Genomic DNA, 56,300 nt, shown 5'->3' on the forward strand with positions numbered 1-56,300 from the left:
CGACCTCCACAGGCAACCACCCCCAATTTTCACCCCAGCAGGGGCGTCCGCAAGGACATCAAAGACTCACGAGCGCGAAGACCTCTGCACGCCTTTGCTTACAGAGCCGAGCCGTCCGTCTGGAAGTCGCTCAGCGCCGCGGCCAGTTCGGGCCTGCCGCGGACGACCAGCCGTGTACCGGTCTCGACGTGCTCTTCCTCCAGCACCTCGCCGTCGGCGTGGGCGCGGGAGACGAGTTCGCCTCGCGAGTACGGGATCAGCACCTCGACCACGACCTCCGGCCGCGGCAGCCGCTCCGCGATCACCTCGGCCAGTTCCGTGATCCCGGTGCCGGCCCGCGCCGACACCTGCACCGAACCGGCCATCTGGTGCCGCAACCGGGCCAGCGACACCTCGTCGGCGGCGTCGGTCTTGTTGATCACCAGCAGCTCCGGCGGGAGCGGCTCGGAACGACGCTTCGTGATCTCGGCGAGCACTTCGCGTACCGCGTTGACCTGCTCTTCCGGCGTCGGGTCGGAACCGTCGACGACGTGCACGAGCAGGTCGGCGCTCGCCGCCTCCTCCAGCGTCGACCGGAACGCGTCCACCAGCTGGTGCGGCAGGTGCCGGACGAAACCGACGGTGTCGGTCAGCGTGTAGGTGCGGCCGTCGGGCGTCTGCGCCCGCCGGGTCGTCGGATCCAGCGTGGCGAACAGCGCGTCCTCGACCAGCACCCCGGCCCCGGTCAGCGCGTTGAGCAGGCTCGACTTGCCGGCGTTGGTGTAGCCGACGATCGCGACGCTCGGCACCTCGTTGGCCACCCGGCGACCGCGTTTGGTCTCGCGGATGGTGTCCATCGCGGCGATTTCGCGGCGTAGCTTCGCCACGCGCTTGTTGATCCGCCGCCGGTCGGTTTCGAGCTTCGTCTCACCGGGACCGCGCAGACCCACACCACCGTTGGCACCGCCCGCGCGGCCACCGGCCTGCCGGGACAGCGCCGCACCCCACCCGCGAAGCCGCGGGATCAGGTACTGCAGCTGGGCCAGCTCGACCTGCGCCTTGCCCTCCTTGGAGCGGGCGTGCTGCGCGAAGATGTCGAGGATCAGAGCGGTGCGGTCGATGACCTTCACCTTGACCTTCTCCTCCAGCTGACGCAGCTGGCCGGGCGAGAGCTCACCGTCGCAGATCACCGTGTCGGCACCGGTGGCCGCCACGATGTCGCGCAGTTCCTTGACCTTGCCCGAGCCGATGTAAGTGGCGGGATCCGGGCGGATCCGCCGCTGCACCAAGCCTTCCAACACCTCGGAACCGGCCGTTTCGGCCAGCCGGGCGAGTTCGGCGAGCGAGGCCTCGGACTGGAGGGCGCTGCCCTCGGTCCACACACCGACCAGAACGACGCGCTCCAGGCGCAACTGCCGGTATTCGACCTCGGTGACATCCGCGAGTTCGGTGGACAGGCCCGCTACCCGGCGGAGCGAGGCGCGGTCCTCGAGCTCCAGTTCGCCGGTCGAAGGGTCCATGTCGTTCAGATCGTTGTGTGTCAGTTCCGTCATCGTGCCTCCATGGTCCCACGTTTCGGCGGCGGGACCGAATTCATTACCTGCTGGGATACTTCGACAGGTAGATGGCCGTGCGTTTCGCGTCCGGGTCGACCGGCCGGGAGATGAAGTCGTCGACAAGCTCCATCAGCCGTGTCTCGAACTCGGCGATCTGCTCGTCCGGTACCTGGACGACCATGCGCGTCTGCTGCACCTCGTCGAATCCCACGTCGGCGATCTCGGCCAGGTAGGCCTCGAAGATCGCCTGATCGATCCCCCTGTCGTGGGAATCAAGATGCCAGGACAACCCGGTCGAGCGATACGGAATTTCTTTCGCACCGCGCGTGCCGCGTCTCGGCGGGAGCGCTTCGAGGAACCCTGTGTCCACGAGCTTGCGCACGTGGTGCAGCGTCGTCGCCGGGTCGCGATCGAGTCGTTCGGCGAGTTCCTTGTTGGTCAGCGCCTCGGAGTAGGTCAACCGGATGATGCGCAGCCTTATTCCGGACGCCATCGCGGCGATCTCGGCCTCGGTGGCGGCGCGTCGTGGAGTGGGCACCGCGACAGCCTAGAGCCGAAAGTGATTGACAGTTTCCAATCACTCACGCCAAGGTGGCGTCGTGCGCAGAGACTCCCTCTTCTTCCACGCGGACTTCCGGCGGCTCTGGGCCGGTGACACGGCCAGCCAGCTGGGTGCTTTCGCGGGCCATACGGTGATCCCCCTGCTCGCGGCCACCGTGCTGGCCGCGACGCCGTTCCAGATGGGCTTGCTGACCGCGGCCGAGACCATCGCGTTCCTGATCATCGGGCTGCCCGCCGGGGTGTGGGTGGACCGGACGCGGCGGCGGGTGCTGATGCTGCGGGCCGACTTCGTCCGCGCGGCGCTGTTGTTCACCGTTCCCCTCGCCTGGTGGGCGGGGATCCTGTCGCTGACGCAGCTGATCGTGGTCGCCACACTCGTCGGGGTCGCGACCGTGTTCTTCGATGTCGCTTACCAGTCGTATCTGCCGTCTCTGGTCGGCCGCGAGCATCTGCTCGAAGGCAACGCGAAACTCCAGGCCAGCCAGTCGGTCGCGTTCCTGACCGGACCGGGCATCGGCGGCGGGCTGGTGCAGCTGGCGGGCGCCGCCAACGCCGTGCTGATGACCGGCGTGGGTTTCCTGACCTCCGCGCTGTGCCTGCTGCGGATCCGCACCGTGGAAGAAGTGCCCGAGCGACACGAAGAAGCGAAGCTGCTCCCTCAGATCGCCGAGGGTCTGCGGTTCGTGTTCACCGACGCCGCGCTGCGCTCCATCGTCGCCTGCACCGCGACCGCCAACCTGTTCAACGGCGCCTTCACCACCGTGGAGATCCTGTTCCTGCACCGGGAGCTGGGCCTGTCACCGGCGATCGTCGGCGTCGTGCTGGCGACCGGTGGCGTGGGTGGGATCATCGGGGCGATCCTGGCCGGGCGCATCACCCGCCGGCTCGGGCAGGCGCGGTCGATCTGGTTCGTCCCGCTGCTGACGTGGCCGTTCCAGCTGCTGCTGCCGCTCGCCGCGCCGGGCTGGCGGATCGTGCTGTTCCCCGCGGCGCTGGCGATCGCCGGGTTCGGGATCATCGTCTACAACGTCGCGCAGGTGTCCTACCGGCAGGCCGTCTGCCCGGACCGGCTGCTCGGCCGCATGAACGCCAGCGTGCGGTTCGTCGTGTGGGGGATGCTGCCGCTGGGCGGCCTGATCGGCGGCGTGCTGGGCGAGGCGATCGGGATCCGGGGAACGCTGTGGTTCGTCGCGGTCGGCGAGACGGCCGCGCTGCTGTGGGTGGTCTTTTCGCCGATCCGGAAGCTTCGCGACCTTCCCAAGGAGCCGATCGCGGTCGGCTAAGCGAGCCCGGCCCACCAGGCTTCGTCGAGTTCGCCGCGGGCGACGATCTCAGCCGGCCCGGTCAGCGTGGACGAACCGCGGCGCACCTCGACCACCACGCGACCGCCGGGGATGTCGACGGTCGCTTCACCGGTGTCGGTACCCGCGAGGTGCAGGGCGGCGGCGACCGCGGCGACCGTGCCGGTGCCGCAGGACCGCGTCTCGCCGACGCCGCGTTCGTGGACGCGCATCTTCAGCGCGTTGTCGCCCAGCAGGTTGATGAACTCGAGGTTCACGCCCTCCGGGAACACGTCGGAGTCGAAATCGGGCTGGTCGCGCAGGTCGAGTTCGTCGACGTCGTCCTCGGCCACCGACACCAGGTGCGGGTTGCCGACGTTCACCGCGACACCGGAGAACGGTCTCCCGGCGACCACGGTGACCGACGTGCCGGTGATCGTCGCCGGCCCCATCAGCACGGTCACCGATCCGTCCGCGTGCATCCGCACCGGCCTGTCGCCGGCGCGGGTGCCGATGACGAAGTCGCGCTCGGACACGAGCCCGGAATCGACCAGGTAGCGGACGAAGACCCGGACGCCGTTGCCGCACATCTCCGCGATGGACCCGTCGGCGTTGCGGTAGTCCATGAACCATTCGCCTTCGGACTCCACACCCAGAGCCGCCGAGCGCACGACACGCAGTACGCCGTCGGCACCGAGACCACGCTGACGGTCGCACAGCGCCGCCACCCGCGCTTCGGTCAACTCGAGGCGGCCGTCGGGGTCGGGAAGCAGCACGAAATCGTTCTGTGTGCCGTGTCCCTTAAGGAATTCGATGCCGCCCATGGCTTCAAGGTTACTGGGCCGCCGCCTCGAGGACGCGCTCGGCCAGCCGCTCAGAACCGCCGTCGAACCACTGGATGCGCTTGTCCCGCCGGAACCAGGAACGTTGCCTGCGCACGAACCTCCGGGTGGCTTGCGCGGTGGCCTCGGAAGCGGCTTGGAAGTCGCCGTCGCCGTCGAGCGCGGCGATCACTTGCCGATAGCCCAGTGCCCTCGAAGCGGTGAGCCCGTCGCGGAGTCCCCGGCCCAGCAAGGTCCGGACCTCGTCGACGAGTCCCGCTTCGAACATGATCTCCACGCGGCGGTCGACGCGGGCGTCGAGTTCCGCCGGTTCGCGGTCGATGCCGATCAGGACCGTGTCGTAGCGCGCGGGTCCCGGTTTCGGCAGGTTGGCCGAGAACGGTTCGCCGGTGATCTCGATGACCTCCAGCGCGCGCACGATCCGGCGGCTGTTGGTCGGCAGGATGGCCGTGGCGGCGACGGGGTCCAGTTCGGTGAGCCGGGCGTGCATCGCGGCGACACCGATTTCGTCGGCTTCGGCGGTCAGCCGGGCGCGCACGTCCGGATCGGTGCCGGGGAACTTGAGGTCGTCGAGCACGGCCTGGACGTAGAGACCCGACCCGCCGGTGAGGATCGGCACGCGGCCGGCGTCGAGGAGTTCTTCGACGCGCTGACGCGCCTCACGCTGGTACGCGGCGACGGACGCCGTCTCGGTGACATCGAGGACGTCCAGCAGGTGATGTGGTACACCCCGCCGCTCCTCGAGGGTCGCCTTGGCCGTCCCGATGTCCATCCCGCGGTACAGCTGCAGCGCGTCGGCGTTGACCACCTCACCCCCGAGGGCGAGGGCGAGTTCGACCGCCAGCGCTGTCTTCCCGGTCGCCGTGGGCCCGACGACCGCGACCGGCCGGATCACGCCTGCTCCCAGACCGCGACGTGGTAGCCGACGCCGAACGGTGCGGCCGAGTAGAGGACCTCGGCGGTCCGGCCTCCGTCCGCCGCCAGACCGGCGAGGACCTGCCAGGGCGCGCGGCCACCTGCCCCGAGTTCGGCCGCCAAGGCCGGGTCGAGTGCGGCCAGCGCGCCCGTGTCGGCCTTGGCCAGCGCGTCGCGGATCCCGGCGTCGAAACCTTCCGCGCGCTCGTCCTCGCCGCCGGGGGAACGCGGGCCGTGCCGGCTCGAACCGTCGCCGAGGACGAGCACCGCGGGGTGCTCCCCCAGCTCACGGGCGAACTGTTCGCACTGGCCGGACGGGGTGTCGGGGTCCACGAGGTGGACTCGGACGGACGACGCGCCCGCCTGCTCGCGCAGCCAGCCGGCCACGAGCGCGGGCAGCGGCAGCTCTGTTTCGGGCGCCGTCACCCGGCTGAGTGAGACTCCGAGATCGACGCCGAATCCCCGGAAGGAGCCGCTCGCGTGTTCCGGCACCGCGGGCGCGCCCGCGGCCGCGCCGATGACGACCCAGTCCGGCGAAGCGCTGGTCAAGCGCCTCGCGGCGGCGAGGCAGGCTTCGCGCAGCTCGGCGCACTCGGCCGCCGCTCCGGCGGCCAGTTCGGGGATGAGCAGCGGGGGTTGCGGGAGCACGGCGACACGGCGGATCACGGCCGCCGACGTTACCTTCCCCGCCTCCGGGGACCGGCAACCGACCGACACGGAGGGTCCTCCGGAAGTAGGATCACTGCCCTCTGGTGATTCATCCGGTTCCACGGTGGACGCTGAGCTGCTTGAATGCCGCAAGGGGTTGATGCCCCCGAAGCACGACGGCAACGCATTACCCGGCCCCGCCGCTAGGCGGGGCGCCCGCGCCAGCGGGCGTACAGGCGATAAGGAGCCTGCGATGGCCCAGGAGAACACATCCACCGGTACCCCGGCACCGCACCCGGTACCGCACGCGCTCGGTGGCGGGCACCCCGTACCCCCGGTGCCACCCGCCGAGCCCAGCCCGTCCGCTTGGGGCAGGGTCGACGAAGAAGGAACGGTGTACGTCACCACGCCCGACGGCGAACGCGCGGTCGGGGTCTGGCAGGCCGGGAGCCCGGACGAGGGTCTGCTCCACTACGCGCGCCGCTTCGACGACCTGCGCACCGAGGTCGAGCTGCTGGAGACGCGACTGGAGTCCGGCGCGGGCGACCCGAAGCACGCGCTGTCCACGGCCACGCAGCTGCGTGACGGCCTCGCCGAAGCCGCCGTCGTCGGCGACATCGCCGCGCTGAGCGGCCGCATCGAGCAGGTCATCGCCCACGCGGAGAAGGCGCTGGCTTCGGTCAAGCAGGAGCGCGAGGAGGCCCGCGCGGCCGCCGTCGTCCGCAAGCAGGCTCTCGCCGACGAAGCCGAGAAACTCGCCGCCGAGTCGACCCAGTGGAAGGCCGCCGGCGATCGGCTGCGCGCCATCCTGGACGAGTGGAAGACAGTCAAGGGTGTCGACCGCAAGACCGACGACGAGCTGTGGAAGCGGTTCTCCAAGGCCCGTGAGGCGTTCAACCGGCGCCGCGGCTCGCACTTCGCCGAGCTCGACAAGCAGCGCGCGGGCGCCAAGCACCGCAAGGAAGAGCTGATCGCCGAGGCCGAATCGCTCTCGGAGTCGTCGGACTGGGGCGAGACGGCGGGTCGCTATAAGGACCTGATGACCGAGTGGAAGGCCGCCGGCCGCGCCCCGAAGGACAGCGACGAGGCACTCTGGCAGCGCTTCCGCGCCGCACAGGACAAGTTCTTCGCCCGGCGCTCCGCGGTGTTCTCCGAGCGGGACGCCGAGTTCGCGACCAACGCGCAGCAGAAGGAAGAACTGCTCGTCGAAGCCGAGAAGATCGATCCCGCGGCGAACCTGGACGCGGCGAAGCAGCACCTGCGCCGCATCCAGGAGCAGTGGGACGAGATCGGCAAGGTCCCGCGTGAACGCATCCGCGAACTGGACGGGCGCCTGAAGGCCGTGCAGGACGCGATCAAGTCGGCCGAGGACAGCAAGTGGCGGCGGACCGACCCGGAGGCGCAGGCCAGGGCGGCGCAGTTCCGCGAGCGGGTCGAGCAGTTCGAGTCGCAGGCGGCGAAGGCCCGTGCGGCGGGCGACGAGCGGCGCGCGAAGAAGGCGGACGAGCAGGCCGCGCAGTGGCGTGAGTGGCTCGAGGCGGCGGAAGCGGCCATCGCGGACCGGTAGGCGCCCCAGGTAAAAGGCAAAGGTGGTCGTGAGTGGCAAGTGGGGTTATTGAGGGGTAAGGCAAACGTGGCGGACCGTGGTGGCGAGCCTCGTGAGTGGTAGGGACGGTTAGAACCGTCCCTACCACTCACGAGCCCCACCGCGGTCCGTCGCTCAGGTCGTACTGGCCGACCATGCGCCCCGCCACCGCCAACGTCGCGAAAGCCACAGTCGGGACATCCAACGTCGCGAAAGTGGCTTTCGCGACACGCCCCGACACCACGCCACGTTTGCCTTACCCCTCAAATTAGAAGATGAGCGGGTCTCGAGCGCCCCGCCCGAGACGCTCACCGTCTCGAACGTGGCGCTCGGGACAAGTAACTCCACTGTGGAGGGACAGGTCGCTCGTTCGCGCGTATTCGAGCGCCCTCCGCGCTCAGCCGTGCTCAACTTCGATCATGAACCAGACACTGATTCCCCCAGTACGCCGGGCGTTCGCCGCCCTGGCCATCAGTTGTGCTCTGGTGGCCGGGCTCGCCCCGGCCGCGTCGGCGACGGATTCCCCGGCACCGGTCCCGGCCGCTGCCGAAGCCGGCAAGAAGAAGGTCAAACTCGACGCCTCGCTCAACAAGAAAGAGGCCAAGGTCAACGAGAAGGTCACCCTCAAGGGGAGCCTGCAGGCCGAGGAAGGCGCCCGGTCCGACGGGACGGACAGCCTCGAAGCGATCATCGTGCAGCAGCTTCAGGGCAGTGTCTGGGTGAACATCGCCGACACGACCTGCCGGCCCAACTCGACGTTCTCCCTGCAGCTGAGCTTCTCCCTCAGCGCGGTGATCACACTGCGGGCCTACCACCCCGAAACGACTCTCTACGCGAGCGCCTACACGTCCAGCAATCTCACGTTGCGCGTCGGCTAGGCCACGGCCTAGCTCCGGGAGAAGGCGGCCCGCATCCAGTAGACGGCCAGCGCGACGGTGGCGATCCAGGCGACGATCAGTCCGAAGCCAGGACCGCCACCGGCCGCGCCGGTCGCGTGCGAGGACTGCTGGGACCAGATCGCGAGCATTCCGTCGACGGAGGCGAACCAGCCGCCCGCGGCGCAGACCCAGGCCAGCCACCAGCGCCGGGTCACCAGCGCGACGGCGCCGACGAACACCCCGACACCGGTGGAGGTCGCGGCGAACAGCTGCGGGATCCCGCCGCCCCTGCCGAGCAGCACCTCCCAGCCGGCGTGCTCGCCGACCCAGGGCAGCAGCTGGGCGATCAGCAGCACGAACACCAGCACGGCGATGGAGAACCCACGCCTGCCCAGTTCGATCGTCTTGGCCGCGCGCTCGCCGACTTCGTCGATCTCGGCGGCGAGCTGGTCGATCTTCGGTTCGGTCACAGCGCACACCCGCTCACCGGTTCCGGCGTGACGGCCGGGGCGCCGAAGCCCGGCAGGCCCAGCGTCACGCCGCTGGTCTTCGGCCGCAGCCCGGCCTCGGAGTTGTCGCCCGCCTTCGTACGGCGGTGCGACAGCAGGTCGCCGTCGGCGACGAGGTGGTGCGGAGCGCCGTAGGTCACCACGGTCTCGACGACGTCGCCGGGGCGCACCGAACGGTCCACCAGCGGCCCCGTCGGCGTGAAATGCACGAGCCTGCCGTCACGGGCGCGGCCGCTCATGCGCTGTGTCTCGGTGTCCTTGCGGCCCTCACCGGAGGCCACCAGCAGCTCGACCCGCCGCCCGACGATCTTCTTGTTCTCGTCCCAGGAGATGTCGTTCTGCAGTTTCACGAGCCGTTCGTAGCGCTCCTGCACGACCTCCTTCGGCAGCTGCCCGTCCATCTCGGCGGCGGGTGTGCCGGGCCGGATCGAGTACTGGAAGGTGAACGCGCTGGAGAACCGCGCCTGCGCGACGACGTCGAGGGTCGCCTGGAAGTCTTCCTCGGTCTCCCCGGGGAACCCGACGATGATGTCGGTGGTGATCGCGGCGTCGGGCATCGATTCGCGCACGCGGTCGAGGAGCTTGAGGTAGCGCGCCGAACGGTAGGACCGTTTCATCTCGCGCAGTACCCGGTCCGAACCGGACTGCAGCGGCATGTGCAGCTGGTGGCATACGTTCGGCGTCTCGGCCATCGCGTCGATGACGTCTTCGGTGAACGCCGCCGGATGCGGCGAGGTGAAGCGGACGCGCTCCAGGCCCTCCACCGAACCGCAGGCGCGCAGCAGCTTCCCGAACGCGAGCCGGTCGCCGAATTCGACGCCGTAGGAGTTCACGTTCTGCCCGAGCAGGGTCACTTCGAGCACGCCTTCGGCGACGAGCGCCTCGACCTCGGCCAGGATCTCGCCGGGACGGCGGTCGCGTTCCTTGCCGCGCAGCGCCGGGACGATGCAGAAGGTGCAGGTGTTGTTGCAGCCGACCGAAATCGACACCCAGCCCGCGTACGCCGAGTCGCGCTTCGCCGGGAGCGTCGAAGGGAAGGTCTCGAGCGATTCGAGGATCTCGACCTCGGCCTCGGCGTTGTGCCGCGCGCGTTCCAGCAGCGTCGGCAGCGAACCGATGTTGTGCGTGCCGAAGACGACGTCGACCCAGGGCGCGCGCTTGACGATCTCGCCGCGGTCCTTCTGCGCGAGGCAGCCGCCGACGGCGATCTGCATGTCCGGCTTCGCGGTCTTCTGCGGCCGCAGGTGGCCGAGGGTGCCGTACAGCTTGTTGTCCGCGTTCTCCCGCACCGCGCAGGTGTTGAACACGATCAGGTCGGGTGTGGCCTCGCCGTCACCCGGAACGTAGCCGGCGTCCTCGAGCTGCCCGGCAAGACGTTCGGAGTCATGCACGTTCATCTGGCAGCCGAAGGTGCGGATCTGGTAAGTGCGCGCGCTCATCTCGCCTTCGAGGGTACGCGGGCGGGGTTCCATGGCACGATCGACCCTCATGAGGAGACCAGGGATGCTGGCGGTGGTGATCGCCGTGGTCTGCGCCCTGGTCACCGGGTGCGGGCCGGATCTGTCCGGGACGCGCGTGCGGATCGCCGCCGGGCTCAACGGCGGCGTCTACGACAAACTGGCCGAGGCGCTGGCCGACGCGTGGGCCGCGCAGCTGGACACCGAGCGGCCCGAGATCCAGGAGACGCAGGGCTCGCCGGACAACATCGGCCGGGTGCGCGCGGGGAAGGCCGACGTCGCGTTCGTGGCCGCCGACGTCGCCACCGAGAACACCGCCGGGCTGGCCGCGCTGGCCCGCGTGCACGACGACTACCTGCACGTCATCGTGCGCACCGACTCGTCGATCAAGTCGTTCGCGCAGTTGCGCGGGCGCAAGGTCGCGATCGGGTCGCCGGATTCGGGCGTCGAGTTCGTCTCGAACCAGCTGCTGAAGGCGTCGGGGCTGACCGGTGCGATCGACCGGCGCAACCTGGGCCTTCCCGAGGCGCTGCCCGCGCTGGAGAACCGGCAGATCGACGCCGTCATCTGGTCGGGTGGCCTGCCGACGCCGTCGATCACCGACAAGGTGCACACGGTCGGCCTGCGGCTGCTCGACATCACCGACCTCGCGGACGCCCTGCGGGCCACCAGCCCGGTGTACCGGACGGCGACCATCCCGGTGACGGCCTACAACCTGCCGTCGCCGGTGACCACGCTCGTGCTGCCGAACTTCCTGGTGGTGCCCACGTCGATGCGCGACGACGTCGCCGAGGCGCTGGTGCGCGGGCTGTTCGACGCGCGGGATCAGCTGGTCAAGGCGGCCGGGGCGGCGTTGTCGATCGACATCCATCCCGCCATCGAGACCTCTCCCCTGCCGCTGCATCCGGGCGCGCTGCGCTACTTCCGGTCGCTCAAGGACTAGCGACCGGCAGGGTCACCGTCACTTCGAGGCCGCCGCCCTCGGGTGAGCCGAGCCGCAGCGAACCGTCCGAGCGGGCCAGGATCTCGGTGACGATCGCCAGGCCGAGGCCGGATCCGGGCACGTTCTGATGCGCTGTGCTGCGCCAGAACCGGTCCGCCGCGCGTTCAAGCTCGTCGTCGCGCAGGCCGGGACCGTGATCGCGGACGGCGATGTCCACCTTCCCGTCCGCGGTGGTGACGTCGACCCACACCTCGGTCCCCGGCTCGGTGAACTTGAGCGCGTTGTCCAGCAGCGCGTCGAGCACCACTTCGAGGCCGCGTGCCGGGGTGAGCACCCGCAGCCCGCCGCCCAGTCCGGACGTGACCAGGGAGATGTCGCGCGCCGCGCCGACCACGGTCCAGTCGGCGACCCGGGCGCCCACCATCTCGTCGAGGCCGACGGGCACCAGTTCGCCGCCCGACGCCTCGGCACGAGCCAGCGAGAGGAGTTCGTCGAGGATCTGGTTGAGCCGCCGCGCGTCGACGACGGCGGCTTCGAGGTCCGCCGCGGCGAGGTCGTCGTCGACGTGCCCGTCGAGGTTGCCGAGCCGGATCTTCAAGGCGGTCAACGGGTTCCGCAGCTGGTGGGAGGCGTCGGCGACGAACGCGCGCTGCGCAGACAGCGCCTCGTCGACGCTGGCGGCCATCCGGTCGAAGGACCGTTCGAGCCGGCGCAGTTCCGGCGGCCCGCCCGTCTCCCCGACCCGTTTGACCTCGCGGCCGCTGACCACGGCGGCGACCAGTTCGCCGGTGGCGTCGTCGAGCCGCCGGACCGGGCGCAGGATCCAGCGCACCACCGGCACCGCGACCAGCAGCGCGAGCCCGAACGCCAGCACCGCGCCCGCCGCGATGAGCAGCCACCACCACAGCAGTTCGGTGCGGGCCTTGCCGGTCGAGGAGGCGGTGATCACCGCGCCTCGCACCTCGCCGTCGATCAGGATCGGCTCGGCCAGCACCAGCGGTTCGGTGGTCCACGGCATCAGCAGCGGTCCGGGTTCCGAACGCCGTCCCGCGAGCGCCTGCTGCAGATGCGAGGCGATGACGGGGTCCTTGAGGTCGATCCCGGCCGTCTCACCCGGTCCTCTGGCGACGGCTTCACCGTCCTGGTCGACGATCGCCACGGGCACCTCATAGACCTCGGTATAGCGGCGGAGTTCGTCCTCGATCAGGTCCGGCCGGTTCTCCACCAGCGGGCGCTGGGCCAGCGACGCGAAGCGGGAGGTGTCGGTGAGGCGGTCGAGGAAGAGGTCGAGCTGCACACTGGCCGCCACGCTGAGCGCGAGCGGGATGCCGAGGCCGAACACGAGCGCCGCGACCAGCGTCAGCACGATCGCCTGGAGCCGGACGCGCACCGGCTCAGCCCTCTTCGGCCGGGCCGTAGGCGCCGCCGAGGCGGTACCCGACGCCGCGGACGGTCTCGATCAGCGCGGGCCTGCCCAATTTGGTCCGCAGGGTGGCGACGTGGACGTCGAGCGACCGGCTCTCCGCGGGGCCGCGGTGCCCCCACACCTCGTTCAGCACGTGGTCGCGGGCGCAGACCGCGCCGCGTGCGGTGACCACCAGCGCGAGCACCTGGAATTCCTTGCGGGACAACGAAACCGGCTGTCCGTCGACCTGCACCTCATGTCGCCCGATATCGACGGAGACATCACCCGCCCGAATGACACCCGGCGGTTCGGGCGCGGCGGGCCGTTCCCCGCGGCGCCGGCGCACGGCCTCCACGCGGGCGACCAGTTCGTCGACGTCGTAGGGCTTGACCAGATAGTCGTCGGCGCCGGACCGCAGCCCCTGGATCCGGTCGTCGACCTCGCCCCGCGCCGAAACGACGATCACCGCGACGTCGCTGACCGCGCGGATCCGGCGGCACAGGACGATCCCGTCGACGTCGGGCAGCCCCAGGTCGAGCAGCACGACGTCGACTTCGTGCACCAGATCGAGCACCCCGGCGCCGGAGGCCAGTCGTTTGATCGTCAGGCCGCGCCGGGTCAGCGCGGGCGTCAAGGCACCCGCGACCCGGTCGTCGTCCTCCACCAGCAGTACCCGCACCCGTGTTTCCCTTTCACGCCGTCCCGCACGCGACGACTTGAAGAACGACTCTATGGGGTGAGTCACCTCTCGCGCTGCCCGTACCGCCGGGCCGCCCGGCCCTGTGAGGGACCCACTGCATGCGGTAATGGTCACGATGCGTCACAGATCTGTTGTGACCCCGGTTACGGGACACCCCTGCCTTGTCTAGGCTGATCAGCGTCGGACGGAGGTGGATCGGGACCGTCCGGTGGCTTGAGAACGATACGGACTTGAAACCCTAAGTATTGGTCAAGCCGTCTTTACAAGCGGTCCGACGGGAGTAGGTTTCCGCCATCGCGTGGTGCCTGACCCCGCAGTCCCCTGCAAACGAACGCTCCTGGAGGCCAGATGACCGCGGAGGTGGCGGCGCCGATGATCAAGGCGGCCGCCGTGAACAAGTACTTCGGCGACCTGCACGTGCTCAAGGAGATCAACCTCGAGGTGCCGCGTGGGCAGGTCGTGGTCGTGCTCGGGCCGTCCGGGTCTGGCAAGTCGACGCTGTGCCGGGCGATCAACCGGCTGGAACCCATCAACTCCGGCGAGATCGCGGTGGACGGCGTTCCGCTGCCCGCCGAAGGAAAGGCGCTGGCCGCCCTGCGCGCCGACGTCGGCATGGTGTTCCAGTCGTTCAACCTGTTCGCGCACAAGACGATCGTCGAGAACGTCATGCTCGCGCCGATGAAGGTCCGCAAGGTCAACTCGGCCGAGGCCCGCAAGACCGCGATGGACCTGCTCGAACGCGTCGGCATCGCCAACCAGGCCGACAAGTACCCGGCGCAGCTCTCCGGCGGGCAGCAGCAGCGCGTGGCGATCGCCCGCGCGCTGGCCATGCGCCCCAAGGTGATGCTGTTCGACGAGCCGACCTCGGCGCTGGACCCGGAGATGGTCCAGGAGGTCCTCGACGTGATGACCACGCTCGCCAAGGATGGGATGACGATGCTCGTCGTCACCCACGAGATGGGCTTCGCGCGGCGTGCGGCGAACCGGGTGGTGTTCATGTCCGACGGCGAGATCGTCGAAGACTCCACCCCGGACGACTTCTTCACCAAGCCGAAGACGGACCGTGCCAAGGACTTCCTCGGCAAGATCCTGACCCACTGAGGACTTCCCCGCCGGCCGGTATGGCTGGACAAGATTCGGAAGGAAACTGAGAACAATGCGGTTGAACCGAGTTCTGCGTATGAGCGCGGCCGTCGTGGCGGCCGGTCTCGCCCTCACCGCCTGCGGTGGCGGCGGGTCCGACGCCGGCAGCGGCTCCGGCGCCAAGAACGTGGTGGCGAAGGCCAAGAACGACAAGAAGCTGACCATCGGCATCAAGTTCGACCAGCCCGGCCTCGGCCAGAAGCAGTCGGACGGCAGCTACGCCGGTTTCGACGTCGACGTGGCGAAGTACATCGCCAAGGAGCTCGGCGTCGAAGAGTCGGGGATCACCTGGAAGGAAGCGCAGTCCGCGCAGCGCGAGGACCTGATCAAGAAGGGTGAGGTCGACTTCATCGTCGCCACCTACTCGATCACCGACAAGCGCAAGAACGAGGTCTCCTTCGCGGGCCCGTACTTCATCGCCCACCAGGACCTGCTCGTTCAGGCCGACAACACCGACATCACCGGCCCCGAGTCGCTGACCGGCAACAAGAAGCTCTGCTCGGTCAAGGGTTCCACCCCGGCGCAGAACGTCAAGGAAAAGTACGCCAAGGAAGTTCAGCTGCAGGAAGTCGGCAAGTACACCGACTGCGTCACCTCGCTGCTCAACAAGACCGTCGACGCGATGACCACCGATGACGTGATCCTCGCCGGCTACGCCTCGCAGCAGCCCGGCAAGCTGAAGCTGGTCGGCAAGGGCTTCACCGACGAGAAGTACGGCGTCGGCCTGAAGAAGGACGACAACGAGAGCATCACCGCGATCAACAACGCGATCAAGAAGATGCAGCAGGACGGCGCGTGGAAGGCCGCTCTGGAGAAGAACGTCGGCCCGTCGGGCTACAAGATCCCGGAGCCCCCGGCCATCTCGTGAACAGGCTCCCCTGAGCCGCTGAACTGAAGGACTCGAACGGTGCGCCGTGTACCGCGGCGCACCGTTCCCATACCGAGGCTGGGTTGAGCACCTTGTTCGATTTCCTCGACAATCCCAATTACGACTTGCTCGGCGCCTTCTGGATGACGATCAAGCTGACCTTCTTCTCCGCGATCGGCTCCCTGATCTGGGGCACGATCCTGGTGGGAATGCGGGTCAGCCCGGTTCCGATCATGCGGGCGTTCGGCACCGCCTACGTCAACATCTTCCGGAACACCCCGCTGACGGTGATCATCGTCTTCACGTCGCTGGGACTGTCCTCCACCCTGGGGATCAACCTGGCCTCGAAGGATTCGACTACCTCACTGGAGGACAACTTCTTCCGGCTCGCGATCCTCGGCTTCATCGCCTACACCGCGACGTTCGTCTGTGAATCGCTGCGGTCGGGTATCAACACCGTGCCCGTCGGCCAGGCAGAGGCGGCCCGCGCGCTCGGTCTCGGCTTCTTCCAGGTGCTGACGCTGATCGTGCTGCCGCAGGCGTTCCGATCGGTGATCGCGCCGCTGACCAACGTGATGATCGCGTTGCTGAAGAACACCACGGTCGCCTCGATCATCGGTGTGGCCGAAGCGTCGCTGCTGATGTCGGAGATGGTGGAGAACGAGTCCGACTCGCTGCTCCTGGTCTTCCTCCTGTTCGCCGCTGGGTTCGTCATCCTGGTCCTCCCCCTCGGCCTGCTGCTGGGCTGGGTCGCCAAGAAGGTCGAGGTCAAGCGATGAGCAGCACGCAGACCGTCCTCTATGACATTCCCGGCCCCAAGGCGCGGGCGCGAAACTGGCTCTACAGCGTGCTTTTCGTGCTCGTCCTGGCGCTGGTGATCTACTTCGTCTACACCGGCTTCGACGAGAAGGGCCAGTGGGCGGGTGCCCTCTGGAAGCCCTTCATCGAGGGTTCGACGTGGACGCAGTTCCTGCTTCCGGGTCTGCTCAACACGTTGAAGGCGGCTGGGCTTTCGATCGTGATCGCGCTGCCGATCGGGGCGCTGCTGGGCATCGGCAGGCTGTCGGACCACAAGTGGATCCGGCTGCCGGTCGGCTGGATCGTCGAGTTCTTCCGCGCCATCCCGGTGCTGCTGCTGATGGTTTTCGCCGCGGCCTTCTACGCGTACTACACCGGCATCGACTCCGAGATCCGTCCGCTCTTCGCCGCGGTCACCGGTCTGGTGCTCTACAACGGTTCGGTCCTGGCCGAGGTGTTCCGGGCGGGCATCCTGTCGCTGCCGAAGGGACAGGCGGAGGCGTCATCCGCCCTGGGTCTGCGCAAGACACAGACCATGGTGAACGTCCTGCTGCCGCAGGCGGTGACGTTGATGCTGCCGGCATTGGTCAGCCAGCTGGTCGTCATCCTGAAGGACACCGCGCTGGCCGGTCAGCTGACCATCGGCTTCGACGAGCTGATCCGCGGCTCCGGTCCGCTCACCGGTCTCTACGGCAACACGATCCCGACGCTGATCGTCGTCGCGATCATCTTCATCGTGCTGAACCTGCTCCTGACCCAGTTCGCGAGCTGGCTGGAGAACAAGCTGGCCCGACGGAAGAAGGCACCCAAGGGCGCCAAGCCGGTCATGGCGGCAACGTCGAACGTCGTCCTCACGCGTGACGACGCCAGTGGCGGGGCGCTGTAACTCCGTAAGTACATGAAGGCCCCCTTCCTTGCGCCTAGGTACAGGAAGGGGGCCTTCATGTACTTCGAGATAGGCCTCTTGGTCCTGTCGGGACGGTGACCCTGTCGGCTAGCGTCGGCCGTATGGCGGACCAGGCCGCGACGCTGCTCGAAGCGCTGCCGGACCTGGCGGGCAGGGCGGTCCTGGTCGTCGGGTGCGGCGATGGCCGCTACCCACGCCTGTTGCGTGGGCAGGGCGCGCGCCGCGTGGTCGGCGTCGACGCGGATCAGGCACTGATCGCGGCAGCCCAACGCGAGGAGGAACGTGACCCCGTCGGGATCTCCTACGAGGTCCACCAACTCGCCCGGCTGCCGGTTATGGGGGCCTTCGACATCGTCCTGGCCTTCCTCGACTCTCCTGACCCGCTCAACCGCGTCGCCGCGAGCCTGGTGACGGGCGGGCTGCTCGTGGCCGTCGCCACGAACGGAATCGGCCTGGAGGAAGCGTTGCGGGACAACGGCTTCCAGGACATCGTTCTGCGCCGCCACGAGAGCGGCGACGTGCACAGCGCCCGCAACGTGGGCTGAGTCGCGCACCCTGGTGTCGAGCCAGGCTGGCCGGGGCTATGAATCCCGGCCGGTCGCCGGACCGTGCGCGTCTGGCGGTATGGGACACACGGACCCCACACCGCCGCACCGGTACGACGGAACAGGTTCCCCGCCGTGCCGGGGCGTAGCGCGTGTGGGAGTCGAACCCACGTCACCGGGGTGAAAACCCGGTATCCCTTCCGCTGGACCAACGCGCCTTGGCCTGGAACACAGTCCGGCACGCACCGCGCACCGGACTGCTTCGTTCCAGAAATCAGGGTCACCGAAAAGAAAAGCCGCCCGGTTCGGTTTCCCGAAGGGCGGCTCCGCGTGCGCGACGTCCTGCTAGGACGGCGGCGTGGAGCCGGGTTTCTCTTCCATGCCAAGGAAAGGACAGGCCATGCGGTACTGCGTCATGCGTCCTCCTCGGTCGGTGTGCGGTAAGTGTGCAACGGGCAGGCGAGTGAAGGCAAACGTTTTAAAGCTCGTGAGTGGCAAGGACGGTTAGAACCGTCCTTGCCACTCACGAGGAATGACTACTTGTCCCGCCGGAACAGCTTGTTCCCCAGCCACACGATGGGGTCGTACTTCCGGTCCGCGACGCGTTCCTTCATCGGGATCAGCGCGTTGTCGGTGATGTGGATGCCCTCCGGGCACACGTCCGAGCAGCACTTGGTGATGTTGCAGTACCCGAGGCCGTGCTCTTCCTGCGCCTCGTCACGCCGGTCGGCGACGTCGAGGGGGTGCATTTCGAGTTCGGCGATCCGCATCAGGTACCGGGGCCCGGCGAAGGCCTCTTTGTTCTCCTCGTGGTCACGCACCACGTGGCAGGTGTTCTGGCACAGGAAGCACTCGATGCACTTGCGAAACTCCTGTGAGCGTTCGACATCGACCTGCTGCATCCGGTACTCCCCCGGTTTGAGCTCCGGGGGCGGCGTGAAAGATGGGATCTCGCGGGCTTTGGTGTAGTTGAACGACACGTCGGTCACCAGGTCGCGGATCACCGGGAACGTCCGCATCGGCGTCACGGTGATGACCTCGTCCTCGGTGAAGGTCGACATCCGGGTCATGCACAGCAACCGCGGCTTGCCGTTGATCTCCGCCGAACACGAACCGCATTTGCCCGCCTTGCAGTTCCACCGCACGGCCAGATCCGAGGCCTGGGTGGCCTGCAACCGGTGGATGATGTCGAGGACGACCTCACCCTCGTTGACCTCGACGCTGTAGTCCTGCAGCTCACCCGAGTCGGCGTCGCCGCGCCAGACCCGGAAACTCGCCTTGTAGCTCATGCCGGACTCCCGGGGTGCGAAGTCAGTTCTTCGTCGGTGTAGTACTTCCCCAGCTCGGACAGTTCGAACAGCTCCAGCAGGTCCTGTCGCAGCGGGGTCTGTGCCTTGACCTCGACGCCGATGTCCGGCACCACCGGGTTGTCGCCCGGCGTGGCCGAGCAGACCAGGAGTTTGTTGCGCCACTGGGCGTCCATGCCCGGATGGTCGTCGCGCGTGTGCCCGCCCCGGCTTTCGGTCCTGGTGAGCGCGGCCCTGGCGACGCATTCGCTGACCATCAGCATGTTCCGCAGGTCCACGGCGAGATGCCAGCCGGGGTTGAACTGCCGGTGCCCTTCGACGGTGACCCGCTTGATCCGCTCGCGCAGTTCCCCGAGCTTCTCCAGCGCCCGCTCGATCTCCTCCGCCTTGCGGATGATGCCGACCAGGTCGTTCATCGACTGCTGCAGTTCGGTGTGCAGGCTGTACGGGTTCTCCTCGACGTCGTTCTCCGGCGGATCGAACGGCGCGAGCGCCATCGCCGCGGCGGCGTCCACATCGGACTGACTGACCTTCGGGCGGTCCTTCAGTTCCGCGACATAGGAGGCGGCGCCGAGGCCCGCGCGGCGGCCGAAGACGAGCAGATCCGAAAGCGAGTTGCCGCCGAGCCGGTTGGACCCGTGCATCCCGCCCGAGCATTCACCGGCGGCGAACAGCCCCGGCACACTCGACGACGCGGTGTCCGGGTCGACCTCGATCCCGCCCATCACGTAGTGACAGGTGGGGCCGACCTCCATCGGTTCCTTCGTGATGTCGACGTCGGCGAGTTCCTTGAACTGGTGGTACATCGACGGCAGCCGTTTGCGGATCTCCTCCGCGGGCAGCCTGCTGGCGATGTCGAGGAAAACCCCGCCGTGCGGCGATCCCCGGCCCGCCTTGACCTCGGAGTTGATCGCTCGTGCCACCTCGTCGCGCGGCAGAAGGTCCGGAGTACGGCGGTTCTTCTCCTGGTCGGTGTACCAGCGGTCGGCTTCCTCCTCGCTGTCCGCGTATTGCCCCTTGAACACGTCGGGGACGTACTCGAACATGAACCGCTTGTCCTCGGTGTTCTTGAGGACCCCGCCGTCACCGCGGACGCCTTCGGTGACCAGGATGCCCTTCACACTCGGCGGCCAGACCATGCCCGTCGGATGGAACTGGACGAACTCCATGTTGATGAGCGTCGCCCCGGCCCGCAGCGCCAGCGCGTGCCCGTCACCGGTGTACTCCCACGAGTTCGAGGTGACCTTGAACGATTTCCCGATGCCGCCGGTGGCCAGTACCACCGCCGGCGCCTCGAACAGGATGAACCGGCCGCTCTCGCGCCAGTACCCGAAGGCGCCCGAGATCCGGCCGTCTTCGGTCAGCAGTTCGGTGATGGTGCATTCGGCGAAGACCTTGATCCTCGCCTCGTAGTCGCCGGTCTCCTTGAAGTCCTCTTGTTGCAGCGAAACGATTTTCTGCTGCATCGTGCGGATCAGTTCGAGCCCGGTGCGGTCGCCGACGTGCGCCAGCCGCGGGTACGTGTGCCCGCCGAAGTTGCGCTGGCTGATCCGGCCGTCGGCGGTGCGGTCGAACAACGCGCCGTAGGTCTCCAGTTCCCAGACCCGGTCCGGCGCCTCCTTGGCGTGGAGTTCGGCCATCCGCCAGTTGTTGAGGAACTTCCCGCCACGCATGGTGTCGCGGAAGTGCACCTGCCAGTTGTCGTTCGAGTTCGCGTTGCCCATCGACGCCGCGCAGCCGCCTTCGGCCATCACCGTATGCGCCTTGCCGAAGAGCGATTTGCACACCACCGCGACGCTGAAACCGCGTTCACGGGCTTCGATGACCGCGCGGAGGCCGGCACCGCCGGCACCGATCACCACCACGTCGTAGTTGAGCCGTTCGACCTCGGTCATGAAAAGAGCCACCTCAAAGCTTGTCGCCGGGGACGGGAGATTCCCGCGCCGCTAGTTGATGAACCGCAGATCCGAAATCGCGCCGCTGGCCACGAGCATCACGTAGAGGTCGGTCAGCACGAGCGTGCCGAGCGTCGTCCACGCCAGCGCCATGTGGCGGGTGTTGAGTTTCGTCACCTGGGTCCAGATCCAGTAGCGCACCGGATGTTTGGAGAAGTGCTTCAGCCTGCCGCCGGTCACGTGACGGCACGAGTGGCACGACAACGTGTAGGCCCACAACAGGATCACGTTGCCGAGCAGCACGATGTTGCCGAGCCCGAAACCGAACCCGCCGTCTATGCCGTGGAAGGCGGTGATCGCGTCGTAGGTGTTGACCAGCGAGACGACCACGGCCACGTAGAAGAAGTAGCGGTGGGCGTTCTGGATGATCAGCGGAAGCCGGGTCTCACCGGTGTACTTCGCGTGCGGTTCGGCGACCGCGCAGGCGGGCGGCGAGAACCAGACGGCCCGGTAGTAGGCCTTGCGGTAGTAGTAGCAGGTCAGCCGGAAGCCCAGCAGGAACGGCAGGACCAGGAAGCCGAGCGGGATGAAACCCGGCAGTTCGCCGAACCAGGCGCCGAAATGCCGGGAGCCTTCGACGCAGGATTCCGAGACGCAGGGCGAATAGAACGGCGTCAGGTAGTGGTATTCGGGCACCCAGTACGCGGTGCGCACGAAGGACCTGATCGTCGCGTAGATGATGAAGGCGGAGAGGCCGAGGACGGTCAGCAGCGGGGACAGCCACCATCGGTCGGTGCGCAGTGTTCGTTCGGCGATCAGGGCCCGCGACGGTGCGCGGACCCCCGTACCCCGTCCGGCCTCTTTGCCGGCGGGGGCGCTCACCGCTGGTCGCGCTTGTAGCCGCCGACGCCTTCGTCATCGGCGCCGTGCCAGAGTGCCGGATCGTAGGGCGTATCGGGCACCTGGACACGATCGGCGGCCTTCGCCTGCGCGGGCACCGCGTTCGGGGTCGTGTCGAGGTCCGTCGCGTCGATGTCGAGCCGCTCGACGTCGTTCGCCAGGCGCCGTACCGCCGAGGCGTCGCCGTATCGGGAGCGCAGCGCGCCGACGCACTGCCTCAGCTGACCGATGGCTCGCCGAAGCTCGGCGATCTCTGTGGTGGACATCGGTACCTCCCGATGGGTCGGTTCGGTTGGCCGCTTGAGCCTTCGAGGGCAAGCGATTCCTCGCCGTCTCGACTCTGCCGCGCGTTGTGCAATGTGACAAGTAGCACAGTAGAACCTAAGGGCGTGACGGAGGTCACGCCAGTCGATCTTCTGTATCGATTTTGATTCGGGCTTTACCCCGAGGTACTGTGGCCACTGTCACGACCCAGCGACGTCAGCGTTGCCGTCCCGCGGACCACCACGACCAGTGATCCGGAGCCGGACAATGAGCACCGCCCCGAACGTCCACCCCATCATCGCCGAAGTCACCGAACGCGTCGCCGCCCGCAGCGCCGAAACCCGCGCCGCGTACCTCGAGCGCGTCGCCGCCGCCCACGAGGAGGGGCCGGTGCGGCGCGGCCTCGACTGCAGCAACCTCGCCCACGGCTTCGCCGCGATGGAAGGTGTCGACAAAGCGGCACTGCGCGCCGCGCGGGCGCCGGGCGTCGCGATCGTCTCCTCCTACAACGACATGCTTTCGGCGCATCAGCCGATGCAGTCGTACCCCGCGATGCTGAAGGGCTCGGTCCGCCAGGCGGGCGGGGTGGCCCAGTTCGCCGGCGGCGTGCCCGCGATGTGCGACGGCGTCACCCAGGGCCGTCCGGGGATGGAGCTGTCGCTGTTCAGCCGCGAGGTGATCGCGATGTCGACCGCGATCGCGCTGTCCCACGACATGTTCGACGCGGCGCTGCTGCTCGGCGTATGCGACAAGATCGTGCCCGGCCTGCTGATCGGGGCGCTGTCCTTCGGGCATCTCCCGGCGATCCTGGTGCCCGCCGGACCGATGAACTCGGGCCTGCCGAACAAGGAGAAGGCGCGCGTGCGCCAGCTCTATGCCGAGGGCAAGGCGACCCGTGAAGACCTGCTGGACGCCGAAGCGGCTTCGTACCATTCGGCGGGAACGTGCACCTTCTACGGCACCGCCAACTCGAACCAGATGGTCGTCGAGGTGATGGGCCTGCACCTGCCGGGCGCCAGCTTCGTGCAGCCGAACTCGCCGCTGCGGCGTGTGCTCACCGAGGAGGCCGGGCGCCGCGTGGTGAAGCTCTCGCGCGGCGAGGAGTACACGCCGGTCTCGCGGGTGATCGACGAGAAGGCCGTCGTCAACGGTGTCATCGCGCTGCTCGCCACGGGCGGTTCGACCAACCACACCATGCACCTGGTCGCGATCGCCGCCGCCGCGGGCATCCAGCTGACCTGGGACGACTTCTCCGATCTGTCGTCGGTGATCCCCCTGTTGGCCCGCGTGTACCCGAACGGCAGCGCGGACATCAACCACTTCCACGCCGCCGGGGGCATCCAGTTCCTGGTCGGCACGCTGCTCGACGCGGGCCTGCTGCACGAGGACGTCCAGACCGTCGCCGGACCGGGCCTGCACCGCTACCGGCAGGAGCCGATCCTGTCGGAGGGCGAATTGGTCTGGCGCGACGTCCCGACGCGCAGCCTCGACGAGGACGTCCTGCGTCCCGCGTGGAGGCCGTTCGCCTCCGACGGCGGGCTGCGGATGGTCGCGGGCAACCTCGGCCGCGCGGTGATCAAGGTGTCGGCGGTGGCGCCGGAGCACCGGATCGTCCAGGCCCCGGCGCGGGTCTTCACCGACCAGAAGTCCTTCAAGGACGCTTTCGAGGCAGGCGAGCTGGACCGCGACGTCGTCGTGGTCATCCGGCAGCAGGGCCCGCGGGCCAACGGGATGCCGGAACTGCACGGGCTCACCCCGGCGCTGGGGGTGCTGATGGACCGCGGGCACCAGGTGGCGTTGCTCACCGACGGGCGGATGTCCGGCGCGTCCGGCAAGATCCCGGCGGCGATCCAGGTGACCCCGGAAGCCGCTGCGGGAGGCCCGATCGCGCGGATCGCCGATGGCGACGTCGTCCGCCTCGACGCCAAGGCCGGGACGCTTGACGTCCTCGTGGGTGACGAAGAACTCGCCCGTCGTGAACTGGTGGACTCCCCGCCTTCGGAGGCATCCTGGACCGGCACCGGCCGGGAGCTGTTCGCGGCGCTGCGCCGCGCGGTCGGCCCCGCCGACCAAGGCGCGAGCGTGTTCGGACCGCTCACGCCGGAACACTTCGGCGCTCCGGCGCACACGCTGACCCCTGTGGAGGTAACCCAGTGACCACCGGCGCCGACCTGCTCGGCCTGTCCCCCGTGATGCCCGTCGTCGTGCTCGACGACGCCGCCGACGCCGTGCCCACCGCGCGGGCCCTGCTCGCGGGCGGGATCGGCGTGATCGAGCTGACCCTGCGCACCCCGGCGGCACTCGCCTCCATCGAGCGGATCGCCGCGGAGGTCCCGGAGATCGTCATCGGCGCCGGCACGGTCACCGCGCCCGAGCACGCCAAGCAGGCGGCCGACGCCGGCGCGAAGTTCCTGGTGACCCCGGGCTGCACGGATTCCGTGCTGGACGCCGCGTTCGACACCGGCCTGCCGTTCCTGCCGGGCGCGAGCACGGTCTCGGAGGCGATGCGGCTGGCCGAACGCGGACTGACCGCGCTGAAGTTCTTCCCCGCCGAGGCCAGCGGCGGCGTGGCGTATCTGAAGTCGATCGGCGGACCGCTGCCCGGGCTGCGGTTCTGCCCGACCGGCGGGATCACCGTGAAGACCGCACCGGACTATCTCGCACTGTCCAATGTGGGCTGCATCGGTGGTTCGTGGCTGACGCCGAAGGATGCCTTGGCCGCCAAGGACTTCGGGAAGATCGAAGCCTTCGCGGCGGAGGCTTCGAAGCTCTGATCCATCCGGTGAGGGCCACTCGCGCGACGGGTGGCCCTCACTTGTTTCAGAGCGGCAGCTGGTACTGGATGAAGCCCCGGTTGACCGCGACCCGGTCGTACAGGCGGCGCGCGGTCACGTTGGATTCCTTGGTGTGCCAGTAGACCCTGCCGCAACCGCGGGCGCGGGCCCAGTCCGCGACGGCCTCGATCAGCGCCCGCGCGACCCCCTTGCCCCGGGCTTCCGGCGCGGTGAACAGGTCTTGCAGGTAACAGACGTCGGTGAGCGCGGAAGTACTGGGATGTACCAGGAAATGCACGATCCCGACGAGCTCGCCGCCCACGTGGGCACCGAGCGCGTGCATCCGCTCCCCTGCCCGGAATTCGCGCCAGGCCCGATCGTAGACCTCTTGCGGCGCAACACGTTCGTAGAAGGCGATGTACGCGCGGAACAGGCGTTCCCAGGCTTCGCGGTCTTCGGGCTTCAACGGCTCGATGGTGATCATGTTCGTCCTCCCAGTGATCACCCGAGCCTAGAGTTTCCCCGCCGTCCCGCGTGTGGCCACTCACGCGGTAAAGCGGGCTGCCACTCCGGTCAGCTGACGGCTTGCTTCACCAAGGCGGCGATGCGCTTCTCCACCGCGGGGGTGGCGTCGGTCAGCGCGAAGGCGGTCGCCCACATCGCACCGTCGTCGAGCTGAGCGGCGTCGTTGAAGCCGAGCGTCGCGTACCGCGTCTTGAACTTGGCCGCAGGCTGGAAGAAGCAGACGAGCTTGCCGTCCAGCGCGTAGGCGGGCTGGCCGTACCAGAGCTTCGGCGCGAGCATCGGGGCGTTCGCCTTCACGACGGTGTGGACCAGCTCGGCCAGCGCCCGGTCTTCGTCGGACATCTCGGCGATCTTCGCGACCACGTCCTGTTCGGCCGCCGCCGCTTTGTCGGCGCTCGAACTGCGGCGCGCCGCCTTCTTCATGTCCTGGGCGTGTTCCTTCATCGCGGCCTTCTCATCGGCCGTGAATCCTTCGTACGTGGTGGCCATGGTGTTTTCTCCTTGGTAAGCGGCGAGCGGGGGCATCCGGTAGTGGCACATCAGGACTGGGCGGCGAGAGCCGAGGTCTCCCAGGTGAACCCGTCCGGGTCGGTGAACGGGGCGGCGCCGCAGATCGCGATGCGGTGCGAGCCGGTGCCCTCGGGGGACACGCCGGCATCCTTGGCCAAAGCCTTGCGCTTGTACAGCGCCAGCTTCACGGGGCTCGAGCCGGCTTCGAACTCGACGTACACGCGGCCGAAGCTCTTCCCCACGGTGAGACCGTGCTCGACGTAGAACTTCTTGCTCGCGGCCACGTCGGCGACGCCCAGCAGCAACACGATGTCGTCGATCTCGCGGGTGGCCGGCCCGGTGTTCTTCTTCGCCGAGGTGGCGATCTTCCAGATCGCGCCGTCCGGGGCCTGGACGGTTCCGCCGTAACCCCACATCGACTTCGCGGCGGGCTTGATCACGGTCGCCCCGGCGGCGACGGCGGCGTCGATGAGCGCGTCGGCGTTGGCGGGCTGGGAAACCGTGAGGGAAAGGGTGTAACCGCGGAAGCCGGTGGACGGCTCCTGCGAAGCCCGCAGGCGAAGCTCGGAGCCGAGCCCGAAGGCGGTGGTGTAGAAGCGTTCGGCGGCCTCGGTGTCGGCCACTTCGAGGGTGATGGCGTCGATGAAGTTCATGCCGGTAACGCTATTTCGGGCCGGGCTTCCGGCGCTTCTTGATTCCTGATCGGTCGCATCGGCGCTGGTCAGAGCCTCCTCGATCGCCCGGAAGACGCGGCACGCCCCGTGAGACCACCGCCGTGAGCTTGATCAACGGAAGATCTAGGACGTTGGGTGTCCCCGATCTTCCCTTGATCAAGACCCGAGGCTTCGTGACGATGCGGGAATCGGGCCCTGAACGTCCCGGTTCCCACATCTCCGCGCCTGGACAGTCACCTCACGCCGGTCCGTGGCAGGTAGGTGAATACAGGTCCGTTCTATTGAGGAGCAGGTCGAACGTGTCGTGTTCGCGGGCGGGACGGCAGTGGGCTGAAAGCTCCCTTCGTCTCGTCTGACGCGGCGAAGGACGCCTTAGTCCCGGTCAGGCGCCGGGGTCGTGAGTGGCAAGTCGCGTTCTATTGAGGGGTAGGCAAAGATGGCATGTTGCGAAAGCCTCTTTCGCAAGCTTCAACGTCACGAAAGAGGCTTTCGCAACGTCGGTGGAGGCAGGGGGACGGTCGGCCCAGGGGGCCTTCACGTACACCAAGCGACCTGAGCGGCGGACCGTCGTGGGCCTCGTGAGTGGTGAGGACGGTTCTAACCGTCCTCACCACTCACGAGCCGGCCGTGCGGGCAAGTGGGGCCGCCCGGCCGGTGAGCGGCTCGGGTGATGGGGCTCAGTCGAGGGTGGCGTCGTCCAGCAGCGCCGACTCGGCGCCGAACTCGCGGAGTTCGTCGCGGATCACGGTGTAGGCCAGCCCCTGGGGATAGCCCTTGCGGGCGAGGAAGCCCAGCAGGCGGCGGATCGCCGTCTGCTCGTCGACGTTGCCCAAGGAGCGCATGCGCTTCCGTACCAGCTCTCGGGCGCGCTGCTCCTCTGCCTCTCGGTCCACCTCGTCGGCGGCCTGGACGGCGATATCCCCATCTATTCCTTTGCGTTTGAGTTCGGCTACGAGGGCGTTCCGTGCCAGGCCCATGTTGGCATGACGGGAACGCACCCACATCTCGGCGAACTCGGCGTCGTTGATGAGCCCTGCCTTGTCCAGCTTACCGAGCAGGGTCTCCGTCGTCTCCTCGTCGAAGCCCTTGCGTTTGAGGGCCTGACGCAGTTCCTCCGTGGAACGCGGGCGCGCGGCCAGGAGATCGAAGCAGATCTCCTTGGCCTTCTTCCTCCGCTCGTCCGGTGGCAGCTCCGCCGGATCCACTTTGGGCGCACGCATTCAGCTATCACTCCTCAGAAGGCAACAACGAATCGGCACCCGAGGCCCCTGGGGGTCCAGGGGGCTTGCCCCTGGCGGGGAATCCAAGGGGGCGGAGCCCCTCTTGGCGGGGTCTGGGGGTTCGACTCCCAGAAGGCACGGCGAAGGGATGACGGCGAGCGCTCTCCGCGAGCACACTCCTCCCAATCCCGCAGCCCTCAGAAGTCGACCGGCGCGGGGGCGGCTTCGGCGTCGACGGCGGCACCGATGCCGAGCTTCTCCTTGATGCGCTTCTCGATCTCGTTGGCGATGTCCGGGTTGTCCAGCAGGAACTTGCGGGCGTTCTCCTTGCCCTGGCCCAGCTGGTCGCCTTCGTAGGTGTACCAGGCGCCGGACTTGCGCAGGATGCCCTGGTCGACACCCATGTCGATCAGCGAACCCTCGCGGGAGACACCCTTGCCGTAGAGGATGTCGAACTCGGCCTGCTTGAAGGGCGGCGCGACCTTGTTCTTCACGACCTTGACGCGGGTGCGGTTGCCGACGGGCTCGCCGCCGTCCTTCAGCGTCTCGATCCGGCGGACGTCGAGGCGGACCGACGCGTAGAACTTCAGCGCCTTACCACCGGTCGTGGTCTCCGGGGAGCCGAACATGACGCCGATCTTCTCGCGCAGCTGGTTGATGAAGATCGCGGTGGTGCCGGAGTTGTTCATCGCACCGGTCATCTTCCGCAGCGCCTGGCTCATCAGCCGGGCCTGCAGGCCGACGTGGTTGTCACCCATCTCGCCCTCGATCTCGGCGCGCGGCACGAGCGCGGCGACCGAGTCGATGACCAGGATGTCGAGCGCGCCGGAGCGGATCAGCATGTCCGCGATCTCGAGCGCCTGCTCACCGGTGTCCGGCTGGGAGACCAGCAGCGCGTCGGTGTCGACGCCGAGCTTCTTGGCGTACTCCGGGTCCAGCGCGTGCTCCGCGTCGATGAACGCGGCGATGCCGCCGTTCTTCTGCGCGTTGGCGACCGCGTGCAGCGCGACGGTGGTCTTACCGGAGGACTCCGGACCGTAGATCTCGATGACCCGGCCGCGGGGAAGGCCGCCGATCCCGAGCGCGACGTCGAGCGCGATGGCACCGGTGGGGATGACCTCGATCGGCGCGCGGCCCTCTTCACCGAGGCGCATGACCGAGCCCTTGCCGTACTGCTTGTCGATCTGGGCGAGGGCCAGTTCGAGCGCCTTGTCCTTGTCGGGTGCTGCTGGTGCCATGGAGTCCACCTCGTTGGTTGAGCCGGGTAGGGCTTGTTCAGTTCTGAGCTGTCGGGTCCGACGCTACGGGCGACCACCGACAATTCCAGGCCTCGCGCCCAAGCTGTGGATCGCTGACCCCGTTGTGGACAACACCATAGACGAACGTGTGTTCGAGGCCGTGGCCGACACGCCGTTGCGCTAGAGTCCTTGCCCTCATCCCGAGGTCAGCGCCGCTCCGGCGGGATCTCGAAGGCGTCGCAGACCGCCCGCCAGACGTCCTTGGCCGAGGTTCCCGCGTCGAGGGCCTGTTCGACGGTCCGGCCCCCGAGTTCGCCGAAGACGTGATCCCTGGAGAGGGTTTCCGCACGTTCGGGACCGAATTCGTCGGCCATCAGCCGCCGGAAGACCGTGATACGCATCGGGCGGAGTCTAGCCCGCTCTCCGGTCAAGTCCGTGAAGGCCTCCTTGAGGGACTCTGGGTCCCTCAAGGAGGCCTTCACGGACTTGAGGATCGCGAAAAGAGGGTCTACTCGCCCGGCTGGACGCTCTTTTCGAAGTAGTCGGCCAGTTCACCCGGCGTCGGGTTCTGTCCTTCGGCCGGGACCTGGTAGATGAAGCCGACCAGCGGCCGGTCGGTCACGGTGAACACCAGTACGGCGGCGTTCCGCCCGGCGGCCGAGGAGTACTGGCCCTCCAGTGCGTTGCCGGCCCACTTGGCCTCGGTGCGGTCCCCGCCCGCCGATTTGAGCAGTCCGTCGGTGTAGGCCTTGAGCTTCTCCGCCGAGTCGCTCTGCAGATAGGTCACCTGGGTCCCGGCACGGCCAGGGGCGGAGCAGGTCGACGTCACGCCGAGGTCTTCCGCCGGTTTCGCCGGCCCGTTGCCCATCCCGGGTTTGCAGTCACCGGTGTCGGCGATCTTCCCGGCGAGCTGGCGCAGGCAGCCGGTGAGGCCCTTGTCGTCGGCCGCGCCGGGCGCCTTGCACTCGTCGGCCGTGTAGGTCGTCACCGACGAGGACGTCAGGAAGTACGTGAGCCCGGCGGCGAGCAGCACGACGACGGCCACGACGGCGCCGATGACGAGCGGCTTTTTCTTGCTCGCGGGCGCCTTGTCACCGGATGACTGCCCGGACAGCGAGTACGTCGGGAAGTTCGTCGGCGCGGGCTGCTGTACCTGCTGCGGGCCGCTGTTCGGGTAGCCCGACTGCGGGAAACCGCCGGACTGGCCGGGGCCACCCCCCTGGTACCCCGGGATCGACGCGACCTGCTGCTGCGGCGGCGCGTACGGGCCCGAAGCGCCAGGGCCGACCTGATGCGCGCCGGTTCCCGCCGCGACCTGCCCTTCGACGCCCTGTGTACGTGAGCTGATGCCGTCGGAAGCGACGTGCTGGGCTCCGAGCGCGACCGCGGTCTCGGGCTGGTCGAGGCTGCCGGGGACGACGCCGAGCTTCTCCGCGATCAGGCTGCCGACCAGCGGGAGGCGGCTCGAACCGCCGACGAGGTAGATGCCGGCGAGCCGGTCCGGGGTCATCCCGGCCGAGCGGACCACCCTCGACATCAGCTCGACACTGCGCAGCATCGACGGCCGCACCAGCGCTTCGAGTTCGCCTCGCGTGACGAGGACGTCCTCGAACGGCTCCGGCATCGGAACCTCGGTCTGCGGGTGCCGCGAGAGAGCTTCCTTCGCCGCCTTCACGTCCTCCTGCAGCGCGCGCCGCGTACGACGGTCCGGAGTGGACTCGGGCCGCAGGACCCGCTGCCAGCGCTGGGGATCCTTATGCGAGACCTCGCGGCCGACGTGCACCAGCAGCGCCTGGTCGACATCGAGGCCACCGAGGTCGGGAAGGCCGTCTTCGGCGACGACGGTGAAGCCGCCGTTGGGGGTCGCGCCGACGATCGCGACGTCGAAGGTGCCGGCGCCGAGGTCGTACACGGCGAGCGCCTGCCCGGGCGCGAGCGTCTTGCCGGGGAACGACGCGAAGTGCGCCGCCGCGGCGACCGGCTCGGGGACGAGCACCAGGTTGCCGCCCATCCCGGCGAGCCGGGCTGCGGACAGCAGCACGTTGCGGCGGGTCTGGCCCCACTGCGCGGGGTGGGTGAGCCGGACCTCGTCGGGCAGTTCGCCGCCGAGCTGGCGGGTGGTCTCGTCGAGGACGCGGCGCAGGATCGCGGCCAGCACCTCGGTGACCGGGATGACATCGGTGCCCAGCAGGAGCGTCTGCTCGTCGATGCGGCGTTTGGGGTTGGGCTCGAAGCGGGTCGGGTCGAGGCGGGCACGGCGTTCGGCGTCGCGGCCGACCATGATCGTGCCGTCCTCGGTGGCGAACACCGCGGACGGCATGTTGGCCGAACCGTCGACCTCGACCACCCGCGGCGGCCTCCCGTGCGCCGAAAGGACGGCCACGGTGTTGGACGTCCCGAGGTCCACCGACAGGATCCGCACAGCTCTTTCCCCTTCACAGACGAACGGCGACCGCCCCAGTACCGATCCGGCCGCGCTGGCCGTGATGCTCCCACGAGCGAGGTCACCGTACGTGCGGAACCCGCCGAACTCGTCCCCGACCGGTGCCTGTCACAGCCCTCGGAGCGAAACTGTCGGTGGTCCGGCGCACTATGGAGGGCGTGGCAGACGTACTCGACCTCTTCTCCCCCGCGACCAGGGACTGGTTCACCGGGGCCTTCGCCGCGCCCACCCGCGCGCAGGAAGGGGCGTGGCGAGCAGCGCACGCGGGGGAACACGCGCTGGTCGTGGCCCCGACGGGATCGGGCAAGACGCTCTCGGCCTTCCTCTGGGCGCTGGACAGGCTGTCGGTCGAGCCGCCGCCGTCCGAGCCGCGGAAACGCTGCCGCGTCCTCTACGTCTCGCCGCTGAAGGCGCTGGCGGTCGACGTCCAGCGCAACCTGCGGGCACCGCTGGCGGGCATCTCGCAGGCGTCGCGCCGGCTGGGGCTGCCGGTGCCGGACATCGGCGTAGGCATGCGGACGGGCGACACCACCGCCGCCGAACGGCGCTCGTTCGGCAAGACACCGCCGGACGTGCTGGTCACCACGCCGGAGTCGCTGTTCCTGATCCTCACCTCTTCCGCCCGCGATTCGCTGCGCGGCGTGGAGACGGTGATCATCGACGAGGTGCACGCGGTCGCGGGCGGCAAACGCGGCGCGCATCTGGCCTTGTCGCTCGAACGGCTCGACGCTCTCCTGGAGAAACCCGCCCAGCGGATCGGGCTGTCGGCGACGGTCCGGCCGATCGACGAGGTGACCTCGTTCCTGGCGGGCGGCAGGCCGGTCACCATCGTCCAGCCGAAGCTCGCGAAGACGATCGAGGTCCGCGTCGAGGTCCCGGTCGAGGACATGGCCGATCTCGACGGTCCACAGGGGCCGAAGCAGAACGAAGACCTCGACGCGGGCCTCGCGCGTTTGCCCGGATCGCTGGAGGACATCGACGGCGCACCGCGGCGGCCGTCGATCTGGCCCGCGGTGGAGGAACGGGTCCTCGAACTGATCCAGGCGCACCGGTCGACGATCGTGTTCGCCAACTCTCGGCGGCTCACCGAGCGGATGACGGCCCGGCTCAACGAACTCGCCGCGGAGCAGACCGAACTGGAGCCGGATCAGCGGTACCCGGCCGAGGCGATCGGCCAGTCCGGGCTCACCACCGGCGCGGCGCCGGTGATCGCGCGGGCGCACCACGGCTCGATGTCGCGCGAACAGCGCACGCATGTGGAAGAGGAGCTCAAGTCCGGGCGGCTGGCGTGCGTCGTGGCGACGTCCTCCTTGGAACTGGGCATCGACATGGGCGCGGTCGATCTCGTCGTGCAGATCGAGGCGCCGCCGACGGTCGCTTCGGGACTGCAGCGGGTCGGCCGGGCCGGGCACCAGGTCGGCGCGGTGTCGAGCGGGGTGATGTTCCCGAAGTTCCGGGGCGACCTCGTCTCCTGCGCGGTGGTCGCGGAACGGATGGCGTCCGGGGCGATCGAGGCGGTGCGGTACCCGCGCAACCCGCTGGACGTGCTCGCGCAGCAGATCGTGGCGATGGTGGCGCTCGAATCGTGGACGGTCGACGCACTGGCCGCCCTCGCCCGCCGCGCGGCGCCGTTCGCGTCCCTGCCGGACGACGCGTTGCTGGCCGTGCTCGACATGCTCGCCGGCCGGTACCCCAGCGAGGAGTTCGGTGAGCTGCGCGCCCGGATCACCTGGGACAGGGTCGGCGGCGAACTGCACGGCCGTCCGGGGTCGCAGCGGCTGGCGGTGACCTCCGGCGGCACGATCCCCGACCGCGGCCTGTTCACCGTGATGACGCCGGGCGGCGACGACAAACCCGGGTCGCGCGTGGGTGAGCTCGACGAGGAGATGGTCTACGAGTCCCGCGTCGGGGACACGATCCTGCTCGGCACCTCCTCCTGGCGGGTCACCGACATCACCCACGACCGCGTGCTCGTGGTCCCCGCGCCGGGTGAGCCCGCCCGGATGCCGTTCTGGAAGGGCGACGCCCCCGGCCGCCCGCTGGAACTGGGGCGGGCGCTGGGCGCGTTCGTCCGCGAACTGTCCACTTCGGAGCCGTCGGCGGCCAGGGAACGCGCCGCCGTCGCCGGGCTGGACGAGTACGCGTGCGACAACCTGCTGGCGTACCTCGAAGAGCAGAAGTCGGCCACGCGGCATGTGCCGAACGACAAAACCGTGCTGCTGGAACGGTTTCGCGACGAACTGGGCGACTGGCGAGTCATCCTGCACTCGCCGTTCGGCGCGCAGGTCAACGCGCCGTGGGCGCTCGCGATCGCGGCCCGGCTGCGGGAGAATCGCGGGGTCGACGCCCAGGTGGCGCATTCCGACGACGGCATCGTGCTGCGGCTGCCCGAGGCGCTGGACATGGACGGCGCCGAGGTCACCATCGGCGTCGAAGACGTGCTGCTCGATCCGGAGGAGGTCGAGCAGCTGATCGTCGCCGAGGTCGGCGGCTCGGCGCTGTTCGCCGCGCGGTTCCGGGAATGCGCGGCGCGGTCGCTGCTGCTCCCCCGCCGGGATCCGCGCCGCCGCACACCGCTGTGGCAGCAGCGGCAGCGCGCGTCCCAGCTGCTTTCGGTCGCGGCCAAGTACGAGCGGTTCCCCGTGGTGCTGGAGGCGATGCGGGAAGTCCTGCAGGACGTGTACGACGTCGGCGGGCTGCGCGAACTGATGGCCGACGTCCGGTCCCGGAAGGTCAAGCTGGTCGAGGTCGAGACGCCGTCCGCGTCCCCGTTCGCGCGCAGCCTGCTCTTCGGTTACGTCGGGATGTTCCTGTACGAGACCGACGCCCCGCTCGCGGAACGGCGCGCGGCGGCGCTGGCGCTGGATTCGACGCTGCTGGCCGAACTGCTCGGCACGGAGGCGATCCGGGAACTGCTGGACGCCGAGGTCGTCGCCGAAGTCGAGCGCTCACTGCAACGGCTCGACCCGGACAGGCACGCCCGCAACGCCGAGGACGCCGCGGATCTTTTGCGGTTCCTCGGAGACCTCTCGATCGAGGAGGCCGCCGCGCGCGGCATCCAGCGGGAATGGCTGGAGGAACTGGAAGCCGCGCGGCGGGTGATCCGGGTCCGCATCGGCGGTGGCGAACGCTTCATCGCCATCGAGGACGCCGGCCGGGTGCGGGACGCGCTGGGCACCGCGCTGCCGGTCGGTGTGCCGGAAGCGTTCACCGAACCGGTCGAGGATCCCGTCGGCGACCTGCTGTCGCGCTATTCGCGCAGCCGCGGCCCGTTCAGCGCCCGCCAGGCCGCCGAGCGGTTCGGGCTCGGGACGGCCGTGGTCACCGGCGTACTGGACAGGCTGACCGCGCAAGGCAGGCTGGTCCGGGGTGAACTGAGCCCGGTCGGGCATCCGGAGACCCACGGCGTCGGCATCGAGTTCTGTGACGCGTCGGTGCTGCGCAGGCTGCGCCGGGCGTCGCTGGCCCGGCTGCGGGCCGAGGTCGAACCGGTCGAACCGGCCGCGCTGGGCCGGTTCCTGCCGTCGTGGCACGGCATCGGCGCGCGAGTGCGGTCGGCGCCGACGGCGGACGACGTGCTGTCCGTGGTCGAGCAACTGGCCGGTGCCCCGCTGCCGGCGAGCGCGGTCGAGTCACTGATCCTGCCGAGCAGGCTGCCCGGCTACACCCCGTCGCTGCTGGACGAACTCACCACGGCGGGCGAGGTCACCTGGTGTGGCTGCGGTTCCTTGTCCGGCGGGGACGGCTGGCTGGCGCTCGCGCCGACGGACGTCGCCGACCTGCTGCTGCCGGATCGCGAAGACGATCCGCCTTCCGGGCCGCTCCACGAAGCCATTCTGTCCACTTTGGAGGGTGGAGCGCAGTTCTTCCGCCAGCTCGTGGACCGGGCGTCGCCGTTGGTCGAAACCCCGCCCAATGACGGCGAAGTCGTGGCCGCGCTGTGGGATCTCGTGTGGGCCGGGCTGGTCACCGGGGACACGCTGGGCCCACTGCGGGCACAGGTCTCCGGTGCGGGCGCGGCGCACAAACCGCGCCGGCAAGCTCCTCGCGGCCGGTACGCGCGGCTTCGGGCCGGACGACCGGCGATGCCCTCGCGCAGCGGGCCGCCGACGGTCGCGGGACGCTGGGCGCTGACGCCGGACCGCGAACCGGATCCGACCAGGCGTGCGCACGCGCGGACCGAGGCGTTCTTGGAACGGCACGGCGTCCTCACCCGGGGAGCACTCGACACCGAGCGCGTGACGGGCGGTTTTTCCGGGATCTACAAGGTTTTGCGCGGCATGGAGGATTCAGGCCAGGTCGTCCGGGGTTACGTGGTCGAAGGGCTCGGCGCCGCGCAGTTCGCGGCGAAGGGCGCCGTCGACAGGCTGCGCGCGCAATCCGGGACCCAGCGCACGACCACCGAAGGCGCCGTCGTACTCGCCGCGGCCGACCCGGCCCAGCCTTACGGTGCCGCGTTGCCGTGGCCTGCCGCGACGGGCGACACGAAGCACCGTCCGGCGAGGAAAGCGGGCGCGCTGGCGGTGCTCGTGGACGGTGTCCCGGCGATGTACGTCGAACGGGGCGGCCGGTCGCTGCTGAGCTTCACCGAGGATCAGGAGACGCTGCGGTCGGCCGCGCGGGCACTGTCCACAGCGGTGCGGGAAGGCTGGCTGGGGCAGCTCGCGGTGCAGAAGGCCGACGGCGAGGTGGCACTCACTTCGGAGCTATCGGTCGTCCTCCAGGAGGCGGGATTCCGGGCGACTCCCAAGGGACTGCGCCTGCGGGCCTAGAATTGCCGCTCAGACCTGCGGAGAAGGACGTTCGAACATGGTGATGCGCGACCTGCGCTATTTCGGGGATCCCGTGCTCAAGACCGTATGCGACCCGGTCACGACATTCGACAAGAAGATCGAGTCGCTGGTGACCGACCTGATGGACGGGGTGAAACCGGCGGGGCGCGCGGGTCTCGCGGCGCCGCAGATCGGGGTCGGCCTGCGGGTGTTCAGCTACGACGTCGGCGGGCTGAGCGGGTACGTGATCAACCCCGAGATCGTCGAACTGTCCGAAGAGACGCATGAGATCGGCGAGGGCTGCCTGTCGGTGCCGGAACTGTGGTTCCCGGTCGTCCGCGCGAAGCACGCCGTGGTGCGCGGTGTCGACCTGCGCAACGAGCCTGTCGAGGTCGAAGGTGTCGACGTGCTCGCCCAGTGCCTGCAGCACGAGACCGATCACCTCGACGGCAAGCTGTACCTGGAGCGGCTCACCCCCGAACGCAAGAAGCGCGCGCTGAGTGAGGCCCGCGGCAAAGACTGGTTCTGGAATCGCAATTAGTCACCTACTTGCGATCGTCCCTCCCGCAAGTAGGTGACTGATTGCGGGGGTTGGGGAGGGCGAAGCGCAGGGTGCCGGAGTCGCCGGTGACGCGTTCGGGGCGGAGCCCCACGCGCGCGGCGGTGCGGTAGAGGGAGTCGTCGCCGGGCAGGCAGACGGCGGTGAGTTCGCGCTCTCCCTTGGCCGTGGCGAGAGTGGCGAGCCGGGCCAGCAAAGCCGTGCCGATGCCCTGGCGCTGCCAGGAATCCTCGACCAGGAGCGAGACTTCGGCCGCGCCGCCGTCGGCCGACGGGATCAGCTGGCCGAGACCGATCACGTCACGGCCGCAGACCGCGAGCAGGCTGATCCCGCGCGGCGGCATCAGGAGCCGGTGCAGCCAGCGACGCGGCACGGCGCGCATTCCGGTGTGATAGCGGTGGAAGAGCGTCGTCATCGAACATCTCTGGTGCAGCGCGGACACCGCTTCCGCGTCACCGGGCACACCTTTGCGCAGGACGATCGCGGCGCCATCGGGCCGGTCGAGCACGATCGGCCCGGTCACGTTGTCGCGGACGGTGGCGATCAGGCCGATCAGCGCGACGGCGCGGCTCAGTTCCAGTTCGACGAACGGTGACCAGCGGCGGCGCGCGACGAACGCCGTGTCGTCCCCTGCCGGGAACACCGCCCGGTGTCCGCCCTCCGTGCGGGCCGGGTTCGCCTCGATCGACGGGACCTTCGTGACGACGTCGGCCGCGAGGACGCCGCGGAGGACTTCCGCGACGCCACCGGGCTCTTCGACGGCTCTCTTGGCCGCGGTGAGCGTCGCGGTGGCCGGATCGACCAGTTCGGCCAGATCCGCGTCGATGACGGCGGAGCATTCGCAGCCTTCTTCGCGGATCGCGTCGATGAGCAGTTGCCGCGGCAGACCGGTGGCCGGCCGCAGGACGATCTCGTCGAGCACGCCGCCGGGGACCGGCAGCACCGACAACCCGAGGATATTGCACTCGAGGTCGGCCAACCGGATCGCGATCCTGGCCAGGGTGCCGGGCCGGTCGTCCACGCGGATCCGGACACGCCAGGCCGACGCGGCCGTGGTCGCTTCACCGGGATGAACCAGGGTGGGCCGGACTCGATAGGTCTCCATGACGTCAACGGTCCCGGCCGGTTGTTGCCTGCCCACGGCGCGGGTGTTTCGCTCAGGTCAGCGTTCGACGCCACCGCGCAACTCGGACGAAACAACCCAGGCGAAACACTCAGCGGGGCGTGAGCACGCTGAACTCGTTGCCCTCCGGGTCCACCATGGCTTCGCCGTTCTGTCCTGTCGCGCCCAGCTCCCGCAGGCGCCGGACTTCGGCCGCCCGGCTCCCGCCCCGCTTTGGCGCGATCTCGAACCGCAGCCGGTTCCGGTGCCGTTTCTCCTCATTCGTGGCGAGGAACTCGACCCAGGGACCGCGGCCGTCCGGTGGCCGCAGGCCGACGATCGCCTCTTCCCGGACGCCGATCTCCCAGCCCAGCGCGGCCGCCCAGAACCGCGCGAGCCGCTCCGGATCGAGGGCATCGGTGACGACCGACGCGATCGCACCCGTGCCCTCGTACTGCTCGCGGGGCTCGAGGACGCAGAACTCGTTGCCCTCGGGGTCCGCGAGCACCACCCACGGCACTCGTTTCTCCTCCGGCGAACCCTGGCCGATGTCGGTGTGCCGTGCGCCGAGGGACAGCGCACGGTCCACCAGTTCGGCCTGGTGATCGAGCGAACGGCTCGCCAGATCCAGGTGCAGCCGGTTCTTGCCCCGTTTCGGGCCCGCCTCGGAGCGGAACGCCGGTTCGAACGGGGCGTCCCAGCTGAACAGCCCTTCCCAGAAACCCGCCAGATCCCTGGGAAGGGCCGAGTCGAAGACCAGGTTCACCAGATGTGCCACCACACCGGTGAACCTAGACGGCACCACCGACACTTTTGTGTCCTGCAGGTGAACCCGCGTCCGCGATCGACGTCGGCAGGGCGCCCTGCCACCGCGATAGCGGGCCCTTCGGCCGGGGCGGGTTCACGCGTTCGGTCGCTTTCCAGGCACATCTTCAGCTCCGCCGACTGGCACTGACCGGTTTGGCTTCCCCACCGACCGGTCATCGGGTCGCGAGCCGCAGAAGGGCCCAGAGTTGTCCCGCCATGTCCTGGTCTCCGCTGACCGTCACCGCCGTCGGACCCGCCCGGCCCCAGAGCCAGCGGTAGATCTTGTCCGGCTTCCCGGTGATCAGATCGTCCGCGCGCTCGGCCTCCTCGGCCGAGCACCGCCAGGCGACCGTTTCCGTGGGCCCGGCCCTGGCGATCCAGGTGTGGCCCGCGGTGCGCACGCCGACCGATCCGGTCTTGGTGCCGGACAGCCCCAGCAACGGCAGCCGCTGGCCGAACCAGAGCACCAGCGCCTCGTCGATCCCGTCGATCGCCACGTCTTCGGGAATCGCCGACACTTCCAGGCCGGCCGCGTTCTCCGCGTCGATCCGGTGGATCGTCGTCTCGTGCGCCATCCGCCGCCGCCAGAACCCGTAACTGCGGTCCGCCGGCCACCAGGTCGGCGCCAGTTCGTCCGGTTCGTGCGCGGACAGTTCGGCGATGAGTTCGTCCCGGCCCTCGCGGAAGTACTCCTCCAGGGTCTGTCCCGGCCCCGGTTCGCGCTGCCAGTGCTCGGGACGCCGTGCGTCGGTGATCCAGCGGCGGGTGACCCGGTACACGCTGCCCACGTGCCTGAGGACCTCACCGAGCGTCCAGCCGGGGCAGGTCGGGACCGGCGCGTCGGCGGACGCGGTATGCGCCACCTGAGCCATCAGCTCGGTTTCGGCGCCGATCACCTCCAGGAACCTGCCCTGGTCGATCATGGCCTGCCCGGCCATCGGGCACCCCCTCTCCGTGGCGACTCAGGCCACATGCGCCGAGTCACCCATCGGCAGTCCGTGCACCACCCGTCGCACCAGTTCCAGGAACACCGTGGCGGCCCGCGTCAGCTCGTCCGCCAGTTCGACGGTGACCTTGCCGGTGATCCCCGCCTGCGCGGCGGCCCGCGTCGCCGAATTGGCCGCGAAGAACGCCGCCCACTCCTTCAGCTCGGGCGCGACGGAGTCGAGCAGCACCCAGCCGCTCGCCGGCCGGGCCCGGCCCCGGTGCGGACGGCCGCGCGCCTCCAGCACCGCCGCCGCACCCCGCAGCGCGGCGAGATACGCCCCGATGAACCGCTCCGCGGGATCGTTCTCCCGCTCTGCTTCGGCGAGACCCCGCCTCGCCTGCGCGTACAAGGAGACCGCCGCGGGTGGTGCCGGCGGGCGCAACGACATCGGCAGGGCGGGCTGCGCGGTGCCCCCCGGCCTCTCGGCTTCGTCGGGGGACACGACCGAAACGGACATGACGACCCTCCTCCTGTACGTGAGCGCCGGCCGGTGCCCGGCGCCGAGGCGCTTCCCCCGCCCCCGCGCCGGGCACCTACCGGTGCGCGCTCACCGAATGTCGAACGTCTGTTCGAACAAGTCCAATGTAACCCCGAAGTGCCCCTTTCCTCAACCCCGTAACGGGGTGATCGCCGCATGTGGTGCGGGACACGGGATCGGCCACGTGATCTCATAGGCGCATGAGCACCATCGACCAGTCCGGTCATCCCTCGGTGGCCAAGGTCGCGGCCGCGCTCGCCGAGGCGGGCCAGCAGGCCGCCGCGGACGGCATCCGGATCCTCCCCGCCGAAGTCCGCACGGCCGCGCAAGCAGCCGAAGCGCTCGGTGTCGAGGTCGGCGCGATCGCGAACAGCCTCGTGTTCCGCGGCCGCACCGGCGACACGGAAACGGCCCTGCTCGCACTGACCTCGGGCGCGCACCGCGCCGACACCGGCCTCCTGGCCTCGCTGACCGGCGCCGACGAGATCGGCAAGGCGGACGCGGATTTCGTCCGCGCGCACACCGGGCAGCCGATCGGCGGCGTCGCCCCGGTCGGTCACCCGAAGGCGTTGACCACCCTCGTCGACACCGCGTTACGCGCACACGAGGTCGTGTGGGCCGCCGCCGGGCATCCGAAGTCGGTGTACCCCACGACGTTCGACGGCCTCGTCGCGCTGACCGGGGGCACTCCCGCGGACGTCGCGGGCGACGGGCAGGATGGGCGCCCGTGACCGCGATGTCCTCGGAATGCACCCGTTACGTCCAGCTGTCCGCGGACGAGTTCCGCGCCCGGCTCCCCGAGGCGCTGACCATCTACGTCAACGCCATGCGCTACCCCGAAGGCACGGCGGAGCAACGCGCGCCGATGTGGCTCACGCACGCGCTGCGCGAAGGCTGGCGCTGCATGGCCGCGCTCGACGCGGACGGCGTCCTGCTCGGGCTCGCCTACGGCTACAAGGGCCGAGGTGGCCAGTGGTGGCACGAACAGGTCCGCCACGGCCTGACCCGTCGTGAGGGCCAGGCCGCCGCCGACCACTGGATGTCCGACTACTTCGAGCTCACCGAGATCCACGTCAGCCCCGAAAGCCAGGGGAAACGGATCGGCGAGGACCTCCTGCGGCGGCTGCTCGACGGCGTGCCCAGCGCCCACGTCCTCCTTTCCACGCCGGAAGGCACCAGCCGGGCCTGGAACCTGTACCGGCGCGTCGGATTCGTCGATGTGCTGCGGGACTACCACTTCGCCGGGGATCCGCGGCCGTTCGCGATCCTCGGCCGGACGCTGCCGCTCTAGGGTTTCGAGTAGGCGACGGCGAGCGCGGCGATGAGCACCACCGCGCCGCACCACCCCACGGCGCCGAGCCGTTCCCCGAGCACGGCCATGGACAGCAGCGCGGCGGTCAACGGTTCGAGCAGGGCGGACAACGCGGCCAGTACGGGATGCGCGCCTTCGAGACCGCGGAAGTACGCGGCGTACGCCAGCGCCGTGGGCACGACGCCGAAGTAGAGGACGAGCGCGAGCACGTCGGCCTGGAACGGTACGGCCATCCCGGACCACAGTGCGGCGGGGATGAGCGCGGCGCCGCCGATCAGGCAGCCGAAAGCCGTGGTGGGCAAGGGATCCAGGCCCTCGACGCGGGTCGCGGTCACGAGCGTCAGCGCGGCGAAACCGGCCGCGGCGAGCAGGGCGAACAGCACTCCGGCGGCGTGGACCTCTTCTCCGGGCGTCCACTGCAACAGCGCGAGCCCGATGAGCGACCCGGCCAGGGACACCACCGTCCACGCTCCAGGCAGGCGGCGGGTTCCGACGACCGTCGCGACCGCGAGCAGGACGGGCGCGCTGCCGATGGTGGTCATCGTCGCGACGCTGACGGAACTCAGCGAGACCGCGGCGAAATAGCTGGTCTGGAAGAGGGCGAACAAACCGCCGACCGTCAGGAGGCGACGGCGGACCTGTGCCGTGCGGGGAAGGCCTCGAAGGCCCCCGGTGAGCCAGAGATAACCGGTGGCGATCACGCCGCCGATGAGCAGCCGGTACGCGGCGACGCTCAGCGGATGGAGTCCCGCGCGGGAGGCGAGCAGGGATCCGGCGAGGCCACCGGTCCCCCAGAGGACTCCGGCGAGGACGAGCGCGGCCGACGATCGGGCGCGCGTGGGTACGGAAACGGACATGGGGAAACGCTCCTGCGTCTGTGTCTGCCGGAAGGGACGTCGACGACGCGGGGTGCTTCAGTGCAGCACGGATCGGCCGGGCGGCTGGAACGCCGCGCGGCCGGAGACACCCCGCTCAGGAAGCGGGGGGTGGGGTGACGAGAAAGATCCGGTGCACGACAGGGAAGGTAGCAAGGCTTCGGCGACGGGTGCACGCGAATTGCGGCACGCGGCAGACTGAGCGGCGGAACGTGGTCGGGCTCGTGAGCGGTAAGGACGGTTATTGAGGGGTAGGGGCAAAGGTGGCGGGTCCGTGAAGGCCTCCTTGCCTACCTTGAGGGTAGGCAAGGAGGCCTTCACGGACACCCGAACGGCACCTGCGGCCCCAGGCACACCAGTAGTCACAGCGATGCCGCGTGAAGACCGTGCGCGGTACATGATGGCCCCCTTCCTTGCGCCTGGCGCAAGGAAGGGGGCCATCATGTACTCGCAAGGGGTGTGAAGGTCGAGGGACAGGGGGCCTTCACGGACTTGCCACCTGCCCCGACACCTTTGATTATCGGCTCGAATAGAACCGTCCGGTGTTTGCCTACCTGCTGCTGACCTGCACGAGGGCGACGATCCCAGCGGTATCGGGATCGTCCATGAAGGAATGAGGACATTCAACGTCCCGATTCCCTCATCGACGCGAGGTGACCCCGTCCAGGACCATGATCAACGGAGGATTCGGGACACTAAACGTCCTCCGTTGATCAAGGCTGTGCCACTCAAACCCGGCGGCCGACACACCGCGGCACCAAGACGGGGTCAGGTCCAGCAGGTAAGCAAACACCGGTCCACCAGAACCGTCCTTACCACTCACGAGGCTCGCCACTGACGACACCGGACACCGGCGGGCTCAGTCCAGTGCCGCGAGCATCTCCCGCAGGGTGTCCAGTCCCATCCCGCCGAGCGCCAGCGCCCGCGTGTGGAACTGCTTGATGTCGAACGCGTCGCCCTGCCGCGCACGGGCCTCGTCGCGCGCGGCGAGCCAGAGACGTTCGCCGAGCTTGTACGACGGCGCCTGCCCCGGCCAGCCCAGGTAGCGGTCGATCTCGTCGTGCACGTGGGCCGGGTCGGTGACGGTCCGGGTGAGCATGAACTCCAGGCCCAGTTCGGGGGTCCACCGCTCGCCCTCGTGGAAGCCGGTGCCCGCCGGGATCTCCAGTTCCAGGTGCATGCCGATGTCGACGATCACGCGCGCCGCGCGGAACAGCTGCTCGGACAGCATGCCGAGCAGTTCGCCGTCGTCGGCGAGGAACCCGAGGTCCTCCATGAGCCGCTCGGAGTACAGCGCCCAGCCCTCGGCGTGCCCGGAGGTGAACGCCAGCATCCGCTGGTACTTGTTGAGCGAGCCCGACTGGTCGACCGCGGTCGCGATCTGCAGGTGGTGGCCCGGCGCGCCCTCGTGGTAGACGGTGCTGACCTCACGCCAGGTGGTGAATTCGTCCCGGCCCTGCGGCAGCGACCACCACATGCGGCCGGGGCGGGAGAAGTCCTCGCTCGGGCCGGTGTAGTACGCGCCGACGGTGCCGCCGGGCGGGGCGATCTTGCACTCCAGCTCCATCACCCGGTCTGAGATGTCAAAGTGCTTGCCGCGCAACGATTTCAGCGCGTTGTCGGACAGGTTCTGCATCCAGGCCTGGAATTCCGCCCGGCCACGCACGACGTACTTGGGGTCGGCGTCGAGGACGGCGGCCGCCTCGGCGAGGGTCGCGCCAGGCTTGATCCGGCCGGCGACCTCGCGCATCTCCGTTTCGATGCGGGTGAATTCGGCCCAGCCCCAGGCATAGGCCTCGTCCAGGTCGAAGGTGGCTCCGGTGAACACCCGGGACCACAGCTTGTACGCCTCGGCGCCGACGGCGTCCTTGACCGGCGCCAGCGGGGCGAGCTCGGCGCGGAGGAAACCGGCGAACTCCGCGTACGCCTCCTGAGCGGCGTGAGCGGCCTGGCCGAGTTCGGCGCGGAGCTTCTCGTCGACGTCCTTCGCCCCCGAGACCAGCGTCTCGAAGTACCCGGTGTCCTCCTTGAGCCCGGCCCAGGTCTCGGCCTGCTCGGCGACCTTGCTGACCTGGCGCAGCGCGGAGACGTGACCGGCGTCGGCGGCGGCGAGCAGCGACGCGCGGAGCCGGTCGAGCGCCTCGGGGAGCTTGGCCATCCGGGCGGCGATCGTCGCCCAGTCCGACTCGGTTTCGGTGGGCATGAGGTCGAAGACCATCCGCAGGTGCTGCGCCGGGCTCTCGATCACGTTCAGCGACGAGAGGTCGAGACCCGCCTCGTGGATCTCCAGTAGCAGCCCGGTCCGCTCGACGAACACCGCCTTGGCCGCGCGCTCGGCGTCGTCGGCGGGCTCGACCGCCTCGATGTCGGCCAGCGCGCGGGCGGCGATGGCGGCCCGCGCCGCGTGCCCGGCGGGCGAGTAGTCGGTCAGCTGGTCGTCGTATCCCGTGACACCGAGCATCGTCGCCTCGACCGGGTCCGCCGCCGCGATCTCCTCGACGTACCGATCACAGATCTGGTGCACGTTCAGCACAGTTGAAGCCATGCCCGGCACGCTACCGGGACGGCGGGCGACTTCGGTACGGACTTACGCGCGGGCCGGGACCAGCCCGAGCCTGCTGACCACCTCACGGGTGGCCTTGGACCGGTTGAACGTGTAGAAATGCAGGTCGGGGACACCTTCGGCGATGAGCCGCTCGCACAGTTCGGTCACCGCGTCGATACCTTCCGCGCGGAAGGCCTTCGGGTCGCCGGCCAGCGGTTCGAGCCGGTCCAGCAGCCGCCGTGGCGCGGGCGCGCCGGACAGCTTGATGGACGTGTGCAGCGTCCGCGGCGTGGTGAGCGGCATGATGCCGGGGATGACCAGCGCCTCGCAGCCGGTGGCCGCCACCCGGTCACGCAGGCGAAGGAAGTCCTCCGGCTCGAAGAACAGCTGCGCGATCGCGAAATCCGCGCCCGCGCGCAGCTTGCGCACGAGGTACTCGGTGTCGGCTTCGAGGTTCGCCGACCGCGGGTGGCCGTACGGGAAGGCCGAGACGCCGACGCAGAAGTCGCCGAGCGAACGCACCAGTTCGACGAGTTCCTCGGCGTAGTTGAGCCCGTCCGGATGCGGGACCCAGTCGCCGTAGACGTCGCCCGGCGGATCGCCCCTCAGCGCGAGGATGTTCCGCACGCCGACGGCGGCGTACCAGCCGATGACGTTGCGCAGTTCCGCGACAGAGTGGTTCACGGCGGTGAGGTGCGCCATCGGCACCAGCGTGGTTTCGGTGGCGACGCGGGCGATGCTGCGGATCGTGCCGTCCCGGCTGGAGCCGCCGGCGCCGTAGGTGATCGACATGTACGCCGGGTCCAAAGGCTCCAGTTCCCGGATCGATTTCCACAGCACGGCCTCGTCGGCCGCGTCGCGAGGCGGGAAGAACTCGATGGAGAACACGGGTCCATCACCCTGCAACCGCTCGACCACCGACGTCATACCGCCATGTTAAGGGGGAAAGTCCGCTGGCTTGGAGCCCCCTCTCAAGCCATGGGCGTGCGACCTCGGCCACTCGCGACCGGTTGCCGAGTGGCCCCGGCCTGGGGAGACTCGGTGAGGAGCACAGGGAGCCGCCATGAGCGCCGAAACCGACACCAGCTGGGATGAGGATGTCCGCGTCGCGGTCTACCGCGCGTTCGCCGAGCACGGGAGGCCGCCGACGGCGCCGGAACTGGCCGACGCCGCCCACGGATCGCTCGCGGTGGCGAAACAGGCGCTGCACCGGCTCGCGGAGCGACGGCATCTCGTGCTCGACGAATGCGAACACGTCGTGCTGGCGCATCCGTTCGCGGCGATCCCGCTGGGCTTCTCCGTGATGGGCGCGAGCACACTGTGGTGGGGCGGCTGCGCGTGGGACGCGTTCGCGATCCCGCATCTGGTCAAGGCCGAACCCGAGGTGCTGGTGTCCACGCGCTGCCGTGGCTGCGGTGAACCGCACGCCCTGATGGTGAACGACCAGGCCCCGCCGAAGGGCGAACTGGTCGCGCACTTCCTGGTCCCGGTGGCGCGGATGTGGGACGACGTCGTGCACACCTGCGGCAACCAGCGCCTGTTCTGCGGCGAGTCCTGTGTGGACGGATGGCTGGCGGAAACGGGGCAGGACAAGGGATACGTCATGGATCTGGCGACGCTGTGGCGGCTCGCGGCCGGCTGGTACGACGGCAGGCTCGATCACGGCCACACCCGCCGGGACCCGGCGGCCGCGGCGGCGTACTTCGAGCGGGCCGGGCTGAGCGGCCCGTTCTGGCGCTAGACCAGGAACCTCAGCGCGGCGGTGACGACGACCCCGCAGAGGATCGCGGCGAGCACCGGCACGCGCAACGCGTAGGTCACGGCGATCGCGGCCAGTCCGGCGCAGAGCGTCCAGTCGACCCCGGACCAGGCCGGGCCGGTCACGTCCGTGAGCACGAGACCGGCCAGCAGCGCGGGCGCGAGCAGCGCGATCACGCCCGCCAGGCGCGGCGGCAGCGTCCGGTCCCCGAGCAGGACCGGGCCCGCCGCCTTGAACCCGATGCTGACCAGCGCGACGGCGACGACGGCGATCCAGAGCGTCATCGCCGTACCCCCAGGCCGAGCAGCGCGGCGGCCGAGGCCCCGATCAGCGCGAGCCCGACCGGGACGAACAGCACCAGGACCCCGGCCAGGCAGGCGGCGAGCGCCGCGGTCCGGCCCGCCTGGCGCGAACGGCGCAGCTCGTCGATGAGCAGGACCAGGAAGAAGCCGGGGAACACGATGTCGAGCCCGAACCGCGAGACGACGTCGGGTGGCGGAGCGGCCAGGACACCGAGCACCGTCCCCAGCACCCACGCGGGCAGCTGGACGAGAGTGCAGCCGATGAGTTTTTCGCGGTCGAACCGCCCTCCGCCGAGATGGGCGGCCACCCACGACCCGTCGACGACGGCCTGGCCCTCCCACGCGCGGCGCAGGCGCCCGCCGCGCAGGTCCGCGGCGACGGCGGCGCCCATCGGCAGGAAACGGGCGTTGATCAGGGCCGCGGCGCCGACCGCGACGGCGAGGTTGCCGCCGCCCGCGAGCGCGGTGGCCATCGCGAACTGGGCCGAGCCGGAGAACACGAGGATCGACGCCGCGATCGGGGCGGCGATCCCCCAGCCCAGGGTCTGGCTGTACGCGCCGAAGGTGACACCGAGGACGAAGGTCGCGACACCCAGCCCGAGCCCGACACGGGCGCCGGCCAGATACTGCCGCCGGAGCGTTGTCATGCCCCGACCCTAACAAGCTAAACTTGTTTTGACCATTAGGAGGATCCGTGGACGGCCACTGGGAGGGCTACGACAGCATCGGCGGAAGCGTGCCGTTGGACCTGGTCAACACCGTTTCCTGGCGACGCGATCCAGCCCGCCGGGAAGACCGGCTTTCGGATCCGGAGCGGCTGTCCGAGTGGGTCGTCCTGGTCGGCGCGGGCTCCGAACGGCTGGAGATCTCCGAAGACGTCTTGGAGGCGGTGAAGGCCTTTCGCGAGACGCTGTATCGCGTACTCGTGTCGGATCCGCCGGACGTCACGGCGCTGCGAAAGACGCTGCTCGCGGCATATCGGCACGCCGAACTCGCGCCGTCCCTGCCGCTGCGGTGGACGGTGCCGCTGAAGGACGGCGCCGCACTGCCGCACTTTCTCGCGCTTTCGGCCGAAGACCTGCTTCGCTCCGGGGACAGGGAACGGATCCGGGAGTGCGAAGGACCGGGGTGCGGCTGGGTCTTCACAGACCACACGCGCAACCGGTCGCGGCGGTGGTGCAGCTCGTCGGACTGCGGAAACCGTGCCCGGGCGAAACGGCACTACGACAAAAGCCGCAATTAGGCACCTACTTGCGGTAGTTGCACGCGCAAGGACCGCAAGCAGGTGCCGAATTGCAGCGACGGGCGCGTCTGATTCGCCACATTCGGAGGCACCCGACTGGGTCACGGGGACGCGCCTCCCGGAGGATGTGCTCATGGACACGTCCGCCTACGACGCCGATCTGCCCGCCCACGTCGAGCGGGCGCTGGCCGGGTTCCTCGAGCGCGCAAGCGCCGAAATCCGCCGTACCGAACCGACGGTCGGGGCCGGGATCGACGCGCTGGCCGGGTTCGTGCTGGGCGGCGGAAAACGCCTGCGCCCGACGTTCGCCTGGTGGGGCTGGCGCGGCGCGGGCGGCGATCCGGCGGGGCCGGACGTCGAAGGTGTGCTGCAGGCGGTGGCGAGCCTGGAGCTGATCCAGGCGTGCGCGCTGATCCACGACGACCTCATCGATTCCTCCGATTCGCGCCGCGGTTCCCCGACGGTGCACATCGCGGGCGCGAAGCTCCACGCCGACAGCGGCTGGCTGGGTTCGCCGAGCACGTTCGGGCTCGCGACCGCGGTCCTGGTCGGCGACCTCGCGCTGGCCTGGGCCGACGACATGTTCGGCGACGCCCCGCTTCCACCTGCCGCCCTCGCGGCGGCGCGGCCGGCGTGGCGAGCGATGCGCACCGAGGTGCTCGCCGGTCAGTACCTCGACGTCCGCACCCAGGCCACCGGCGACGCCTCCCCCGAGGCGGCGCTGCACATCTGCAAGCTCAAGACGGCCGCGTACACCGTCCAGCGCCCGCTGCACCTCGGTGCCGCGCTCGGCGGCGCCGACGACGCCCTGATCGCGACGCTGCGCGAGTTCGGCGACGAGGTCGGCGTGGCGTTCCAGCTGCGGGACGACCTGCTCGGCGTGTTCGGCGACCCGTCGGTCACCGGCAAACCCGCGGGCGACGACCTCCGCGAGGGCAAGCGGACGCTGCTGGTCGCGCTCGGCCTCCAGCGCGCGGCCGAACAGGGCAAGGACACGGCGGCGAAGGTCATCTCCGACGCCATCGGCGACGCGCACCTGTCCGAGGACGCCGTCGAGAACGTGCGCGAGGCGCTGCAGGACGTCGGCGCCGTCGACGCGGTGGAACGCCGCATCGACGCGCTCACCGACTCCGCGATGGCGGCGCTGGACCGCGCTCATCTGGCCGAACCCGCCCCCGCCGCGCTGACCGGGCTGGTCGTCAAGGCGACCCAGCGGACGTACTGATGCGCACCGTCACCGGTCCGAGTGACCACGTGGTGGTGATCGGTGGCGGGCTCGCCGGGCTGTCGGCGACGCTGCACCTGCTCGGCGCCGGACGCCGGGTGACCCTGCTGGAGCAGGACAAGAGCCCCGGAGGGCGGGCCGGGCAGGCCGATTTCGGCGGCAACACCGTCGACACCGGCGCCAGCGTGCTGACCATGCCGGAACTGCTCGACGAGGCGTTTTCCGCGGTCGGCGAATCCCTGTCGGGCAACCTGACGCTGACGCGGCTCGACCCGGCCTACCGCGCGAGGTTCGCCGACGGCAGCACGATCGCCGTGCATACCGAGGCGGCGGCGATGGAGGCCGAGATCCGCGCGGCCGCCGGTCCGGCCGAAGCCGAGGGCTACCGTCGGCTCCGGCGCTGGCTGACCGAGCTGTACGCGGCGCAGAAGGACCACTTCATCGGCGCGAACTTCGACTCCCCGCTCGATCTCGTGCGCCCGGAGCTGGCGAAACTGGCCGCGCTGGGCGGTTTCGGACGGCTCGGTCCGAAGATCGGCGGGTTCCTGCGCGACGACCGGGTGCGCCGCCTGTTCTCCTTCCAGGCGCTCTACGCGGGACTCGACCCGGCGCGCGCGATCGGCGCGTACGGCGTCATCTCCTACATGGACACCGTCGGCGGGGTCTACTACCCGTCGGGCGGGATGGGCGAGATCGCGCGAGCGATGGCGAACGCGGCCGAACGCGCCGGCGCGGAACTGCGCTTCGGCACCGAAGCGGCTTGGCTGGAGAGGGTTTCCTCGCGGGTGCGCGCGGTGCGGACCCGCATGGGTGAGCGGATCCCTTGCGACACGGTGGTTCTCGCGACCGAACTCGGCACCGCGTACCGGCTGCTCGGTGCCCGCCCCAGGCGGCCGCTGCCGTTGCGATACTCGCCGTCGGCCGTCGTGCTGCACGGACACGCGCCGAACTCGTGGCCTGATTTGGGCCACCACACCATCTTCTTCGGTCACGCCTGGGAGAAGACGTTCTCGGAGATCATCCGCGAAGGCAAGCTGATGAGCGATCCCTCGCTGCTGGTGACCCGGCCGACCGCGACCGAACCGGGCCTCGCCCCCGGCGGCGACCAGGTGATCTCGGTGCTGGCCCCGGCGCCGAACCTGCGTCGCGGCAAGATCGACTGGGGCCGGGTCGGGCCCGCTTATCGCGCGGAACTCCTGCGCACACTGGAAAAGCGCGGCCTCACCGGTTTCGCCGACGACTTTTCCGTCGACGAGACGATCACCCCGGCGGTCTGGGCGGAGCGCGGGCTCACCGCGGGCACCCCGTTCTCGCTCGCGCACACTCTCGCCCAGACCGGCCCTTTCCGGCCGGGGAACCTGATGCGGGCGGCGGACAACGTCGTACTGGCGGGCTGCGGGACCACACCGGGCGTCGGCATCCCGCCGGTCGTGATCTCCGGCAGGCTCGCGGCGGGACGGGTCACCGGCCGATGAACGAACTCGACGCCGCGGGCATCACCGAGCCGGCGTTGCGTGCCGCGTACGCCGAATGCCGCCGCGTCAACGCGCACTACGGGCGCACCTTCTTCCTCGCGACCCGGCTGCTGCCGCCGCGGACACGGCCGTTCGCGCACGCGCTGTACGGCTTCGCGCGGATGGCGGACGAAGTGGTCGACAATCCCGCGCCCGGCACCGATCCGGCGGTCGCGCTGGACGAGGTCGCCGTCATGGTCGCGCGGGTCTTCGACGGCGGCACGCCCGCCGATCCGGTCCTGACCGCGCTCGCCGACACCGTGCGTCGTCACGACCTGGACCGCGAACTGTTCGACGCGTTCCTGCGGTCCATGGCGATGGACCTCAAGATCACCGAGTACGCGACCTACGCCGATCTCCAGGAGTACATCCACGGTTCGGCCGAGGTGATCGGCCTGCAGATGCTGCCCGTCTTCGGCACCGTCGTCCCGGTCGCCGACGCCGTGCCCGGCGCCGCCGCGCTGGGTGAGGCGTTCCAGCTGACCAACTTCCTGCGCGATGTCGGCGAGGACCTCGACCGGGGAAGGCTGTACCTGCCGACCGAAGAGCTGGCCGCGTTCGGCGTCGACCGCGAACTGCTCGCATGGTCCCGCGCGCGTGGACTGCCCGACCGGCGGGTGCGGCGCGCGCTCGCCGTCGCGGTGGCGCGCAACCGGGCCGTGTACCGCCGCGCAGAAGCGGGCATCCCGTTGCTGCGCGAGGAATCCCGCGACTGTGTACGGACCGCGCTCGTGCTCTACGAAGGCATCCTCGACGAGATCACGGCCCTCGGGTACGACGTGCTGAACACCCGCGCGGTCGTACCCCGCCGCCGCCGGCTGGGAGTCGCACTGCCGAGGCTGTTGGCGAGCGCGTGGAGCAACTCCAGGCTTAGGGTGCGATCATGACGACTGCTGCGAACAGGAAGATCCGGATCGGCGTCCAGCTGCAGCCCCAGCACGCCGAATACAAGGCCATCCGCCGGGCGGCTTCGGAGGCCGAAGACCTCGGTGTGGACATCGTCTTCAACTGGGACCACTTCTACCCGCTCTACGGCGAGCCCGAGGGTCTGCACTACGAGTGCTGGACCATGCTGGGCGCCTGGGCGGAGTCCACGTCGCGGGTCGAGATCGGCGCGCTGGTGACGTGCAACAGCTACCGCAACCCCGAACTGCTGGCCGACATGGCCCGCACCGTCGACCACATCTCCGACGGGCGGCTGATCCTCGGCATCGGCTCCGGCTGGTTCGAAAAGGACTATGACGAGTACGGCTACGAGTTCGGCACGGCGGGCGGGCGGCTCGACAACCTCGCCGAGGCGCTCCCGCGGATCGAGAGCAGGCTCGGCAAGCTGAACCCGGCGCCGACCCGCGACATCCCCGTGCTGATCGGAGGCGGCGGCGAGAAGAAGACGCTGCGCCTCGTCGCGAAGCACGCCGACATCTGGCACGGCTTCGGCGACCCGGAGGTCGTGGAGCGCAAGGTCAAGATCCTCGACCAGCACTGCGCCGACGTCGGGCGGGACCCGAAGGAGATCGAGCGTTCGGTCGCCGTCGAGGGTGAGCCCGAGGAGCTGGGCCCGAAGCTGCTGGAGCTGGGCGTCTCGCTGTTCACCGTGGCCACCGGTGGGCCGGACTACAACCTCGACAAGCTGCGGTCCTGGATCGAGTGGCGCGACAAGCAGTGACCTCTGTGCCGCCTGGGTCTCGTGAGTGGTAAGGACGGTTAGAACCGTCCTTACCACTCACGAGCGTTGCCGACGGTGGGCCGCGACGCGCTCCCGGGTCGCGCACCGCGTCGAGCAGTACCGCCGCGGGCTTCCCCCTCCCAAGTGCGCGAAAGGCTTCCCGCACCCCGAGGCCGCACACAGCCCGCCCGGCGGTGCCTGACGGTCCGCAAGCAGCACGGCCAGCGCCAGCGCGGACGACGTCACCAACCACGCACCCCACGGCCCGTCGTCCGCGGCGTCCACGTGGAGATGCCAGCCGAACCCGGCATCGTGGTCGGTCAGCCGAGGCGGATGCGCGTACCGGGTCAGCAGCCGGTTGAGCGCCCCGGCCGCCTCCGCGACATCCCGCGCCGCGAACACCTCACGCAGTTCCTCGGCCGCCTCACGCAACGACGCCACATCCGACGGCTCCAACTCGACCGAGGTCTCGCCGTGCGCTTCCAGTACGGCGCGCACCTCCGAGACCGAGGGTTCCGGCGCGAGCAGGACGATCAGCAGATCCACCGCCCTTTGCGCCGCCGCCCGCGCCGAACGACCGGGCAGGAAATCCCGCTGCGCAGAAGTCATACCCCACTGTAACGTCTCATTCATGAGAGGCCGTTACAGTCTCGCCGTCTATCTGACCGGCGCGACGGTCGCCAGAACCGGCGACGAGCTGTCCGGACCGGCGTTGCTCCTGCTCGGAATCGGCGTCGACGGCTCGGCCGCCACCGGGTCCGCACTGCTCGCGGGCCTGACGATCTCCGCGGCGGCGGGCGGGCCGCTGCTCGGCGCGCTGCTCGACCGCAGTCCCCGGCCGGGACGGGTGCTGGCGTGGGCGCTGCTCGCCTACGCGGGCGGGCTCGGCGCGGTGCTCGCGCTGGTCGAAATCCCCGCGGCGATCGTGGTGGCCGTCGCGGCCGGACTGCTCAACCCCGCCTTGGCGGGCGGCTGGACGGCGCAACTGCCGAATGTCCGCGGCACGACACCGTTGCCGAGAGCGAGCACGCTGGACGCGATGACGTTCACCGCCGCGAGTCTCGCCGGGCCGGGACTCGCCGGGCTCGTGGCCGCGTACGCCGACGCCCCGGCCGCGGTGGCCCTGGCGATCACGCTGGTCGTGGCCGCCTTCCCCGCCGCATGGTCGCTCCCCGCCGCCGAAGCGAAGCCCGCGAGACCGATCCGCCGTCAACTCGCCGATGGGTTCGCGGTCCTCTTCCGCAACCGCGCGCTGCTGCGGGCCACCGCGACGTCCACGGTGTCCTTCGCCGGCATCGGGGTCGCCGTGGTCTGCTATCCGCTGCTCGGCGCCCAACGGCTGGGGAACCCGGGGTTCGGCGCGCTTCTGCTCACCGTGCTGGCCGCCGCCTCGCTGGTCGCGAACGCCGTGCTGGCCCGCAGGCCACCGCCGCCGGATCGCACCGTGCTCGTCAGCACGGTCCTGCTGGGCGCGAGTTTCCTGCTCGCGGCGACGGGCCAGGGCGTGGTGACCCTGCTGGCCGCCGCCGTACTCGCCGGATTCGCCGAAGGACCGCAGCTTTCGGCGCTGTTCGCCATCCGGCATCGCGAAGCGCCCGCGGCGGTGCGGGCTCAGGTTTTCACGACGGCGGCGAGCGTGAAGATCACCGGACTCGCCGCGGGCGCCGCGGCGGCGGGACCGTTGAGCGCACTCTCCGTAACCGCCGCGCTGTGTGCCGCGGCGGGGTGCCAGCTTCTCGCGGCTGCGACGTATGTACTGGTCAGAACGTCCGGGCGGACTAGAACGCCATCGCCTGCGCGCGCCGCTTGACCTCGGTGCCATGGCTGGTGCGGAGCGCGTTGACCGGGGTGGTCCCCGGCAGGGTCTCGTCCTCGGCGAAGAGCCAGCGCAGCATCTCCGTCCGGCTGAAACCGGCGTCCGCGAGCACGGTGATGGTGCCCGCCAGGCCCTTGACCACGCCGTCCTTCACCAGGAACGAGACCGGGACGTACAGCTCGCCCTTGCGCCGGACGGCGATCAAATGGCCGTCGCGCAGCATCTGGCGGACCTTGTTGGCCGAAACGTTCAACGCGGTCGCGACCTCCGGAAGCGGGAGAACGGACACATCTGCATCGAGAACGTCGTCGGCGACGGGAATACCACTCACAGGTGACACTGTGCCACATTCCGTCTCCCGCTCCGTTAGTACGCATGGGTGACGACCCGGGATATGACGGAGAGTGCTCGCTCGATCACGTATACCGCCGATTCGGCGAAATGGCGGGAATCGTGATCCCCGGCGAGCCAGGTCCCGTACACCAGAACATGGGCACTTCCGTACGATCCATAGCCGTGACACGCACGGACCCCACGCTGGTGGGCACTCTGCTCGAGGGCCGCTACCGGGTGGACAAGCTGCTCGCACGCGGTGGGATGTCGTCGGTGTACCGCGGCGTCGACACCCGCCTGGACCGCCAGGTCGCCATCAAGATCATGGACCCGCGGTTCGCCGACGACAGGTCGTTCGTCGAACGCTTCGAGCGCGAGGCCCGTTCGGCGGCCCGGCTGCACCACCCGCACGTGGTGGCGGTGCACGACCAGGGCTTCGACACCCCCGGCGGTGAGGAGTCCGGCCGCGCGTTCCTGGTCATGGAGCTCGTCGACGGCGGGACCCTGCGCGAACTGCTCGCCGAACGCGGTCCACTGGACGTCGCGCTCGCGCTGAGCATCGCCGAACCGGTCCTCTCCGCGCTGGCCGCGGCGCACGCCGCCGGTCTGGTGCACCGCGACGTCAAACCGGAGAACGTGCTCATCGGCCGCGGTGGCACGGCGCTCTCGGGCGGTGTGGTCAAGGTGGGCGACTTCGGCCTGGTCCGCGCGGTCGCGAGCGCGGGCACCACGAGTTCGAGTGTCATCCTCGGCACCGTCGCCTACGTCTCGCCCGAACAGGTCGCCACCGGCGCGACCACCTCGCGCGGCGATGTCTACTCGGCGGGGATCCTGCTGTACGAAATGCTCACCGGACGCCCGCCGTACACCGGCGACACCGCGCTCTCGGTGGCGTACCGGCACGTCAACGACGACGTCCCGCGCCCGAGCGAGCTGCGGCCGGGCATCCCGCCACAGCTGGACGAGCTGATCCTGCGCGCCACGCGCCGCGACCCCGAGCAGCGCCCCGCCGACGCCGCGGCGTTCCTCGCCGAGCTACACCATCTGCGCACCGTCCTCGGCGTGCCCGCGGTCCCGGTGCCCGTGCCGCTGCCGGCGGACGCCGACCGGGAGACCGACGCCGAGCGCACCACTCCCGGCATCCCCGCCGTCCCGGCGGTGAACCCGGCCGCCGCGACGACGGTGCTGCCCCCGGTCGCCGAGGCGACCCTGCCGGTCACCGGGCCGCGCGGAACGCAGGCACTGCACCGTGAGCCGCAGATCCCCGCCGCCCAGCCGCCCCGCACCCCGCCCCCTCGGCCCAAACCGGCCGCGGACGACGGACAGCCGGGGTCGCGCAAGCGGCTCTACCTCATGATCGCGGCCGCGGTGGTGATCCTCGGCGGCCTGATCGGCGCGTTCGCCTTCATCCTCAACGACTCCGGCCCGACGTCGTCGTCGGTACCGAAGCTGGCCGGGATGAACCAGGCCGCCGCCGGTGACGCGCTCCGGTCGGCGAAGCTGACCCCGGCCTACACCGAGGAGTACAGCGACACCGCCGCCCAGCACACGGTGATCCGGTCCGATCCCGCGGAGGGCACATCGCTCGCGCCGGGCGCCACGGTCAACGTCGTGCTGTCGAAGGGCCGTCCGATCGTGCCGGACATCCAGGCCGGGACGAGCCAGCAGGACGCGGAGACGGCGATCAAGGCCGCGCAGCTGACCCCGGTCCAGGGCGAGCAGGAGTACAGCGACG

Annotated in this window: 54 protein-coding genes and 1 tRNA gene (1 of these 55 running past the window's edge); 23 read left to right on the forward strand and 32 right to left on the reverse strand. The window is 69.6% G+C overall.

The window, feature by feature from the left end; all coding sequences use genetic code 11:
* Positions 1-98 precede the first annotated feature (98 nt).
* On the reverse strand, positions 99-1,532 hold the full coding sequence (hflX, locus tag H074_RS06690) for a GTPase HflX (protein ID WP_007029268.1): 1,434 nt from the start codon (positions 1,530-1,532) through the stop codon (positions 99-101).
* Between the two features lie 43 nt (positions 1,533-1,575).
* Positions 1,576-2,073 (reverse strand): ArsR/SmtB family transcription factor, encoded by a 498-nt coding sequence (locus H074_RS06695; RefSeq protein ID WP_007029269.1) that lies wholly within the window; start codon positions 2,071-2,073, stop codon positions 1,576-1,578.
* Between the two features lie 61 nt (positions 2,074-2,134).
* On the opposite strand from H074_RS06695, the gene H074_RS06700 reads away from it, so the two are divergent.
* On the forward strand, positions 2,135-3,379 hold the full coding sequence (locus H074_RS06700; RefSeq protein ID WP_007029270.1) for an MFS transporter: 1,245 nt from the start codon (positions 2,135-2,137) through the stop codon (positions 3,377-3,379).
* On the opposite strand, the gene dapF is transcribed toward H074_RS06700, so the two are convergent.
* From dapF to H074_RS06715, 3 genes are read right to left on the reverse strand one after another with little or no spacing between them, the layout of a single operon-like run.
* Positions 3,376-4,200: a diaminopimelate epimerase gene (gene dapF, locus H074_RS06705; protein ID WP_007029271.1), complete on the reverse strand. Its 825-nt coding sequence runs from the start codon at positions 4,198-4,200 to the stop codon at positions 3,376-3,378. The two genes, H074_RS06700 and dapF, sit on opposite strands and share 4 nt — an antisense overlap.
* Before the next feature lie 10 nt (positions 4,201-4,210).
* Complete coding sequence (miaA, locus tag H074_RS06710) at positions 4,211-5,113, reverse strand: tRNA (adenosine(37)-N6)-dimethylallyltransferase MiaA (protein ID WP_007029272.1); 903 nt, start codon at positions 5,111-5,113, stop codon at positions 4,211-4,213.
* A complete protein-coding gene (locus tag H074_RS06715; protein WP_039921710.1) occupies positions 5,110-5,799 on the reverse strand; it encodes a class III extradiol ring-cleavage dioxygenase family protein in 690 nt (229 codons plus the stop codon). The genes miaA and H074_RS06715 overlap by 4 nt, the downstream gene beginning before the upstream one ends.
* Before the next feature lie 235 nt (positions 5,800-6,034).
* Here H074_RS06715 and H074_RS06720 point away from each other — a divergent pair, with 235 nt between their 5' ends.
* Complete coding sequence (locus H074_RS06720; protein WP_039921712.1) at positions 6,035-7,348, forward strand: DUF349 domain-containing protein; 1,314 nt, start codon at positions 6,035-6,037, stop codon at positions 7,346-7,348.
* A 437-nt stretch (positions 7,349-7,785) separates the two neighbouring features.
* Positions 7,786-8,244 (forward strand): hypothetical protein, encoded by a 459-nt coding sequence (locus tag H074_RS06725; protein ID WP_039921714.1) that lies wholly within the window; start codon positions 7,786-7,788, stop codon positions 8,242-8,244.
* A gap of 8 nt (positions 8,245-8,252) precedes the next feature.
* Here the strand turns inward: H074_RS06725 and H074_RS06730 are convergent, their stop codons facing one another.
* Together H074_RS06730 and miaB are read right to left on the reverse strand one after the other, a co-directional pair.
* Entirely contained in the window at positions 8,253-8,714 is a 462-nt protein-coding gene (locus H074_RS06730; protein WP_007029276.1) for an Rv2732c family membrane protein, read from the reverse strand.
* Positions 8,711-10,225, reverse strand: coding sequence for a tRNA (N6-isopentenyl adenosine(37)-C2)-methylthiotransferase MiaB (miaB, locus tag H074_RS06735; RefSeq protein ID WP_007029277.1), 1,515 nt, complete (start codon positions 10,223-10,225; stop codon positions 8,711-8,713). The genes H074_RS06730 and miaB overlap by 4 nt, the downstream gene beginning before the upstream one ends.
* A 31-nt stretch (positions 10,226-10,256) precedes the next feature.
* On the opposite strand from miaB, the gene H074_RS06740 reads away from it, so the two are divergent.
* Positions 10,257-11,153 (forward strand): TAXI family TRAP transporter solute-binding subunit, encoded by an 897-nt coding sequence (locus H074_RS06740; RefSeq protein WP_007029278.1) that lies wholly within the window; start codon positions 10,257-10,259, stop codon positions 11,151-11,153.
* Here H074_RS06740 and H074_RS06745 read toward each other — a convergent pair.
* Positions 11,143-12,543, reverse strand: a complete 1,401-nt coding sequence (locus H074_RS06745) for a sensor histidine kinase (protein ID WP_007029279.1) — start codon at positions 12,541-12,543, stop codon at positions 11,143-11,145. The genes H074_RS06740 and H074_RS06745 overlap by 11 nt on opposite strands.
* A gap of 4 nt (positions 12,544-12,547) precedes the next feature.
* A complete protein-coding gene (locus H074_RS06750) occupies positions 12,548-13,237 on the reverse strand; it encodes a response regulator transcription factor (RefSeq protein ID WP_007029280.1) in 690 nt (229 codons plus the stop codon).
* A 393-nt stretch (positions 13,238-13,630) separates the two neighbouring features.
* Here H074_RS06750 and H074_RS06755 point away from each other — a divergent pair, with 393 nt between their 5' ends.
* The 5 genes from H074_RS06755 to H074_RS06775 all read left to right on the forward strand — a co-directional run bounded on the left by H074_RS06755 (position 13,631) and on the right by H074_RS06775 (position 17,519).
* The gene (locus tag H074_RS06755; protein WP_007029281.1) at positions 13,631-14,359 is read left to right on the forward strand and encodes an amino acid ABC transporter ATP-binding protein; all 729 of its coding nucleotides are present in this window, start codon (positions 13,631-13,633) and stop codon (positions 14,357-14,359) included.
* Between the two features lie 55 nt (positions 14,360-14,414).
* Complete coding sequence (locus H074_RS06760) at positions 14,415-15,269, forward strand: glutamate ABC transporter substrate-binding protein (RefSeq protein WP_007029282.1); 855 nt, start codon at positions 14,415-14,417, stop codon at positions 15,267-15,269.
* An 83-nt stretch (positions 15,270-15,352) separates the two neighbouring features.
* Positions 15,353-16,048 (forward strand): amino acid ABC transporter permease, encoded by a 696-nt coding sequence (locus H074_RS06765; protein ID WP_007029283.1) that lies wholly within the window; start codon positions 15,353-15,355, stop codon positions 16,046-16,048.
* Positions 16,045-16,953 carry an amino acid ABC transporter permease gene (locus H074_RS06770; RefSeq protein ID WP_007029284.1) on the forward strand — a complete coding sequence of 303 codons (909 nt, stop codon included), beginning with the start codon at positions 16,045-16,047 and terminating at the stop codon, positions 16,951-16,953. Before H074_RS06765 ends, H074_RS06770 begins: the two co-directional genes overlap by 4 nt.
* A 122-nt stretch (positions 16,954-17,075) precedes the next feature.
* Positions 17,076-17,519, forward strand: a complete 444-nt coding sequence (locus H074_RS06775) for a class I SAM-dependent methyltransferase (RefSeq protein WP_007029285.1) — start codon at positions 17,076-17,078, stop codon at positions 17,517-17,519.
* 146 nt (positions 17,520-17,665) lie between these two features.
* Here H074_RS06775 and H074_RS06780 read toward each other — a convergent pair.
* The 5 genes from H074_RS06780 to H074_RS06800 all read right to left on the reverse strand — a co-directional run bounded on the left by H074_RS06780 (position 17,666) and on the right by H074_RS06800 (position 21,887).
* A tRNA-Glu gene (locus H074_RS06780) sits at positions 17,666-17,737 on the reverse strand.
* Between the two features lie 318 nt (positions 17,738-18,055).
* A complete protein-coding gene (locus H074_RS06785; protein ID WP_005164720.1) occupies positions 18,056-18,808 on the reverse strand; it encodes a succinate dehydrogenase/fumarate reductase iron-sulfur subunit in 753 nt (250 codons plus the stop codon).
* Entirely contained in the window at positions 18,805-20,721 is a 1,917-nt protein-coding gene (locus H074_RS06790; protein ID WP_007029286.1) for a fumarate reductase/succinate dehydrogenase flavoprotein subunit, read from the reverse strand. The genes H074_RS06785 and H074_RS06790 overlap by 4 nt, the downstream gene beginning before the upstream one ends.
* Before the next feature lie 51 nt (positions 20,722-20,772).
* Complete coding sequence (locus H074_RS06795; protein WP_007029287.1) at positions 20,773-21,603, reverse strand: hypothetical protein; 831 nt, start codon at positions 21,601-21,603, stop codon at positions 20,773-20,775.
* Positions 21,600-21,887 carry a hypothetical protein gene (locus H074_RS06800; RefSeq protein WP_005164726.1) on the reverse strand — a complete coding sequence of 96 codons (288 nt, stop codon included), beginning with the start codon at positions 21,885-21,887 and terminating at the stop codon, positions 21,600-21,602. The genes H074_RS06795 and H074_RS06800 overlap by 4 nt, the downstream gene beginning before the upstream one ends.
* A gap of 265 nt (positions 21,888-22,152) precedes the next feature.
* On the opposite strand from H074_RS06800, the gene edd reads away from it, so the two are divergent.
* Together edd and eda are read left to right on the forward strand one after the other, a co-directional pair.
* A complete protein-coding gene (gene edd, locus H074_RS06805) occupies positions 22,153-24,042 on the forward strand; it encodes a phosphogluconate dehydratase (protein WP_007029288.1) in 1,890 nt (629 codons plus the stop codon).
* Complete coding sequence (gene eda, locus H074_RS06810) at positions 24,039-24,659, forward strand: bifunctional 4-hydroxy-2-oxoglutarate aldolase/2-dehydro-3-deoxy-phosphogluconate aldolase (protein ID WP_005164729.1); 621 nt, start codon at positions 24,039-24,041, stop codon at positions 24,657-24,659. Before edd ends, eda begins: the two co-directional genes overlap by 4 nt.
* 46 nt (positions 24,660-24,705) lie before the next feature.
* On the opposite strand, the gene H074_RS06815 is transcribed toward eda, so the two are convergent.
* The 7 genes from H074_RS06815 to H074_RS06845 all read right to left on the reverse strand — a co-directional run bounded on the left by H074_RS06815 (position 24,706) and on the right by H074_RS06845 (position 31,248).
* The gene (locus tag H074_RS06815; protein ID WP_007029289.1) at positions 24,706-25,143 is read right to left on the reverse strand and encodes a GNAT family N-acetyltransferase; all 438 of its coding nucleotides are present in this window, start codon (positions 25,141-25,143) and stop codon (positions 24,706-24,708) included.
* Positions 25,144-25,232: 89 nt separating this feature from the next.
* On the reverse strand, positions 25,233-25,673 hold the full coding sequence (locus tag H074_RS06820) for an iron chaperone (RefSeq protein ID WP_007029290.1): 441 nt from the start codon (positions 25,671-25,673) through the stop codon (positions 25,233-25,235).
* Between the two features lie 50 nt (positions 25,674-25,723).
* Positions 25,724-26,347 carry a VOC family protein gene (locus H074_RS06825; protein ID WP_007029291.1) on the reverse strand — a complete coding sequence of 208 codons (624 nt, stop codon included), beginning with the start codon at positions 26,345-26,347 and terminating at the stop codon, positions 25,724-25,726.
* Between the two features lie 698 nt (positions 26,348-27,045).
* Entirely contained in the window at positions 27,046-27,573 is a 528-nt protein-coding gene (locus H074_RS06830) for a regulatory protein RecX (RefSeq protein WP_085940894.1), read from the reverse strand.
* Positions 27,574-27,785: 212 nt separating this feature from the next.
* Positions 27,786-28,826: a recombinase RecA gene (recA, locus tag H074_RS06835; RefSeq protein WP_005164741.1), complete on the reverse strand. Its 1,041-nt coding sequence runs from the start codon at positions 28,824-28,826 to the stop codon at positions 27,786-27,788.
* A gap of 206 nt (positions 28,827-29,032) precedes the next feature.
* Positions 29,033-29,227: a DUF3046 domain-containing protein gene (locus tag H074_RS06840; RefSeq protein ID WP_007029293.1), complete on the reverse strand. Its 195-nt coding sequence runs from the start codon at positions 29,225-29,227 to the stop codon at positions 29,033-29,035.
* Positions 29,228-29,334: 107 nt separating this feature from the next.
* Entirely contained in the window at positions 29,335-31,248 is a 1,914-nt protein-coding gene (locus H074_RS06845; RefSeq protein ID WP_007029294.1) for an Hsp70 family protein, read from the reverse strand.
* Positions 31,249-31,418: 170 nt separating this feature from the next.
* Between H074_RS06845 and H074_RS06850 the strand changes: the two genes are divergently transcribed.
* Together H074_RS06850 and def are read left to right on the forward strand one after the other, a co-directional pair.
* Positions 31,419-36,041, forward strand: coding sequence for an ATP-dependent helicase (locus H074_RS06850; protein ID WP_200865755.1), 4,623 nt, complete (start codon positions 31,419-31,421; stop codon positions 36,039-36,041).
* Between the two features lie 37 nt (positions 36,042-36,078).
* A complete protein-coding gene (gene def, locus H074_RS06855) occupies positions 36,079-36,582 on the forward strand; it encodes a peptide deformylase (protein ID WP_007029296.1) in 504 nt (167 codons plus the stop codon).
* A gap of 4 nt (positions 36,583-36,586) precedes the next feature.
* Here def and H074_RS06860 read toward each other — a convergent pair whose 3' ends face one another.
* From H074_RS06860 to H074_RS06875, 4 genes are all read right to left on the reverse strand, one after another.
* Positions 36,587-37,705 carry a GNAT family N-acetyltransferase gene (locus H074_RS06860; protein ID WP_007029297.1) on the reverse strand — a complete coding sequence of 373 codons (1,119 nt, stop codon included), beginning with the start codon at positions 37,703-37,705 and terminating at the stop codon, positions 36,587-36,589.
* Between the two features lie 109 nt (positions 37,706-37,814).
* The gene (locus tag H074_RS06865; RefSeq protein ID WP_039921721.1) at positions 37,815-38,483 is read right to left on the reverse strand and encodes a VOC family protein; all 669 of its coding nucleotides are present in this window, start codon (positions 38,481-38,483) and stop codon (positions 37,815-37,817) included.
* 199 nt (positions 38,484-38,682) lie between these two features.
* Positions 38,683-39,447, reverse strand: a complete 765-nt coding sequence (locus H074_RS06870) for a maleylpyruvate isomerase family mycothiol-dependent enzyme (RefSeq protein WP_007029299.1) — start codon at positions 39,445-39,447, stop codon at positions 38,683-38,685.
* Between the two features lie 24 nt (positions 39,448-39,471).
* On the reverse strand, positions 39,472-39,954 hold the full coding sequence (locus tag H074_RS06875) for an SAV_6107 family HEPN domain-containing protein (RefSeq protein ID WP_007029300.1): 483 nt from the start codon (positions 39,952-39,954) through the stop codon (positions 39,472-39,474).
* 221 nt (positions 39,955-40,175) lie between these two features.
* On the opposite strand from H074_RS06875, the gene H074_RS06880 reads away from it, so the two are divergent.
* Together H074_RS06880 and H074_RS06885 are read left to right on the forward strand one after the other, a co-directional pair.
* Positions 40,176-40,706 carry a YbaK/EbsC family protein gene (locus H074_RS06880; protein ID WP_007029301.1) on the forward strand — a complete coding sequence of 177 codons (531 nt, stop codon included), beginning with the start codon at positions 40,176-40,178 and terminating at the stop codon, positions 40,704-40,706.
* Complete coding sequence (locus tag H074_RS06885; protein ID WP_007029302.1) at positions 40,703-41,266, forward strand: GNAT family N-acetyltransferase; 564 nt, start codon at positions 40,703-40,705, stop codon at positions 41,264-41,266. Before H074_RS06880 ends, H074_RS06885 begins: the two co-directional genes overlap by 4 nt.
* Here H074_RS06885 and H074_RS06890 read toward each other — a convergent pair.
* The 3 genes from H074_RS06890 to H074_RS06900 all read right to left on the reverse strand — a co-directional run bounded on the left by H074_RS06890 (position 41,263) and on the right by H074_RS06900 (position 45,634).
* Entirely contained in the window at positions 41,263-42,144 is an 882-nt protein-coding gene (locus tag H074_RS06890) for a DMT family transporter (protein ID WP_007029303.1), read from the reverse strand. The genes H074_RS06885 and H074_RS06890 overlap by 4 nt on opposite strands.
* 877 nt (positions 42,145-43,021) lie before the next feature.
* Positions 43,022-44,707: a DUF885 domain-containing protein gene (locus H074_RS06895; protein ID WP_039921723.1), complete on the reverse strand. Its 1,686-nt coding sequence runs from the start codon at positions 44,705-44,707 to the stop codon at positions 43,022-43,024.
* A gap of 42 nt (positions 44,708-44,749) precedes the next feature.
* Positions 44,750-45,634, reverse strand: coding sequence for a methylenetetrahydrofolate reductase (locus tag H074_RS06900; protein ID WP_007029305.1), 885 nt, complete (start codon positions 45,632-45,634; stop codon positions 44,750-44,752).
* 136 nt (positions 45,635-45,770) lie between these two features.
* Between H074_RS06900 and merB the strand changes: the two genes are divergently transcribed.
* Positions 45,771-46,448, forward strand: a complete 678-nt coding sequence (merB, locus tag H074_RS06905) for an organomercurial lyase (protein ID WP_007029306.1) — start codon at positions 45,771-45,773, stop codon at positions 46,446-46,448.
* On the opposite strand, the gene H074_RS06910 is transcribed toward merB, so the two are convergent.
* Complete coding sequence (locus H074_RS06910) at positions 46,445-46,750, reverse strand: AzlD domain-containing protein (RefSeq protein WP_007029307.1); 306 nt, start codon at positions 46,748-46,750, stop codon at positions 46,445-46,447. The two genes, merB and H074_RS06910, sit on opposite strands and share 4 nt — an antisense overlap.
* The gene (locus H074_RS06915; RefSeq protein WP_007029308.1) at positions 46,747-47,415 is read right to left on the reverse strand and encodes an AzlC family ABC transporter permease; all 669 of its coding nucleotides are present in this window, start codon (positions 47,413-47,415) and stop codon (positions 46,747-46,749) included. The genes H074_RS06910 and H074_RS06915 overlap by 4 nt, the downstream gene beginning before the upstream one ends.
* A gap of 47 nt (positions 47,416-47,462) precedes the next feature.
* Between H074_RS06915 and H074_RS06920 the strand changes: the two genes are divergently transcribed.
* From H074_RS06920 to H074_RS06940, 5 genes are all read left to right on the forward strand, one after another.
* On the forward strand, positions 47,463-48,011 hold the full coding sequence (locus H074_RS06920; protein ID WP_007029309.1) for a CGNR zinc finger domain-containing protein: 549 nt from the start codon (positions 47,463-47,465) through the stop codon (positions 48,009-48,011).
* Positions 48,012-48,144: 133 nt separating this feature from the next.
* Positions 48,145-49,236, forward strand: a complete 1,092-nt coding sequence (locus tag H074_RS06925; RefSeq protein ID WP_007029310.1) for a polyprenyl synthetase family protein — start codon at positions 48,145-48,147, stop codon at positions 49,234-49,236.
* Positions 49,236-50,711 carry a phytoene desaturase family protein gene (gene crtI / locus H074_RS06930; RefSeq protein WP_007029311.1) on the forward strand — a complete coding sequence of 492 codons (1,476 nt, stop codon included), beginning with the start codon at positions 49,236-49,238 and terminating at the stop codon, positions 50,709-50,711. Before H074_RS06925 ends, crtI begins: the two co-directional genes overlap by 1 nt.
* Positions 50,708-51,637, forward strand: a complete 930-nt coding sequence (locus tag H074_RS06935; protein ID WP_007029312.1) for a phytoene/squalene synthase family protein — start codon at positions 50,708-50,710, stop codon at positions 51,635-51,637. The genes crtI and H074_RS06935 overlap by 4 nt, the downstream gene beginning before the upstream one ends.
* Positions 51,634-52,416 carry an LLM class F420-dependent oxidoreductase gene (locus tag H074_RS06940; protein WP_007029313.1) on the forward strand — a complete coding sequence of 261 codons (783 nt, stop codon included), beginning with the start codon at positions 51,634-51,636 and terminating at the stop codon, positions 52,414-52,416. The genes H074_RS06935 and H074_RS06940 overlap by 4 nt, the downstream gene beginning before the upstream one ends.
* Positions 52,417-52,473: 57 nt before the next feature.
* Here H074_RS06940 and H074_RS06945 read toward each other — a convergent pair whose 3' ends face one another.
* Positions 52,474-53,025: a CGNR zinc finger domain-containing protein gene (locus H074_RS06945; protein ID WP_007029314.1), complete on the reverse strand. Its 552-nt coding sequence runs from the start codon at positions 53,023-53,025 to the stop codon at positions 52,474-52,476.
* A gap of 22 nt (positions 53,026-53,047) precedes the next feature.
* Here H074_RS06945 and H074_RS06950 point away from each other — a divergent pair, with 22 nt between their 5' ends.
* Positions 53,048-54,226, forward strand: a complete 1,179-nt coding sequence (locus tag H074_RS06950; RefSeq protein WP_007029315.1) for an MFS transporter — start codon at positions 53,048-53,050, stop codon at positions 54,224-54,226.
* Here H074_RS06950 and H074_RS06955 read toward each other — a convergent pair.
* On the reverse strand, positions 54,195-54,563 hold the full coding sequence (locus tag H074_RS06955) for an Rv2175c family DNA-binding protein (protein WP_039921725.1): 369 nt from the start codon (positions 54,561-54,563) through the stop codon (positions 54,195-54,197). The genes H074_RS06950 and H074_RS06955 overlap by 32 nt on opposite strands.
* Positions 54,564-54,748: 185 nt before the next feature.
* On the opposite strand from H074_RS06955, the gene H074_RS06960 reads away from it, so the two are divergent.
* Positions 54,749-56,300: the 5' portion of a PASTA domain-containing protein gene (locus H074_RS06960; protein WP_007029317.1), read on the forward strand. The gene runs 503 nt beyond the window's last position; only the first 1,552 of its 2,055 coding nucleotides appear in the window; it begins with the start codon at positions 54,749-54,751; its stop codon lies off the right edge, out of view.

Origin of the sequence: Amycolatopsis decaplanina DSM 44594, assembly GCF_000342005.1 — a bacterium.
GTDB lineage: Bacteria > Actinomycetota > Actinomycetes > Mycobacteriales > Pseudonocardiaceae > Amycolatopsis > Amycolatopsis decaplanina.

Excerpts from the sequence above, each read along its gene's own strand:
- H074_RS06740 (WP_007029278.1), top strand. The coding sequence starts at position 10,257 with ATGCTGGCGGTGGTGATCGCCGTGGTCTGCGCCCTGGTCACCGGGTGC.
- merB (WP_007029306.1), top strand. The coding sequence starts at position 45,771 with ATGAGCGCCGAAACCGACACCAGCTGGGATGAGGATGTCCGCGTCGCG.
- H074_RS06725 (WP_039921714.1), top strand. The coding sequence starts at position 7,786 with ATGAACCAGACACTGATTCCCCCAGTACGCCGGGCGTTCGCCGCCCTG.
- H074_RS06870 (WP_007029299.1), bottom strand. The coding sequence starts at position 39,447 with ATGGCCGGGCAGGCCATGATCGACCAGGGCAGGTTCCTGGAGGTGATC.
- recA (WP_005164741.1), bottom strand. The coding sequence starts at position 28,826 with ATGGCACCAGCAGCACCCGACAAGGACAAGGCGCTCGAACTGGCCCTC.
- H074_RS06825 (WP_007029291.1), bottom strand. The coding sequence starts at position 26,347 with ATGAACTTCATCGACGCCATCACCCTCGAAGTGGCCGACACCGAGGCC.
- H074_RS06880 (WP_007029301.1), top strand. The coding sequence starts at position 40,176 with ATGAGCACCATCGACCAGTCCGGTCATCCCTCGGTGGCCAAGGTCGCG.
- H074_RS06785 (WP_005164720.1), bottom strand. The coding sequence starts at position 18,808 with ATGAGCTACAAGGCGAGTTTCCGGGTCTGGCGCGGCGACGCCGACTCG.
- H074_RS06875 (WP_007029300.1), bottom strand. The coding sequence starts at position 39,954 with ATGTCCGTTTCGGTCGTGTCCCCCGACGAAGCCGAGAGGCCGGGGGGC.
- H074_RS06915 (WP_007029308.1), bottom strand. The coding sequence starts at position 47,415 with ATGACAACGCTCCGGCGGCAGTATCTGGCCGGCGCCCGTGTCGGGCTC.
- H074_RS06720 (WP_039921712.1), top strand. The coding sequence starts at position 6,035 with ATGGCCCAGGAGAACACATCCACCGGTACCCCGGCACCGCACCCGGTA.
- H074_RS06850 (WP_200865755.1), top strand. The coding sequence starts at position 31,419 with ATGGAGGGCGTGGCAGACGTACTCGACCTCTTCTCCCCCGCGACCAGG.
- H074_RS06815 (WP_007029289.1), bottom strand. The coding sequence starts at position 25,143 with ATGATCACCATCGAGCCGTTGAAGCCCGAAGACCGCGAAGCCTGGGAA.
- H074_RS06820 (WP_007029290.1), bottom strand. The coding sequence starts at position 25,673 with ATGGCCACCACGTACGAAGGATTCACGGCCGATGAGAAGGCCGCGATG.
- H074_RS06840 (WP_007029293.1), bottom strand. The coding sequence starts at position 29,227 with ATGCGTATCACGGTCTTCCGGCGGCTGATGGCCGACGAATTCGGTCCC.
- hflX (WP_007029268.1), bottom strand. The coding sequence starts at position 1,532 with ATGACGGAACTGACACACAACGATCTGAACGACATGGACCCTTCGACC.
- H074_RS06925 (WP_007029310.1), top strand. The coding sequence starts at position 48,145 with ATGGACACGTCCGCCTACGACGCCGATCTGCCCGCCCACGTCGAGCGG.
- H074_RS06770 (WP_007029284.1), top strand. The coding sequence starts at position 16,045 with ATGAGCAGCACGCAGACCGTCCTCTATGACATTCCCGGCCCCAAGGCG.
- H074_RS06890 (WP_007029303.1), bottom strand. The coding sequence starts at position 42,144 with ATGTCCGTTTCCGTACCCACGCGCGCCCGATCGTCGGCCGCGCTCGTC.
- H074_RS06945 (WP_007029314.1), bottom strand. The coding sequence starts at position 53,025 with ATGACTTCTGCGCAGCGGGATTTCCTGCCCGGTCGTTCGGCGCGGGCG.
- H074_RS06800 (WP_005164726.1), bottom strand. The coding sequence starts at position 21,887 with ATGTCCACCACAGAGATCGCCGAGCTTCGGCGAGCCATCGGTCAGCTG.
- crtI (WP_007029311.1), top strand. The coding sequence starts at position 49,236 with ATGCGCACCGTCACCGGTCCGAGTGACCACGTGGTGGTGATCGGTGGC.
- dapF (WP_007029271.1), bottom strand. The coding sequence starts at position 4,200 with ATGGGCGGCATCGAATTCCTTAAGGGACACGGCACACAGAACGATTTC.
- H074_RS06755 (WP_007029281.1), top strand. The coding sequence starts at position 13,631 with ATGATCAAGGCGGCCGCCGTGAACAAGTACTTCGGCGACCTGCACGTG.
- H074_RS06775 (WP_007029285.1), top strand. The coding sequence starts at position 17,076 with ATGGCGGACCAGGCCGCGACGCTGCTCGAAGCGCTGCCGGACCTGGCG.
- edd (WP_007029288.1), top strand. The coding sequence starts at position 22,153 with ATGAGCACCGCCCCGAACGTCCACCCCATCATCGCCGAAGTCACCGAA.
- H074_RS06790 (WP_007029286.1), bottom strand. The coding sequence starts at position 20,721 with ATGACCGAGGTCGAACGGCTCAACTACGACGTGGTGGTGATCGGTGCC.
- miaB (WP_007029277.1), bottom strand. The coding sequence starts at position 10,225 with ATGGAACCCCGCCCGCGTACCCTCGAAGGCGAGATGAGCGCGCGCACT.
- H074_RS06895 (WP_039921723.1), bottom strand. The coding sequence starts at position 44,707 with ATGGCTTCAACTGTGCTGAACGTGCACCAGATCTGTGATCGGTACGTC.
- H074_RS06950 (WP_007029315.1), top strand. The coding sequence starts at position 53,048 with ATGAGAGGCCGTTACAGTCTCGCCGTCTATCTGACCGGCGCGACGGTC.
- H074_RS06900 (WP_007029305.1), bottom strand. The coding sequence starts at position 45,634 with ATGACGTCGGTGGTCGAGCGGTTGCAGGGTGATGGACCCGTGTTCTCC.
- H074_RS06935 (WP_007029312.1), top strand. The coding sequence starts at position 50,708 with ATGAACGAACTCGACGCCGCGGGCATCACCGAGCCGGCGTTGCGTGCC.
- H074_RS06860 (WP_007029297.1), bottom strand. The coding sequence starts at position 37,705 with ATGGAGACCTATCGAGTCCGGCCCACCCTGGTTCATCCCGGTGAAGCG.
- def (WP_007029296.1), top strand. The coding sequence starts at position 36,079 with ATGGTGATGCGCGACCTGCGCTATTTCGGGGATCCCGTGCTCAAGACC.
- H074_RS06940 (WP_007029313.1), top strand. The coding sequence starts at position 51,634 with ATGACGACTGCTGCGAACAGGAAGATCCGGATCGGCGTCCAGCTGCAG.
- H074_RS06760 (WP_007029282.1), top strand. The coding sequence starts at position 14,415 with ATGCGGTTGAACCGAGTTCTGCGTATGAGCGCGGCCGTCGTGGCGGCC.
- H074_RS06910 (WP_007029307.1), bottom strand. The coding sequence starts at position 46,750 with ATGACGCTCTGGATCGCCGTCGTCGCCGTCGCGCTGGTCAGCATCGGG.